Source organism: Pseudomonas sp. AF03-9, from assembly GCF_020515815.1.
Taxonomy (GTDB): domain Bacteria; phylum Pseudomonadota; class Gammaproteobacteria; order Pseudomonadales; family Pseudomonadaceae; genus Aquipseudomonas.
Genome location: NZ_JAHPJF010000034.1, coordinates 1 through 43,519, shown reverse-complemented (window position 1 = coordinate 43,519; position 43,519 = coordinate 1). Strand labels below are relative to the sequence as shown.

Annotated in this window: 36 protein-coding genes; 17 read left to right on the top strand and 19 right to left on the bottom strand. The window is 62.5% G+C overall.

Features of this window, described 5'->3' with window-relative positions:
• Nucleotides 1-22 precede the first annotated feature (22 nt).
• On the bottom strand, nucleotides 23-1,306 hold the full coding sequence (locus LIY36_RS26895) for a Zn-dependent hydrolase (protein WP_192296660.1): 1,284 nt from the start codon (nucleotides 1,304-1,306) through the stop codon (nucleotides 23-25).
• A 60-nt stretch (nucleotides 1,307-1,366) separates the two neighbouring features.
• Nucleotides 1,367-2,848 carry an NCS1 family nucleobase:cation symporter-1 gene (locus LIY36_RS26890; protein WP_192296661.1) on the bottom strand — a complete coding sequence of 494 codons (1,482 nt, stop codon included), beginning with the start codon at nucleotides 2,846-2,848 and terminating at the stop codon, nucleotides 1,367-1,369.
• 590 nt (nucleotides 2,849-3,438) lie between these two features.
• On the opposite strand from LIY36_RS26890, the gene hydA reads away from it, so the two are divergent.
• From hydA to preA, 3 genes are all read left to right on the top strand, one after another.
• The gene (hydA, locus tag LIY36_RS26885) at nucleotides 3,439-4,878 is read left to right on the top strand and encodes a dihydropyrimidinase (protein WP_226457768.1); all 1,440 of its coding nucleotides are present in this window, start codon (nucleotides 3,439-3,441) and stop codon (nucleotides 4,876-4,878) included.
• Nucleotides 4,879-5,046: 168 nt separating this feature from the next.
• Nucleotides 5,047-6,414 (top strand): NAD(P)-dependent oxidoreductase, encoded by a 1,368-nt coding sequence (locus LIY36_RS26880; protein WP_226457767.1) that lies wholly within the window; start codon nucleotides 5,047-5,049, stop codon nucleotides 6,412-6,414.
• Entirely contained in the window at nucleotides 6,414-7,688 is a 1,275-nt protein-coding gene (preA, locus tag LIY36_RS26875) for an NAD-dependent dihydropyrimidine dehydrogenase subunit PreA (RefSeq protein WP_192296663.1), read from the top strand. The genes LIY36_RS26880 and preA overlap by 1 nt, the downstream gene beginning before the upstream one ends.
• 122 nt (nucleotides 7,689-7,810) lie before the next feature.
• Here preA and LIY36_RS26870 read toward each other — a convergent pair whose 3' ends face one another.
• Nucleotides 7,811-8,431 carry a TetR/AcrR family transcriptional regulator gene (locus tag LIY36_RS26870; protein WP_226457766.1) on the bottom strand — a complete coding sequence of 207 codons (621 nt, stop codon included), beginning with the start codon at nucleotides 8,429-8,431 and terminating at the stop codon, nucleotides 7,811-7,813.
• 116 nt (nucleotides 8,432-8,547) lie between these two features.
• Here LIY36_RS26870 and copC point away from each other — a divergent pair, with 116 nt between their 5' ends.
• The 6 genes from copC to LIY36_RS26840 all read left to right on the top strand — a co-directional run bounded on the left by copC (nucleotide 8,548) and on the right by LIY36_RS26840 (nucleotide 14,189).
• Nucleotides 8,548-8,913 carry a copper homeostasis periplasmic binding protein CopC gene (gene copC / locus LIY36_RS26865; protein WP_192296665.1) on the top strand — a complete coding sequence of 122 codons (366 nt, stop codon included), beginning with the start codon at nucleotides 8,548-8,550 and terminating at the stop codon, nucleotides 8,911-8,913.
• Nucleotides 8,914-8,916: 3 nt separating this feature from the next.
• On the top strand, nucleotides 8,917-9,774 hold the full coding sequence (gene copD, locus LIY36_RS26860; RefSeq protein WP_226457765.1) for a copper homeostasis membrane protein CopD: 858 nt from the start codon (nucleotides 8,917-8,919) through the stop codon (nucleotides 9,772-9,774).
• A 299-nt stretch (nucleotides 9,775-10,073) separates the two neighbouring features.
• Nucleotides 10,074-11,336, top strand: coding sequence for an OprD family porin (locus LIY36_RS26855; protein WP_226457764.1), 1,263 nt, complete (start codon nucleotides 10,074-10,076; stop codon nucleotides 11,334-11,336).
• Between the two features lie 248 nt (nucleotides 11,337-11,584).
• Nucleotides 11,585-12,403, top strand: a complete 819-nt coding sequence (locus tag LIY36_RS26850) for an NAD-dependent epimerase/dehydratase family protein (protein ID WP_226457763.1) — start codon at nucleotides 11,585-11,587, stop codon at nucleotides 12,401-12,403.
• Nucleotides 12,404-12,406: 3 nt separating this feature from the next.
• Entirely contained in the window at nucleotides 12,407-13,282 is an 876-nt protein-coding gene (locus tag LIY36_RS26845) for an SMP-30/gluconolactonase/LRE family protein (RefSeq protein ID WP_226457762.1), read from the top strand.
• Between the two features lie 13 nt (nucleotides 13,283-13,295).
• Nucleotides 13,296-14,189 (top strand): aldose 1-epimerase, encoded by an 894-nt coding sequence (locus LIY36_RS26840; protein ID WP_226457761.1) that lies wholly within the window; start codon nucleotides 13,296-13,298, stop codon nucleotides 14,187-14,189.
• Nucleotides 14,190-14,262: 73 nt separating this feature from the next.
• Here LIY36_RS26840 and LIY36_RS26835 read toward each other — a convergent pair whose 3' ends face one another.
• From LIY36_RS26835 to pedF, 14 genes are all read right to left on the bottom strand, one after another.
• Nucleotides 14,263-15,408, bottom strand: a complete 1,146-nt coding sequence (locus LIY36_RS26835) for an HlyD family secretion protein (RefSeq protein ID WP_192296671.1) — start codon at nucleotides 15,406-15,408, stop codon at nucleotides 14,263-14,265.
• Entirely contained in the window at nucleotides 15,405-17,048 is a 1,644-nt protein-coding gene (locus LIY36_RS26830) for an MFS transporter (RefSeq protein WP_192296672.1), read from the bottom strand. Before LIY36_RS26830 ends, LIY36_RS26835 begins: the two co-directional genes overlap by 4 nt.
• Nucleotides 17,049-17,281: 233 nt before the next feature.
• A complete protein-coding gene (locus LIY36_RS26825; protein WP_226457760.1) occupies nucleotides 17,282-18,760 on the bottom strand; it encodes a DASS family sodium-coupled anion symporter in 1,479 nt (492 codons plus the stop codon).
• Between the two features lie 104 nt (nucleotides 18,761-18,864).
• Nucleotides 18,865-20,235, bottom strand: coding sequence for an ATP-binding response regulator (locus tag LIY36_RS26820; protein WP_226457759.1), 1,371 nt, complete (start codon nucleotides 20,233-20,235; stop codon nucleotides 18,865-18,867).
• Nucleotides 20,219-21,382, bottom strand: coding sequence for an alcohol dehydrogenase-like regulatory protein ErcA (gene ercA, locus LIY36_RS26815; protein ID WP_124528356.1), 1,164 nt, complete (start codon nucleotides 21,380-21,382; stop codon nucleotides 20,219-20,221). The genes LIY36_RS26820 and ercA overlap by 17 nt, the downstream gene beginning before the upstream one ends.
• Nucleotides 21,383-21,499: 117 nt before the next feature.
• Nucleotides 21,500-21,940 (bottom strand): hypothetical protein, encoded by a 441-nt coding sequence (locus LIY36_RS26810; protein WP_226457758.1) that lies wholly within the window; start codon nucleotides 21,938-21,940, stop codon nucleotides 21,500-21,502.
• Between the two features lie 11 nt (nucleotides 21,941-21,951).
• On the bottom strand, nucleotides 21,952-26,274 hold the full coding sequence (locus tag LIY36_RS26805) for an RHS repeat-associated core domain-containing protein (RefSeq protein ID WP_226457757.1): 4,323 nt from the start codon (nucleotides 26,272-26,274) through the stop codon (nucleotides 21,952-21,954).
• 140 nt (nucleotides 26,275-26,414) lie between these two features.
• Complete coding sequence (gene pqqA / locus LIY36_RS26800; RefSeq protein ID WP_020289857.1) at nucleotides 26,415-26,486, bottom strand: pyrroloquinoline quinone precursor peptide PqqA; 72 nt, start codon at nucleotides 26,484-26,486, stop codon at nucleotides 26,415-26,417.
• A 181-nt stretch (nucleotides 26,487-26,667) separates the two neighbouring features.
• Complete coding sequence (gene exaC / locus LIY36_RS26795; protein WP_226457756.1) at nucleotides 26,668-28,188, bottom strand: acetaldehyde dehydrogenase ExaC; 1,521 nt, start codon at nucleotides 28,186-28,188, stop codon at nucleotides 26,668-26,670.
• 121 nt (nucleotides 28,189-28,309) lie between these two features.
• Complete coding sequence (locus LIY36_RS26790; protein ID WP_192296681.1) at nucleotides 28,310-30,085, bottom strand: PQQ-dependent methanol/ethanol family dehydrogenase; 1,776 nt, start codon at nucleotides 30,083-30,085, stop codon at nucleotides 28,310-28,312.
• Nucleotides 30,086-30,192: 107 nt separating this feature from the next.
• Nucleotides 30,193-31,122 carry a quinoprotein relay system zinc metallohydrolase 1 gene (locus LIY36_RS26785; protein ID WP_226457755.1) on the bottom strand — a complete coding sequence of 310 codons (930 nt, stop codon included), beginning with the start codon at nucleotides 31,120-31,122 and terminating at the stop codon, nucleotides 30,193-30,195.
• A gap of 16 nt (nucleotides 31,123-31,138) precedes the next feature.
• Nucleotides 31,139-31,888 (bottom strand): quinoprotein dehydrogenase-associated SoxYZ-like carrier, encoded by a 750-nt coding sequence (locus LIY36_RS26780; protein ID WP_226457754.1) that lies wholly within the window; start codon nucleotides 31,886-31,888, stop codon nucleotides 31,139-31,141.
• Nucleotides 31,885-32,760, bottom strand: coding sequence for a substrate-binding periplasmic protein (locus LIY36_RS26775; RefSeq protein ID WP_226457753.1), 876 nt, complete (start codon nucleotides 32,758-32,760; stop codon nucleotides 31,885-31,887). The genes LIY36_RS26780 and LIY36_RS26775 overlap by 4 nt, the downstream gene beginning before the upstream one ends.
• Nucleotides 32,761-32,763: 3 nt before the next feature.
• The gene (gene pedF, locus LIY36_RS26770; RefSeq protein ID WP_226457752.1) at nucleotides 32,764-33,225 is read right to left on the bottom strand and encodes a cytochrome c-550 PedF; all 462 of its coding nucleotides are present in this window, start codon (nucleotides 33,223-33,225) and stop codon (nucleotides 32,764-32,766) included.
• A gap of 255 nt (nucleotides 33,226-33,480) precedes the next feature.
• Between pedF and exaA the strand changes: the two genes are divergently transcribed.
• Together exaA and LIY36_RS26760 are read left to right on the top strand one after the other, a co-directional pair.
• A complete protein-coding gene (exaA, locus tag LIY36_RS26765; protein WP_192296686.1) occupies nucleotides 33,481-35,376 on the top strand; it encodes a quinoprotein ethanol dehydrogenase in 1,896 nt (631 codons plus the stop codon).
• A gap of 160 nt (nucleotides 35,377-35,536) precedes the next feature.
• Nucleotides 35,537-36,178 carry a pentapeptide repeat-containing protein gene (locus tag LIY36_RS26760; RefSeq protein WP_226457751.1) on the top strand — a complete coding sequence of 214 codons (642 nt, stop codon included), beginning with the start codon at nucleotides 35,537-35,539 and terminating at the stop codon, nucleotides 36,176-36,178.
• A gap of 149 nt (nucleotides 36,179-36,327) precedes the next feature.
• Here LIY36_RS26760 and LIY36_RS26755 read toward each other — a convergent pair whose 3' ends face one another.
• Both LIY36_RS26755 and LIY36_RS26750 read right to left on the bottom strand, forming a co-directional pair.
• Complete coding sequence (locus LIY36_RS26755) at nucleotides 36,328-36,954, bottom strand: response regulator (RefSeq protein ID WP_192296688.1); 627 nt, start codon at nucleotides 36,952-36,954, stop codon at nucleotides 36,328-36,330.
• Nucleotides 36,951-38,213: a HAMP domain-containing sensor histidine kinase gene (locus LIY36_RS26750; protein WP_226457750.1), complete on the bottom strand. Its 1,263-nt coding sequence runs from the start codon at nucleotides 38,211-38,213 to the stop codon at nucleotides 36,951-36,953. The genes LIY36_RS26755 and LIY36_RS26750 overlap by 4 nt, the downstream gene beginning before the upstream one ends.
• Before the next feature lie 275 nt (nucleotides 38,214-38,488).
• On the opposite strand from LIY36_RS26750, the gene LIY36_RS26745 reads away from it, so the two are divergent.
• The 6 genes from LIY36_RS26745 (at nucleotide 38,489) to LIY36_RS26720 (ending at nucleotide 43,494) form a co-directional block, all read left to right on the top strand.
• Entirely contained in the window at nucleotides 38,489-39,661 is a 1,173-nt protein-coding gene (locus LIY36_RS26745; RefSeq protein WP_226457749.1) for an ABC transporter substrate-binding protein, read from the top strand.
• Nucleotides 39,662-39,688: 27 nt separating this feature from the next.
• Nucleotides 39,689-40,648, top strand: coding sequence for a YVTN family beta-propeller repeat protein (locus tag LIY36_RS26740; protein WP_192296691.1), 960 nt, complete (start codon nucleotides 39,689-39,691; stop codon nucleotides 40,646-40,648).
• Entirely contained in the window at nucleotides 40,645-41,376 is a 732-nt protein-coding gene (locus LIY36_RS26735) for an ABC transporter ATP-binding protein (RefSeq protein ID WP_226457748.1), read from the top strand. Before LIY36_RS26740 ends, LIY36_RS26735 begins: the two co-directional genes overlap by 4 nt.
• A complete protein-coding gene (locus tag LIY36_RS26730) occupies nucleotides 41,373-42,164 on the top strand; it encodes an ABC transporter permease (RefSeq protein ID WP_192296693.1) in 792 nt (263 codons plus the stop codon). The genes LIY36_RS26735 and LIY36_RS26730 overlap by 4 nt, the downstream gene beginning before the upstream one ends.
• A gap of 97 nt (nucleotides 42,165-42,261) precedes the next feature.
• The gene (locus tag LIY36_RS26725) at nucleotides 42,262-42,801 is read left to right on the top strand and encodes a PQQ-dependent catabolism-associated CXXCW motif protein (RefSeq protein WP_226457747.1); all 540 of its coding nucleotides are present in this window, start codon (nucleotides 42,262-42,264) and stop codon (nucleotides 42,799-42,801) included.
• A gap of 27 nt (nucleotides 42,802-42,828) precedes the next feature.
• Nucleotides 42,829-43,494: a response regulator transcription factor gene (locus LIY36_RS26720; protein ID WP_192296695.1), complete on the top strand. Its 666-nt coding sequence runs from the start codon at nucleotides 42,829-42,831 to the stop codon at nucleotides 43,492-43,494.
• Nucleotides 43,495-43,519: the final 25 nt, after the last annotated feature.

The window sequence follows — 43,519 nt, the reverse complement described above, 5'->3', positions numbered from 1 at the left end:
GGGGCTTGCCCGCTCACTACAATCAGGCGGCGAGTTTGCCGTTGGCGATAGCAGCAGAAGCGGCAACCATTGCGCGCAGCAACACCGCACAGCCCGCCGCCAGATCATCCGGGGCAGCATTCTCGATTTCGTTATGGCTGATACCCCCTTCACACGGCACAAAAATCATCCCTGCCGGGCCCAGCTCGGCGACGAAGATCGCGTCGTGCCCTGCCCCGCTGACAATATCCATGTTCGACAGGCCCAACCCGTTCGCCGCATCCCGCACCGCGTCCACGCAGCCCTTATCGAAATACAGCGGCGGGAAGTCCGCCGTCGGCACCATCTCGAACGTCAGGCCATGCTTGGCACAGGTGTCGTCGATCACCTGGCGTACCTGGGCGATCATCGAATCCAACCGCGCCGGTTCCAGATGACGGAAGTCCAGGGTCATGCGTACTTCGCCAGGAATCACGTTGCGTGAACCGGGGTAAGCCTGCAGGCAACCCACTGTCCCACACGCATGAGGCTGATGCCCCAACGCCGCGGCATTCACCGCGGCCACCACGGCCGCCGCACCGACCAGGGCATCCTTGCGCAGGTGCATCGGCGTCGGCCCTGCATGGGCTTCAACGCCGCGCAACTTCAGGTCGAACCACTTCTGCCCCAACGCGCCGAGCACCACGCCGATGGTCTTTTTCTCGTCCTCAAGAATCGGCCCCTGCTCGATATGTGCCTCGAAATAGGCGCCAACCTTGTGCCCGCTCTCCGGTCGTGTACCCGCGTAACCAATGGCATTCAACGCATCGCCGACCGAGACGCCATCGGCATCCTGCTTGGCCAGGGTATCGGCCAAGGTAAACTTCTGCGCAAACACTCCCGAGCCCATCATGCACGGAGGAAAGCGCGAGCCTTCTTCATTGGTCCAGACCACCACTTCCAACGGCGCTTCGGTTTCCACCTTGAGGTCATTGAGGGTGCGCAGGACTTCCACACCGGCGAGCACGCCGAAGCATCCGTCGAACTTGCCACCCGTGGGCTGGGTATCGATGTGGCTGCCGGTCATCACCGGGGGCAGGTTGGGGTTGCGACCAGGACGACGGGCGAAGATGTTGCCGATGCCGTCGACCGTCACCGTGCAACCGGCGTCTTCGCACCATTGCACGAACAGGTCGCGGGCCTGGCGGTCGAGGTCGGTAAGGGCCAGGCGACACACGCCGCCCTTGGGCGTGGCGCCGAGCCTGGCCAGGTCCATCAGCGACTGCCACAGGCGGTCACGGTTGATGTGCTGATGGGGCGATTGCAGAACGTCGAGGGCAGCGTTCATTGGGGGTCTCCTCAGGCTACATTTCTTATGGTTTGAACCCTTTGCAACAGTGAAAAGAGGTCAAGTCTTGACGGCAACCGGACTGGCCCCGCGCTTGGCATTCAAGCCGTAATACAACAACCCACCCAACGCCGAGCCGGTAAACCAGCCGTAGCTGTAGAACCAGCTGAACGCATCGCTGCCCAACGACAGCAACGTCAGCACCACAGGCACGCCAAACGCGATAAACCCGCTCCAGTTCCACGCCGGGTACACGTCATCGCGGTACAAACCGGCAAGGTCGAGTTGTTGTTTGCGGGTGATGAAGTAGTCCACCACCATGATCCCGGCGATCGGTCCCAGCAGGCTCGAATAGCCGAGCAACCAGTTGGAGTAGACGGTCTCCAGGCTCACATCGGAAACGATCAGCCCGAGCTTTTTCAGCAGTTCATGCCCCATCAACACCAGCCCCACCAACCCGGTGAGAATCACCGCCGTGGTGCGGTTGATCAGCTTGGGCGCGATGTTCTGGAAGTCATTGGTCGGCGAGACAATGTTCGCCGCCGTATTGGTGGACAGGGTCGCGATGATGATCAGCAACATTGCAATCGCCACCCACACCGGGCTCTGGATATGCCCGATCAACGTCACCGGGTCGGACACACTCACGCCGACCAGTTTCACCGACGCCGCGGTCATGATCACGCCGAGGGCGGCGAACAGGAACATGGTCAGCGGCAGGCCGAAGATTTGCCCGAGGATCTGGTCTTTCTGGCTTTTCGCGTAGCGGCTGAAGTCGGGAATATTCAGCGACAAGGTGGCCCAGAAGCCCACCATTGCGGTCAGGCCGGCCATGAAGTAACCGGTGAGGCTCGCGCCTTCCGGGCGTTTCGGCGGGATCGCCATCAACTCGCTGATGGACACATTGGGCATCGCCCACACCAGCAAACCAATCCCGACCGCCACCAACAGCGGTGCCGAGAGGGTCTCCAGGCGCTTGATCGACTCGGCGCCGCGCAGCACCACCCAGAGGTTCAACGTCCAGAAAATCATGAAGCCGATCACTTCGCCGGTACCCCCGAGGGACTTCCAGCCCTCGAAAACCGAGCCCAGGAACAGGTGGATCGCGAGCCCGCCAAACATCGTCTGGATACCAAACCAGCCGCACGCCACCAGCGCGCGGATCAGGCACGGCACGTTGGAGCCAAGAATGCCGAACGACGAACGCAGCAACACCGGGAATGGAATCCCGTACTTGGTGCCAGGAAAGGCATTGAGGGTCAGCGGGATCAGCACCACGATGTTGGCCAGCAAAATCGCCATCAGCGCCTCGCCCACCGACAAGCCGAAATACGCCGTCAGCACGCCACCCAGCGTATAGGTGGGCACGCAGATCGACATGCCGACCCACAGCGCGGTGATGTGCCATTTGTTCCAGGTTCGTTCATGCACCTTGGTCGGTGCCATGTCGTGGTTATAGCGCGGGCTGTCGAGGACGTCGGGGCCGGCGTCGAGTTCGTACAGGCCGTTGCGTTCAATGACTTGCGATCTGTTCTGTTGCATGGCCGCTCCACGGTTTTTTCGAATTATTGTTGCTCACCCAGCGTGTTGCGCCGGATGGCCGGAGTACCTCGTAAACAACATGACATCACGGGCCCGGCCAGCCGCCACTGCACTCAATAACCGTGCCGACCACTGCCCCGCTACCCGCACCGCTTATATAACCAACTGATGTTTATCAGCTTTCCGATTGAACCCAGGGTACTTGCCAGGTTACTCAGGCTAAATAATCTGGAAGTTGCCCGAACTGTCAGGACTCAATCTGGTGCAACACAATTATTTTTATTTCCTAGCGCCGTCAAGCGGCATATCTCAAGCGCCTGATTTGCAATAAGAAATGTTGCTCAATTTATGAACCTGTCAAGTGCGTCAAAACGGTGAACACACGCCTCATTTTGGTGATTATTGTTTTTATCTTTAAAAATCATGCACTTAAACACGATATAAGCTTATGTAAATTCTGCTTGCTCAATCGAAAAACTCGGGCTAGTTTCTATTCCTGTCACCGATGACAGGAATAAACCACTCATCGGCCAGCAGCATTACAACACTTAGAACTGGCACAAGCCGGTCAAGCCTGTGAGGAACTCGACATGTCGCTGTTGATCCGTGGCGCCACCGTTATTACCCATGATGAAAGTTACCGCGCCGATGTTTTATGCGCAGGCGGTCTAATCCGGGCTATTGGTACAAACCTGGATATACCCGCCGGCACTGAAATACTCGACGGCAGCGGCCAATACCTGATGCCCGGCGGCATCGACCCCCACACCCATATGCAACTGCCCTTCATGGGCACCGTGGCCAGCGAAGATTTTTTCAGTGGCACGGCGGCAGGCCTGGCGGGGGGCACCACCTCGATCATCGACTTTGTAATTCCCAACCCGCAGCAGTCCTTGCTCGAAGCCTTTCACCAATGGCGCGGCTGGGCGGAAAAATCCGCCGCCGACTACGGCTTCCATGTGGCGATCACCTGGTGGAGCGAGCAGGTCCGCGAAGAGATGGCCGAACTGGTCAACCACCACGGCATCAACAGCTTCAAGCACTTCATGGCCTACAAGAACGCGATCATGGCGGCGGACGATACCCTGGTAGCCAGCTTCGAGCGCTGCCTGGAACTGGGCGCGGTGCCCACCGTGCACGCCGAAAACGGCGAGCTGGTGTATCACCTGCAACGCAAGCTGATGGCCCAGGGCATTACCGGGCCGGAAGCGCATCCACTGTCACGCCCCTCCCAGGTCGAAGGCGAAGCGGCCAGCCGCGCGATCCGCATCGCCGAAACCATCGGCACACCGCTGTATCTGGTGCATGTCTCCACCAAAGAAGCGCTGGATGAAATCACCTACGCCCGTGGCAAAGGCCAGCCGGTGTATGGCGAAGTCCTCGCCGGCCACCTGCTGCTGGACGACAGCGTCTACCGCCACCCCGACTGGCAAACCGCCGCGGGCTACGTAATGAGCCCGCCGTTTCGCCCACACGGGCATCAGGAGGCACTCTGGCAGGGGCTGCAATCGGGCAACCTGCACACCACCGCCACCGACCACTGCTGCTTCTGCGCCGAGCAAAAAGCCGCCGGGCGTGACGACTTCAGCAAGATCCCCAACGGCACTGCCGGTATCGAAGACCGCATGGCGGTGCTGTGGGACGAAGGCGTCAACAGTGGGCGCCTGTCGATGCAGGACTTCGTTGCGCTGACCTCCACCAACACCGCGAAGATCTTCAACCTCTACCCGCGCAAAGGCGCGATCCGGGTGGGCGCGGATGCCGACCTGGTGCTGTGGGACCCCGAGGGTACGCGGACGATTTCCGCCAAGACCCACCATCAACAAGTCGACTTCAACATCTTCGAAGGCAAGACCGTGCGCGGCGTGCCGAGCCATACCATCAGCCAGGGCAAGCTGGTCTGGGCCGATGGCGACCTGCGCGCCGAGCGCGGTGCCGGGCGGTATGTGGAGCGGCCGGCGTATCCGGCGGTGTTTGAGCAGTTGAGCAAGCGGGCTGCGCATTCCAGGCCCATGGCTGTGAAACGCTGACACCGCCTTCGCGAGCAAGCCCGCTCCCACACTGACTGTATTCACAAATAAAAATATGTGAACCCAATCCAATGTGGGAGCGGGCTTGCTCGCGAAGAGGCCAGCACAAGCAACACAAAAACCAATGCCCATCAGAGGCAGTACCTCAATAACCGTGAGGCCAAACCCGTGATCCAGACCCTGACCCACCTCCCCCATTCCACCGAGGATGGACCCACCCTCGCCGGCCACTTCACCGACCTGGCACCGCCCCTCAACGCCCGCCAGGCCCAACTGGAAGCCTCGCGCTGCCTGTACTGCTACGACGCGCCGTGCGTGAACGCATGCCCCAGTGAGATCGACATCCCGTCGTTCATCCGCAACATCCACACCGACAACGTGCAAGGCGCCGCGCAGAAAATCCTCTCGGCCAACATCCTCGGCGGCAGCTGCGCGCGGGTCTGCCCCACCGAAATCCTGTGCCAGCAAGCCTGCGTGCGCAACAACGCCGAGGAATGCGCCCCCGTGCTGATCGGCCTGCTGCAACGCTACGCCGTGGACAACGCGCACTTCAGCGAACACCCGTTCCACCGCGCGGCGTCCACCGGCAAGCGCATCGCCGTGGTCGGCGCCGGGCCCGCCGGTCTGGCCTGTGCCCATCGCAGCGCCCTGCATGGCCATGACGTGGTGATCTTCGAAGCCCGGGAAAAAGCCGGCGGCCTGAATGAATACGGGATCGCCAAGTACAAACTGGTGGATGACTTCGCCCAGAAGGAACTGGATTTCCTCCTGCAGATCGGCGGCATCGAGATCCGCCACGGCCAGCGCCTGGGCGACAACCTCACGCTGAGCGACCTGCACCAGCAGTTCGACGCAGTGTTCCTCGGCCTCGGCCTGGCTGCCAGCAAACAACTGGGCCTGCCCCATGAAGATGCCCCCGGGCTGCTCGCCGCCACCGACTACATCCGCGAACTGCGCCAGGCCGATGACCTCACCCAACTGCCCCTGGCCGACCGTTGCATCGTGCTCGGCGCCGGCAACACCGCCATCGACATGGCCGTGCAGATGGCCCGCCTCGGCGCCCGCGATGTAAACCTGGTGTACCGCCGTGGCCTGGCGGACATGGGCGCAACCCACCATGAGCAGGACATCGCCAAAGCCAACCAGGTGCGCCTGCTGACCTGGGCCCAACCCGAAGAAGTCCTGCTGGATGACCAAGGCCACGTACGCGGCATGCGTTTCCTGCGCACACGCCTGGAAAACGGCCGCCTGCACCCCACCGGCGAAACCTTCGAACTGGCCGCCGATGCGATCTTCAAAGCCATCGGCCAAGGCTTCGACAACGCGGCGCTGCACGATCCACTGGCCCAGCAACTGCAACGCGTCGGCGAGCGGATCTTTGTCGACGAGCAGCTGCGCACCAGCATTCCCGGGGTGTATGCCGGCGGCGATTGCGTCAGCCTCGGCCAGGACCTCACCGTGCAGGCGGTGCAACACGGCAAGCTGGCAGCCATTGCCATGCACGCCCAACTTATGCTGAATATGGAGGCTGCGTAATGGCCGATCTCTCGATTGTGTTCGCCGGTATCAAAGCCCCCAATCCATTCTGGCTGGCCTCTGCGCCACCCACCGACAAGGCCTACAACGTAGTCCGCGCCTTCGAAGCCGGCTGGGGCGGCGTGGTCTGGAAAACCCTGGGTGAAGACCCGGCGGCGGTCAACGTGTCGTCACGTTACTCGGCGCACTACGGCGCCAACCGCGAAGTGCTGGGCATCAACAATATCGAGCTGATCACCGACCGCTCCCTGGAGATCAACCTGCGGGAAATCACCCAGGTGAAAAAAGACTGGCCCGACCGCGCGCTGATCGTCTCGCTGATGGTGCCGTGTGTGGAGCAATCCTGGAAAAACATCCTGCCCCTGGTGGAAGCCACCGGCTGCGACGGTATCGAGCTGAACTTCGGCTGCCCCCACGGCATGCCCGAGCGCGGCATGGGCGCAGCGGTCGGCCAAGTGCCGGAGTACGTCGAGCAGGTGACGCGCTGGTGCAAGACCTATTGCTCGCTGCCGGTGATCGTCAAGCTCACACCGAACATCACCGACATCCGCGTGGCGGCGCGGGCGGCCTATCGCGGCGGCGCGGATGCGGTGTCGCTGATCAACACCATCAACTCCATCACCAGCGTGGACCTGGAGCGCATGGTCGCCCTGCCCGTGGTCGGCAGCCAAAGCACCCACGGCGGTTATTGCGGCTCGGCGGTCAAGCCGATCGCGCTGAACATGGTCGCCGAAATTGCCCGCGACCCGCAGACCCAGGGCCTGCCGATCTGCGGCATTGGCGGCATCGGCAACTGGCGCGATGCGGCGGAGTTCGTGGCCCTTGGCTGCGGCGCGGTGCAGGTGTGCACGGCGGCGATGCTGCATGGGTTCCGGATTGTGGAAGAGATGAAGGACGGGCTGTCGCGGTGGATGGACAGCCAGGGCTACAAGAGCTTGCAGGAATTCTCCGGGCGGGCGGTGGGCAACACCACGGATTGGAAGTACCTCGACATCAACTACCAGGTCATCGCCAAGATCGATCAGGCGGCATGCATAGGTTGCGGACGTTGCCATATTGCCTGCGAGGACACCTCGCACCAGGCGATTGCGAGTTTGAAACAGGCGGATGGCACGCACCTATACGAGGTCATCGATGACGAGTGCGTGGGCTGCAACCTGTGCCAGATCACCTGCCCGGTAGCGGACTGCATCGAGATGGTGGCGATAGACACTGGCAAGCCGTATTTGAATTGGACGCAGGACCCGCGTAATCCATATCGGGAGGCTGTGTAGTCCTTTAAGCCGCCTTCGCGAGCAAGCCCGCTCCCACATTCAACCGCATTCCTCCAGATAAAATGCGGTCCACTGTGGGAGCGGGCTTGCTCGCGAAGAGGCCCTCAGCCCCACCACAAAAATCAGGGCTCCAACCCAATCCCGCGCAAAATCACCCCGGTCACCGTCTGGATCGCCCGCTCGAACTGCATATCCGACAACGGCTGGTGATCATTCAGAATCTTCACCTGGTGATCAAAGTCCGCGTAGTGCTGGGTCGACGCCCAGATCATGTACAGCAGGCTCGACGGTTCCACCGGCAGGATGCGCTTGTCCTCCACCCACTGGCGAATCTTCGCCTCTTTCATCTTGGCCCAGTCGTACAGGCTGGCATCCAACGCCTCACCCAGTGTGGGCGCACCGTGGATGATTTCGTTGGCCCAGACTTTCGAGCCATACGGCCGCGTGCGCGAGCGTTGCATCTTGGCGCGGATGTAGCTGCTGAGCACCACGCGCGGGTCATCGAAGGTCTCGAAGCTCAGGGCGTCCTGCTTCCACACTTCCAGCAGGTCGAACAGCACCGCGCTGTACAGCTCGCTCTTGGTGGTGAAGTAGTAGTGCAGGTTGGAACGCGGCAGTTGCACTTCTTCAGCGATGTCGGCCATGGCGGTGCTGCCATAGCCCTTTTCGGCGAAGATCTTCTCTGCCGCCAGCAGGATTTTCTCGACGTTGACCCGACGAATGCCAATCTTGTGATTGCCCATGAGGGCTCCCCGACAACAACATGGGTTAGAGACTACCACCGGCTCTAGATCGCGGCGACAGGCCATACCGAAACTTCGTACACTGCCCGCTTCTCCCCATTGATTGGTATTGAACAATGTTGATCAAAAAGACCCTGACCACCCTTACCCTGCTCGCTTCCCTGCTGGGCGCTTCGGCGGCCTTTGCCCACGCCCACCTGAAAAGCGCCACGCCCGCCGCCGACAGCACCGTCGCCGCGCCCGCCGACCTGCGCCTGACCTTCAGCGAAGGCGTCGAAGCCACCTTCACCAAGGTCTCCCTGAGCAAAGACGGCACCGAAGTCGCCATCAAGGGCCTGGCAACCCCGGACAAGGACAAGAAAACCCTGGTGGTCACCCCTGCCGCGCCGCTGGCTGCCGGCAACTACAAGGTGGTGTGGAACGCGGTATCGGTCGACACCCACAAGAGCAACGGTGAATACAGCTTCAAGGTCGGCCAATAAGCCATGGCGACGCTGTTGGTGCTGTGCCGTTTCGTGCATTTCATTGCGGTGCTGTTGATGTTCGGGGCCTGCGTGCTCAAGCCCTGGCTGCTCGGCAACGAAGTGCAACCGGCGCTGGACCGGCAACTGCTGCGCGGCACCCGGGCACTGGCCTGGGTCGCGCTGTTGTCTGGGATCACCTGGCTGCTGCTGATCACCGCCAGCATGGCTGGCAGTTGGGACGCCGCATGGCAACCGACCACCGTCGAGTTGGTGCTGGGCAAGACGTTTTTTGGCCAGGTGTGGGTGTGGCATCTGCTGCTCAACCTGTTGCTGTTGACCGCATTGATCAAACCCTGGCCGACGCTGCGCCTGCCGCTGATCGCGTTGCTGCTGGCCACCCTCGCCCCCGTGGGCCATGGCGCGATGCTCGATGGGCTCAGCGGGCGCCTGCTGATCCTCAATCAGGTGGTGCACCTGGCCTGCGTCAGCGCCTGGCTCGGCGGTTTGTGGGTGCTGGTGTTGATCCTGCGCCAAACCCAGGGCTATGCGCTGGAGCCGATCTTGCGGCGGTTCAGCGGCGTGGGCTATGGCTTGGTCGCGGGATTGTTGGTGACCGGGTTGATCAACGTACGCGTGCTGACTGGTCAGCTATGGCCAACGCCGCTGTTCAGCGGTTTCGCGTTGATTCTGCTGATCAAGGTGATGCTGGTGCTGGGCATGCTCGCCCTGGCGCTGTTGAATCGATTACGAATCGAACGCTGTGACGAACGCCAAGGCAGCCTGAAGGCCAGTGTGCTGCTGGAGTGGCTGCTGGGCATTTCAGCGGTCGCCGCCGTTTCCCTCCTCGGCACCCTGCCGCCGATGGTCATGACCCAATAGCCCCCTCAAGTCGAACATCAATCCAAATGTGGAAGCGGACTTGTGTGGGAGCGGGCTTGCTCGCGAAAGCGGTGTGTCAGTTACAGGCGTGTTGGCTGATCCACCGTATTCGCGAGCAAGCCCGCTCCCACACAAACCCGCTCCCACACTTGAACCGTGCCCATTCTATAAACGGTGGCGAGTCAGGTCATCGTATAACTTCTGATTGACAACCCCCACAAACCACGCAAATACTCAGCTCAATGTTGTACGACGACGTACGACAAATAATAAAAACAACAAAGCAAGGGAGCTCCACTGTGAGTCAATTCGCCCGCAATTCCTGCGTACGCCTGGGCCTTGTCAGCCTCGGCAGCCTGATCGTCACCCTGCCCCTCGGCGCCCACGCCGACGGCTTTCTCGACGACGCCAAGGCCACGCTCAACCTGCGCAACGCCTACTTCAACCGCAACTTCACCAACCCGAGCAACCCCCAGGCCAAGGCGCAAGAGTGGACGCAGAACTTCATTCTCGACGCCAAGTCCGGCTTCACCCAAGGCACCGTGGGCTTTGGCATTGACGTGCTGGGCCTGTACTCGCAGAAGCTCGACGGCGGCAAAGGCACGGGTGGCACCCAATTGTTGCCGATCCACAGCGACGGCCGCCCGGCAGACAACTTCGGACGCCTGGGCGTGGCGCTGAAAACCCGCTTGTCGAAGACCGAACTGAAGGTCGGCGAATGGATGCCGGTGCTGCCGATCCTGCGCTCCGACGACGGCCGCTCCCTGCCCCAGACCTTTCGTGGCGGCCAGCTCACCTCCAATGAAATCGCCGGCCTGACCCTCTACGGCGGCCAGTTCCGTGGCAACAGCCCACGCAACGACGCGAGCATGGAAGACATGTTCATGAACGGCAAAGCCGCGTTCACCTCCGATCGTTTCAACTTCGGCGGCGCCGAATACAGCTTCAACGAAAAGCGCACCCAGGTCGGCCTGTGGTACGCCGAACTCAGCGACATCTACCAGCAACAGTACCTCAACCTCACGCACAGCCAGCCCGTAGGCGACTGGACCTTGGGCGCCAACCTCGGTTTCTTCACCGGCAAGGAAGACGGCAGCGCCCTGGCTGGCGACCTCGACAACAAGACCGCTTTCGCCCTGCTCTCGGCACGCTACGGCGGCAACACCTTCTATGTGGGCCTGCAAAAACTCACCGGCGACAGCGCCTGGATGAAGATCAACGGCACCAGCGGCGGCACCCTGGCCAACGACAGCTACAACGCCAGCTACGACAACGCCAAGGAAAAGTCCTGGCAGGTGCGGCACGACTTCAACTTCGTGGTGCTTGGCGTGCCGGGGCTGACGCTGATGAATCGCTACATCAGTGGCAGTAACGTGCACACCGGAACGATCACCGACGGCAAGGAATGGGGCCGCGAGTCGGAACTGGCCTACACCGTGCAAAGTGGCGCGCTGAAGAACCTGAACGTGAAATGGCGAAACTCGACCATGCGTCGCGACTTCAGCAACAATGAGTTCGACGAGAACCGACTCTTCATCAGCTACCCGATTTCACTGCTGTAAACATTCACGTCGAACCCGCCTGTGCAGCCAACGCAAATCCCCCTGTGGGAGCGGGCTTGCTCGCGAAAGCGGTGGATCAGTCAGCACACCTGTAACTGACACACCGCTTTCGCGAGCAAGCCCGCTCCCACACAAGCCCGCTCCCACACTTGAATTGCATTCGCCGCAAGGAGCGTTGACAAGCCGGGGAATCTGTAACGATACTTTGGCCTAGTCATACGACAACCTACAACAACAATGGAACGCCCATGACCACGACCACTCCCGCTCCCTTCAACCGCCTGCTGCTCACTGGTGCCGCCGGTGGCCTGGGCAAAGTCCTGCGTGAACGCCTGCGCCCTTATGCCCGCGTACTGCGCCTGTCGGACATCGCCGAGATGGCCCCGGCCGCTGACGACGCCGAAGAAGTCCAACCCTGCGACCTCGCCGACAAACAAGCCGTGCACCAGTTGGTGGAAGGCGTCGACGCCATCCTGCACTTTGGCGGTGTATCGGTGGAGCGCTCCTTTGAAGAGGTCCTCGGCGCCAACATCAGCGGGATTTTCCATATCTACGAAGCTGCACGTCGGCATGGGGTCAAACGTGTGATCTTCGCCAGTTCCAACCACGTGATCGGCTTTCACAAACAAGGTGAAATCCTCGACGCCCATTCGCCCCGTCGCCCGGACAGCTACTACGGCCTGTCCAAGTCCTACGGCGAGGACATGGCCAGTTTCTACTTCGATCGCTACGGCATCCAGACCGTGAGCATCCGCATCGGCTCGTCGTTCCCGCAACCGCAGAACCGCCGCATGATGCACACCTGGCTAAGCTTCGATGACCTGACCCAACTGCTCGAACGCGCGCTGTACACGCCAGACGTCGGCCACACCGTGGTCTACGGCATGTCGGATAACCTCGACACCTGGTGGGACAACCGCTACGCCGCACACCTGGGCTACGCGCCCAAGGATAACTCCGAAGTGTTCCGCGCCCAGGTCGAAGCCCTGCCACCAGTGGCCGCCGATGATCCGGCCAAGGTCTACCAGGGCGGCGCCTTCTGCGCGGCCGGGCCGTTCGGGGACTGACCCATGAGTGCAGAACTGATTGTCGACGCCCGCAACGTCGTAGGCGAATGCCCGGTGTGGGTGCCCGCAGAAAACGCACTGTACTGGGTGGACATCCCCCACGGCGGCCTGCAACGCTGGAGCGCCGCCAGCGGCCACATCGCCGCCTGGAAAGCCCCGCAGATGCTCGCCTGCATTGCCCGCACGACGGCGGGCAACTGGGTCGCCGGCATGGAAAGCGGCTTTTTCCAGCTCACCGCGCACAACGACGGCAGCCTCGACAGCACGCCCTTGGCCCGCGTCGAACACCCCCGCGCGGACATGCGCCTGAACGATGGCCGCTGTGATCGCCAGGGCCGCTTCTGGGCCGGCAGCATGGTGCTGGACATGGGCTTGAATGCGGCCGCAGGCATTCTGTATCGGTACACCGCTGGCCAGGCGCCCCATGCCGAACTGGACGGTTTCATCACCCTCAACGGCCTGGCCTTCAGCCCCGATGGGCGCACGATGTACGCCTCGGACTCTCACCCGTTGGTGCAACAGATCTGGGCATTCGACTACGACATCGACAGCGGCACGCCATCCAACCGCCGCCTATTCGTGGACATGCACCAGCACCCCGGCCGCCCCGACGGCGCCGCAGTGGACGCCGACGGTTGCTACTGGATCTGCGCCAACGACGCCGGGCTGATCCACCGTTTCACCCCCGACGGACGCCTCGACCGCTCCCTCAGCGTCCCGGTGAAAAAGCCCACCATGTGCGCCTTTGGCGGCAGCCGGTTGGACACACTGTTCGTCACCTCGATCCGCGATGATCCGAGCGAACAGTCGCTGTCGGGTGGCGTGTTTGCCCTCAATCCTGGCGTGCAGGGTTTGCCCGAGCCGACTTTCACCCTCTGACGGGACAGCCCTGATGATCGAACTCAAAGACGCCCTCACCCACCTCACCCTGGCCCCCGCCATCGGCGGCAGCATCGTCAACTGGCAGGTCATCGCCACCGGCCAGCCATTGTTGCGCCACAGCGATGAGCACGCCGTGAACAGCGGCCTGCCGGGCAAACTGGGCTGCTACCCACTCGCGCCCTGGTCCAACCGCATCGCGGCAGGCGGCTTCAACAACCCCGACGGCTGGCTGCCCCTGCAACCCAACAGCCGCACCGACCCGTTGCCGATCCACGGTTCGGCGTGGCAGCAGGCGTGGCAGGTGGTCAGCCAGTCGGCGGATGAAGTGGTGATGCAGGTGTTGTGCGACACACCGTTCGCCTATCGCGCCGAGCAACGCTTTGGCTTGCGGGACGGTGAGTTGAACATCGCGTTAACGGTCACGCACCTGGCCGAGAAAGCCGCGTGGCATGGGTTGGGACTGCATCCGTATTTGCCCCGCACACCCGGCACGCGGTTGCAGGCCAAGGCTTCGCAGGTGTGGCTCAGTGATGCGGCGAAACTGCCCACGGGCCTGGCGCCGGTGCCAGTGGATTGGGATTTCCAGCAGTTGAAAGGCCTGCCCGACGGCCTGGTCGACAACGGCTTCTGTCACTGGGATGGGCAGTGCCGCATCGAGCAACCGGACCTGGGTTACGCCCTGGAATGCCAGGCCAGCGGCGCCGATTACTTCCTGCTCTACTGCCCGCCGGGGTTGGAGTTCTTTTGCATCGAGCCGGTAAGCCACCCGGTGAATGCCCATCATCTGCCCGGCAAGCCGGGGTTGAAGTTGCTGGAACAAAACCAGTCGGCACATCTGTCATTCAAGCTGAAATACCTTCCAACTGTGGGAGCGGGCTTGCTCGCGAATACGGTGGCGCAGTAACTCATTCAGCGCCTGGCACACCGCTTTCGCGAGCAAGCCCGCTTCCACAGTTTTGATCGCTGTTGTGTCAGTGTCAGGGTGGGCTGTTTTTGAGGCGCCCTGCGGTGTCGATACTGACCACCACGGACAACCCCGGCCTCAGCCGTTCGCTCTCGGCCTGATCCGCATCCACCGTAATCCGCACCGGCACCCGCTGGGCAATTTTCACGAAGTTGCCGGTGGCATTGTCTGCCTGCAACAGGCTGAACTCCGACCCGGTGGCCGGTGAAATATGCTGCACCGTGCCATGAAACTTGCGGTGGTTCAGTGCATCCACGGTGAACGTCACAGGTTGCCCCACCTGCACGTTGTCCATCTGGGTTTCCTTCATGTTTGCGATCACCCACAACTGCGGCGGTACCAGTGCCATCAGTTGCGCGCCGGAGTTGACGTAGGCCCCCAGGCGCACGCCAATCTGCCCCAGCTGGCCGTCACGTGGTGCGGTGATGCGCGTGTTCGACAGGTCGATCCGCGCCAGTTCCACCGCCGCATCCGCACTCGCCACCGCCGCTTCCAGGGAACCGCGATTGACGATCACCGTCTGTAAATCCTGCCGCGCGATTTCCAGGCTCGCCTGGGCCTGGGCCACCGCCGCGAGGGTCTGCGCGTTCGCGGCACGGGTCACGTCCAGCTCGCGCCGGGACACCGAACCATCGCTGATCAGCTCTTCATTGCGGCGCAAATCCGCGGTGCTCTTGCGCGCCTGCGCCTCACTGTCCGCCAACGCCGCCTGGCGCAGCTTGATGGTGGCTTCGGCGCTATTGCGCTGCTGCACCACGTTGGCCAGCGACGCCTTCTGCACCGCCAACTGTGCCAGCGCCTGGTCGAGGCGCTGTTTGTAGATGCGATCATCCAGGCGCACCAGCAGGTCGCCGGTCTTTACGTATTGGAAGTCCTGCACCGGGACTTCAAACACGTAGCCGCTGAGCTGCGGCCCGATGATCGTGACCTGCCCGCGCACCAGGGCGTTTTCGGTGGTTTCCACTGCACTGCTGAACGGCGGCAGTTGCCAGGCGTAAAGCACGATCAGCACGCCGACAATGGCAATCGCGGCAAAGCCCAGGGACGAGATGATCCGCACCCGCAGCGGGCGCAGTTCGGTGGGCACCGCGCCCGGCGGCGTGCTGCCTTCGGGGGTGGCGGCGATGGCGGTGGTGGTCGTGGTTGAAGGTTCGGTCATGTAGGTGCGCCGCTGGGTTGAACGGGAGTGGCTGCTCGAGTGGTACTCATCAGCCACAGACTGCGGATAAAGATCCAGATCATGGTCAGCATCGCGATGATCGCGATCAGCATGAACACATCGTTGTAAGCCATCACATTCGCCTCACGGGTGGCCGCCGTCGCGAGACTGCGGATACCCATGAGGTTGCGCAACTCGGGGTCGGCGATCACACCACCGTAGGCCGAGCCACCGCTCGCCACCCGCGCGGCCACACGCGGGTCCAGCAGGGTCAGGTGTTCGACGATCATGCTCGAATGAAACTTCTCGCGCACGATCTGGAACGTACCCAGCAGCGCCGCGCCGATAAGGCCGCCGAGGTTCTGGCAAATGCCGAACATCACTGAAAAACTCACCAGATTGCGCGGGTTGGCCAGCACGTTCTTGGTGCCCAGCACCATGGTCGGCCCAAGGAAGAACGTGCCGCCGAAGCCTAGCAGGAACTGGCTGATGTACAGGTTCTGCGGGCGGGTCAGGTTGCTGGAGAAACTGTCCATCACCGAACCTGTGGCCATCAACGCCAGGGAAATCACCAGAGGCATCAGCAGATGCGCCGGGTTGATCGTCAACGCGCTGACCGCAAGCCCGGCAATCGCCCCGGCCAGCATCACCAGGTACAACGTGTGCATTTGCTGGTAGCTCATGTTCAGCACCTGCATGAACCCCACGGCGCCGGTGGACTGCTCGGACAGCACCATACGGATCAGGATCACCGCCAACGCCAGCCGGATCATCACCCCGCTGCCCAGCCAACGGGTCATCAGCATCGGGTTGGCGCGGTTATGCTCGATGGCCAGGCCAGCCATGATCAATACCAGGGAACACGCCGAGGCGACGCCGATCCACGGCGCTTCCAGCCACCAGTCGATCCGGCCCAGGGACAGCACCGCACACAGTAGGGCCACGCCGCTGGCCAAGAGGGCGAAGGTCAGGAAGTCGAGTTTTTCGAAGGTCTTGAAACGATCACCAGGCGGCAACTTGAGCAGGAACACACAGCCCAGGCAGATCAGCGCCAGGCCCAGTTCGAACAGGTACAAGCCGCGCCATTCGGCAATTTGCAGCAAGTCCTCGGAGAACAACCGCGCCAGCGGCAACGCCAGTTGTGCCGTGCCCAGGCCCAGCACCAGGGATTTCAAACGCCATTTGGCCGGGAAGGCCTGGATCATGTAATACAAGCCCAACGAACTCAGTGCCGCGCCGACCATGCCGTGGGCCGCCCGCACCGCAATCGCCGAACTGAGGTCGTTGACGAACAAGTGCCCGAAGGTCACCAGCGCGTACAGCACCAGGAACACCTCGGTAAACGCACGCAGGCCGAACTGCTGGCGGAACTTCACCAGCAACAGGTTCATGCACACGTTGGTCATCACATAGGCGGCGGGCAGCCAGGCCATTTCCGCAGTGGTCGCACCCAGGGCGCCTTGCAGGTATTGCAGGTTGGCGATGACCAGCGCGTTGCCCAAGCCGCCGGTGATTGCCACCAGCACGCCGACCAGTGCGAACAGCCAGCGCTTGGGCGTCGGGTGCAACGGGGTGGACGGCGAACCGGGCAGGCTCGGCCGCTCGTGGGGCTGCCAGGTGCGGGGGGTGTATTTGTCCATTCGACGACTCAGGTAAACCGGTACTCAGAGACAGTAAACCTGAGCGAAGTTCATCTTGCCATCGAGAAGGTACAAATGATGACTGAAGTGTGCGCCGGAAAAAATGTGGGAGCAGGCTTGTGTGGGAGCGGGCTTGCTCGCGAATGCGGTGGATCAGTCACTACATTTGCTGACTGACACTGCGCATTCGCGAGCAAGCCCGCTCCCACATTGGATCTGCGGCGTGTTCTGAGTCAGATCCAGCCCAGCCAGCTCCAGTAAGTGGCAGCGAACACCAGCATCAAGCCATAGCCGATCAGCGTCACCAGAATCCCCACCTTGGCAAACTGCCGCGCCGTAAACGTTCCGGTGCCCAAACACACCATATTCTGCGGCGCATTGATCGGCAGGATAAACCCGTAGCTCATTACAAACCCCAGCAACATGGTCATGCCCAACCGACTGAATTCGCCAGGCAAGGTCTGCAACACCGCAATCAAAATCGGCAGCAACGCCGAGGTCAGCGCCGTGGCGCTGGCGAAGCCCAAATGAATCAGGATCAAAAACGCGCCCAGGATCGCAAACACCCCCAGCGGCCCGACTTGATCCAGGCCGGTATGCGCCACCACCTGGGAGCCCAGCCATTGCCCGGCCTGGGTGGTCAGCAGCGCGGTGCCCAGGCTGATGCCCACACCAAACACAATCACCGTGCCCCACGGAATGCGCGACTGCACATCCTTCCAGGTCATCACCCCAAGCCCCGGCAGCAGCAGGAACACCAGCCCGGCGTAAGTGGTCGAGGTGGTGTCGAAGTTGTGCAGGCGCCCTTCGGTGGCCCAGGCCAGCAGCAACAATACCGACACGCTCAGCAGGCGTTTCTGCGGCCCGGTCATCGGGCCGATGTCCACCAGTGACTGGGCCACCGCCTCCTTGCCACCGGGAATGCTATCGGTCTCCGGCGGCAGCAGCTTGAGCACCAGGAACAACAGCACCGCCGACATGATCAACGCCCACGGCGCCCCGGCGATCAGCCAGTCGATCCACGACACGCGCTGGCCAAGCATCTTGTCCATGAAACCGACGGTGAGCAGGTTCTGCGCCGCAGCAGTCTGGATGCCGACGTTCCAGATACTGGTGCCCTGGGCCACCACGATCATGATCGCGGCGGCGATGTTCGAGCGCTTGTCCACGCCGAATGCAGCGATCACGCCCATCATGATCGGCACCACACAGGCACTGCGCGCCGTGGCGCTGGGCACCACCAGGCTGAGCAGGATGGTCACGGCAATCGCCCCCAGCAGGATGCGCCGGGTGCTGGTGCCGACCCGGCTCAGCGTCACCAACGCAATGCGCCGGTCCAGGCCGGTGTGGGTCATGGCCGCCGCGATAAACAGCGCGCCCGCCACCAGCGCCAGCGCCGGGTTGGAGAACCCGGTCAACGCCATGCTGATGGCCGGGCTGGTGCCGATCAGATGCGCAGGGTCTTGCAGCGACGGCGCAGTGCCCAACAGGAACGCCATCAGCGACGTGATCATGATCGCGCTGGCCTCGTAGGACACCGCCTCGGTGATCCACACCACCACGGCAAACGCGAGGATCGCCAGCATGCGATGCCCGGCCACCGGCAAGTCCGCCGGCAGCGGCAACAGCAGCACCCCGGCCATCACCAGTACGGCGATGACCAGGCCCAAGGGCAATTTGAAGGGTGCAGCGATTGTCGCGGGGGCGTTCATGGCGGGCTCCGTCAGCCTTTAAATCAGGCCGCAAGCATGGCCCAAATTGCCGCACCCGGTGTTGACGGGTATCAATCGCTCCCACAAGGGCTTGGGTTTACGCTTCAACTGAGCAGTTGGCTCAACACCGCCCGCAACTTGCCGGGCTTGACCGGTTTGTTCAGCAACGGCGCATCCAGCCGACGCAAGGCGCGACGGCATTGGTCGGTGCGGTCGGCGGTGATGATCACCGCGGGGATCTTGCAGGCGAAATGCTCGCGCAACTGCTTGACCACCTCGCAGCCGACCACGCCGTGGTCGAGGTGATAGTCGGCGAGGATCAACTCCGGCGCCCTGCCCTGCAACACCGCCATCGCACCGGCCTGGTCGGTGGCGGTGAGCACTTCGCAGCCCCACTGTTCGAGCAGCGCGCTCATGCTTTCGAGGATGCTGGTTTCGTTGTCGATCACCAGCAAGCGCCGCCCCGGCAGCGGATTGCCGGTGGTCGGTTGTACCGGCAGTTGGCTGATCGCCAGGGGCATCTCGGCACTCAGCGGCACTTCGATGCTGAACATCGAGCCGCGCCCCGGCCAGGAGCGCACGGCAATCGGGTAGCCAAGGATCTCGGCGATCCGCTCGACAATCGCCAAGCCCAACCCCACCCCCTTGCGATCCGCTGCACGGCCGACATCCAGCTGGTTGAACTCAAGGAAAATCGCCTCCAGCCGATCCGCCGCAATCCCGCGCCCGGTGTCCCACACCTCCAGGCGCAGGCAATCGCCCCGGAGTCGTGCGCCGAGGAGGATGCAGCCGTCGTCGGTGTAGCGGCAAGCGTTGCTGAGAAAGTTACGCAGAATCCGCGTCAACAAGCGCAGGTCGGTGCGCACCGCGTAATGCCCGGTGTGCACGCGCAAATTCAGCCCGGCCGCCTGGGCCACCGACTGGAATTCCGAGACCAGCGGCGCGAACACTTCATCCAGGCGATACAGGGCCACATCCGGCTTGACCGCCGCCTGGTCGAGTCGCGAGATGTCGAGCAGGTCGGTGAGCAGATCCTCGGCGCCTTCCAGCGCCTGGTGCGTGCGTTCCACCAGTACCCGCTCGACATCGGGCAACTGGCGCTCACGCAAGGTGGCGATCAAAAGCCGTGCGGCGTTCAGTGGTTGCAGCAGGTCATGGCTGGCGGCGGCGAGGTACTTGTCCTTGCTGCGGTTGGCGGCCTGGGCGGCGTCGCGGGCGTCGCGCAGATCCTGTTCGATCTGTTCGCGCTGGGCGATCTGCTGCTGCAGATTGTGGTTGGCTTCCAGCAATTCATCGGTGCGTGCGGCGACGCGCTGCTCCAACTCGTCGTTGAGGCGGATATAGCGCTTGCGCTCGGCCTCCAACTCATCCAGGCGTGCGGTCAGCTCCGGGTAGTGACTCTTGCGCGCCGACTGGTCGCCCAGCCCCAGCAGCGCAGACAGCGCGCGTTGCGGGTCGTCAGAGTGCTTCGCCATAAACGACCTCAACATCACGCTGGCTCGACGCGCGCGGGTTGGTGAGGATGCACGGGTCATCCATTGCATGCTCGGACAAAAACGGAATATCCGCCACACGCACCCCGTGCAGGCCGAGGGTTTCGTGGAAACCGATCGCGTGCTTCAACGCGATCAGATGCTCCACCAACCGCCCGCAGATCTGCCGGTGGTTGAGGCCCCGGCAGTCGATGCCGAACGTCTCGGCAATCACCTGGAAACGCTCCGGCGCCGAGCTGTAGTTGAACGCCACCACATGCTCCACCAACACCGCGTTGCACAGCCCGTGGGGCAGGTCGAGGAACCCGCCAAGACTATGGGACATGGCGTGCACCGCGCCAAGGATCGCATTGGAGAACGCCAGTCCGGCCTGCATGCTGCCGAGCATGATCTTCTCGCGCAGGGCAATGTCGGTGGGGTTGGCGATCATCTGCACCAGGTTGCCGTTGATCAGGCGCATGGCTTCCAGGGCATGGGGATCGGTCAGCGGGCCATGGCCGGTGGAGACGAACGCCTCGATGGCATGCACCAGCGCGTCGATGCCAGTGCAGGCGGACAGGAACGGGTCCATGCTCGCCGTGGTTTCCGGGTCGATCAGCGACACATCCGGCACCACCGCCTTGCTGACGATGGAGAACTTCATGCGTTCCTGCTGGTTGGAAATGATCACGAACTGCGAGACATCCGCCGAGGTGCCGGCGGTGGTGGGGATCAGGATCAGCGGCGGGCTGGGCACGCGGATGGTGTCCACGCCTTCGAACTCGAGAATGCTGCGCCCGTGGGCGACCACGATACCGATGGCCTTGCCGCAGTCCATCGGGCTGCCGCCGCCAATGGCGACGATCACGTCACAGTGGTTTTCACGGTAGACCTCGGCGCCGGTCATCACTTCTTCAACGCGGGGGTTGGGGGACACGGCGGAGTACAGGCAGTAATCGATACCGATGGCTTGCAGGCTGGCTTCGACGTCGGCGACCCAACCGGCGGCGATCACCCCGGGGTCGCTGACCACCAGCACCTTGCGCGCGCCGAAGGTCTTCGCGTAATTGCCGACGTTGTGCCGGCAGCCGGCGCCAAAAATGATTTCAGGCGAGACGAATTTACGCAGGAGGCTGAGGTTTGGGCTCATTGGAAAGCCTGTTTTTATTATTTTGGAAGGATGGGCTCCACACTAACCGATCCGGGGGGGAATGCAATCAGACCAAAGGGGCATCTCCAATTGCCCCGATGCGATTACGTGAGTTCGTCATCTCTTCCTCTTCTTACTCAAATAAAAACTCAAATATTTTTTTGGCCTTTCTTGGAAAGCTCTCTCTTTACCGGCGGCGTAGGCATCGTCGAAATGTTGAAATGCCTCGTCTTCCTCAAAAAGCTCGAGGCAGGCCATGCCCAGATCTATCAATGGGCCGGTATTGCGCTCGGAACTTCTGCCGCCGAGCGCTGCTTGAGCCCAATATTTGGCCTTTTTAAAATCACCGTTTCCAAAGTAAACGTTATAAAGCGAACCTGCGATCCACCCGGTCAATAGCTTCCAGCTGACTTTGGGCTCTGGAAGTAGCTCCCAGGCTTGCACATATGCAGCAAGCGCCTGAGTTGTTTTGCCCTTTTCGTCTAGCTCGTTTCCCGCCTCCATAATCGACGAAATTTTCGCTTCCAGATCTGGGCTTTCTTCAGACAGGTCTTTCATAGACAACCTTCTCAGTATCTATAATCAGGTTTCTCGGCCGGCCCCATGAAAAGACCTGGGTCCCTGTATCGCTCTTTCAGGCTTGCACCTCGGGATCGATTGTAGCTGTAGTGCTCCAATTCATAGTTGTTCGGATCGCGCATCCAGCCCCGTACTTCTTTAGCCTTGGCACCGTGATAGCCACCTCTCTGATTCCAGTATCTGACGGCGTCGGTCCGGTGAGCCATATCAGCATCCTTTAGCGGGTACCACTCATTGTCTAGCCGACTCTTGAACTGCATATTCTTGCCTTCACCTTTGATGCGACTCTCAGCGCGCATTCGAGCGATGACCGCTTTCCCTGTTTTGCTTTTTTTACCTGGCGTTCTACCGACCGCGTTTACACGGCATGACAGCCCCAGCGGATCAACCCAATCAAACGGATTGATTGTGTATGCATATAAATTTAGCCCTCCCTTCAGACTTATTGGATCTGGCGTCGTGTAGCGCCCCACATCCGGATCATAAAACCTGAATGTATTGAAGTGCAGCCCCGTTTCCCGGTCCAGGTACTGCCCCTGAAACCGCAGGTTCTGCCCTTCAATAAATCCCGCCTCACATACCTCTTCTAGCGTGCTACCCCACACCCGATACCGTGCCTGCCACACGGTTTTTCCATCAGCGTCGGTCAGTTGTTCCGGCAATCCATTCAGATCGTTGTGGTAGTAGCGCACGCGCTGGTGTTCGCCCGTTCCGTCGATGCGGGCCAGTGGTGCGTAGCTGTCTTCTTCGTAGAGATAGAGGCTAGTCTGGCTGTGTCGATGCTCTTGCAATAGCCGCAAACCGTCCCAGTCGAATCGCGTTTCGCCCAGTAGACGGCCCTGGCGATCGTGTTCGGTTTTGGCGACACGGCGCCCCAACGGGTCGTAGGTCATGCGCACCACGTTGCCGTTGGGGTTGTGCACTTCGATCAGGCGGTGTTCGGCGTCGTAGGTGAAGCGTTGCACGCCACGCAGGGTGCTGCGTTTTTCGCTCATTCGACCAAAGCCGTCGTAGCGGTAGCGCTTGTCCTGGTAGGTCAGCAGTTTGTTGTGCCGTACCCAACCGCTCTGCCCGTGTGGGCCATCCAGCAAGTTGGCGGCGGCGTCGTAGGCGAAGGTTTCTTGCTGGCCTTGAGTGTTGTCTTGAGTAGCAATGATTCGAGCGGTGGCGTCGTAGTGCAGCAGTTGGCGCTGGTTTGCTTGCACGCGGGCGATCAGGTTGTCAGCAGGGTCGTATTCGAACTGGCGCTGGGCGCCTGGCAGTTGCGGGGGTTGGCCTGTGGGGCGGCGTGTACGCGAGCGCAATCGGCCGCAGCGGTCGTAGTCGCTGCGGGTGGTGAGTTGGCCTTGGGTGCTCAGGACTTCGCGGTGCAGGCGGTCGCGTTCGAAGTCGCTGATGACGTGGCCGTCGAGGTTGATTTGGTGCAGGTGGGCGCTGGCGTAGTACAGGCGATTGAGCCAGCGGCCGTCGGGCAGTTGGGTTTGGATCAGGTTGCCGAGCTCGTCATAGTGATGTTTCAGCGTGCCCGCCGCACTCTGTTCACTCAGCAGTTGCCCAAGCGGGTCGTAAGCGAAACCCAAGGTCTGGCTGGACCCGTCAATACCTGTGAAGTTGATAGCGGTTAGTTGGTCGACTGAATCGTAGGTGTATTCGGTTCGACCGTCAGCGGTCACTTTCACCAACAAGCGGCCAGCAGTGTCGCGCTCCAGGCGGTGCACGATTGAGGGTGCATCATCCAACGGCACGTACTCGACCGAGATCACGTTACCCAGCGCGTCATAGGCATAACGCCGCGCACTGCCATCGAGGTCTTGCTGTTGCGTGAGTCGATCGCCCTGGTCCCAGGCGAAGCGATAGTGCCCGCCGTTTTCGTTGGTCAGGGTTTGCAATCGACCGTAGGCATCGTGCCGATATTCGATCTGGCGGCCATGGGCATCAATGCGCCGCACCAGCTGCCCGCGCCGGTCATATTGGTAGCGGGTAGTGTGGCCCGCCGCATCGGTGTAGGCGCTCAACTGACCACTGGTGTTGCGCAGGTAGTGTTCGATGTAACCGTAGGGCCGTTCGATTTGCAGCAATCGGCCGTGGCTGTCGTGTTGATAACGCTGGCGTTCACCGACTGCATCGATAAGGGTTTGTAAATGACCTCGACGGTCGTACTCGAACCTTGTGGCATAGCCCGAACAATCGACCTGCTCGATCAACTGCCCGGTTTCATTCCAGCGCTGGATTTTGCGCTTGCCCGTGGCGTCGGTGATTTCGATGACCTGCCCAACTCCATCATGGCGATAGCGCACAACGTGCCCCAGCGGGTCGGTTTCACTGACGCAATTGCCGCGTTGATCGTATCGATACCGCCAGCTGTGGCCGGCTGCATCGGTTTCAACCAATGGCAGCGACCAGTGTTCCAGCCACACCGTCGATTCAATACGGCCCAGCGGATCTTGTGTGTTGCACAGGTTGCCGGATTCGTCGTAGCCGAATCGCCACTGGCCACCCAGAGGATCGGTAGCCCCCAACAACTGGCGCTCGTCATTCCAATCGAACTGCCAGGTGTGCACCAGGTTGTCGGTGTATTCGGTGATCTGGTACTGCGGGTTCCACTTGCGGGTGCTGACCCGTTGCAAGCCATCGGTAATCCGCGTAAGCCCGACTAGCAGGTCGTAGTCAAACTGATAATCGTCGCCCTCATCGGTCCAGTGCCGTACCACTCGCCATTCACGGTCGTCCACGCAGGCCCATTGGTAAAAGCAGCGCAGGCCGGTGGGCAGTTGGTGTTCGACCATGCGCTGGCCGCTGTCATAGGCGAAGCGGCGCTGAACATGCCCATCGGCATCGCGCACGGCTGCAAGATCGCCGTGCGTATCGTAGGTATAGCTGGAGAGCGTTTCACGACGGTGATCGGGGTACAGGCGCTCGATCTGTTCGACACGGCGGGGCCATTGCTGGCTGTAGCTCAGCTCGATTCGCACAACGCCAAAGGTATCGCGCAACTGGCTCAGGCGGCCCTGATCGTCATAGTCGAGGAAAACGCGGTTGTCATTGCGATCTCCCCACTGGCCCAAGCGCAAATGCGTAGGGTTGTCCGGTGTGGGTTCGAACAGCCGATACAGCCCGTCGACACGCTCAATCAGCAGGTGGCCGCTGGCATGGCGGCGTACGCTCAAGCCTTCGCCGGCGCTGAACACCGCAGCACCTAGCGGGATCACGCCCATGTCGATCTGCCGAGCCTGCTCGTCGGTGTAGATCAGCCGTTCGCCCCCCTCGGGATGTAGGCCTATCTCGACGAACACCTCATAGGCCACACTCCAACCGGCGCCGAATATCCCGTTACGGCGTTCATCCCGGCTGCTGTAGTACCGCTGCCACACGATCGGCAACAGGCCAGGCAATGCAAAATCCAGGTCGTCGTCACCGTCGAGCATCTTCGCCCCCGTGGCGCAGTGCACCGGGTTGGGCGAGCCGCGCACTGCTGACGCAAGCGCGTTGCTCACCTGCCCTGTGCCCCACGACACCAACCCACCTACCGTCATGCAAGGCAATGTGCTGAAGAACTTCGCCCCACCACCGCGCGATGCCAACAACGCCGTTACCGCCAGCCCTACACCCGGCGCCTTGCCGCTGCGAATCTCACGCACCACCACCGGCGCGCCGCCGATGACCACGTTGGACGAAATCTGCACCTTGCCCACCGTGGCTTCGCAGGTGCTTCTGTCCCCACTGCGCACGGCGGGCTGGCCGTTGATGAATACCTTGCTGGAACCTTCGGCGAGGTACTGCTCCGGCATGGGCGGGTGTTTAGTGCAGTCGACGGTATCGGCAGGACAAGGCACAGCGCCCGCCACCGGCGCAGCGACCGTAGGGCGCCAGAGCTGAGAGAAAAAACCTTCGGCGATATCCAGATAAGTCGGTTCACTGCCCGCTTCTGCCACGGCGGCGGCGACTTTCCCGGCCGCCCGCGCTGCCGGTTTGCCGTTGATAAACACATCCGGCGAACCGCTGCTGATGAATGCATCGATGACGGGTGGGAAGAGTGCGTTGGCGAAAGACTCACATAATCGCGAAAGGCCTTTATCGGCGCCGCTTGCACCCATGCCGAGCCCGACCACCACACCGACCACGGCCCCCAGCACAACGCAGCCCAGGCCACCTGTCGCCACGCTGATGCCGGTTGCAGCCACAACGGCCGCCGTGGCCAGTGCCGTCACGGCCACCGTCGCCGCAACTTCCAGCACGCCGCCCAACACGTCCGCCAACATCGAGCTGTGCAACAGCGCGTCGCCTTCGCGGGCAGCCCACAGCGTATCCGTCATGCGCAACAGTCCCTGTCCGAAAAGGCAGGATCAAATCACGCAGTGCCGTTATTTCTCAGGTGAGACTTTCCGAGGGGGTCGTAGGACGGGTCCCAAAGACCGCTTGAGCACCGGCCAGCACGAGACTGGCCGGCGGTAGATCAACGGCTGGCGAAGTACATGGTCACTTCAAAGCCGATACGCAGGTCGGTAAACGCGGGTTTTTTCCACATGGGACGTTCCTCTTGTTGTGCCGGAAGATTCCGGTCGGGTCATTAATGCATGGGGGGTATGGGAGGCGAATGCTACTTTCGAAGGAGTTCGCGCACTGCAATAGTCTCAGGCATACAGGGAACCAAATGTGGGAGCTGGCTTGCCTGCTCCCACAGGGGACTGCATTTCAAGCCTGGAGGGTTAGAAGAACCCCAACGGATTGATGTCGTAGCTCACCAGCAGGTTCTTGGTCTGCTGGTAGTGATCCAGCATCATCTTGTGGTTCTCACGCCCCACACCCGACTTCTTGTACCCGCCAAACGCCGCATGCGCCGGGTACAGGTGGTAGCAGTTGGTCCACACGCGGCCGGCCTTGATCGCGCGGCCCATGCGGTAGGCACGGTTGATGTCGCGGGTCCACAGGCCGGCACCGAGGCCGAATTCGCTGTCGTTGGCGATCGCCAGGGCTTCGGCTTCGTCCTTGAAGGTGGTGATGCCCACCACCGGGCCGAAGATTTCTTCCTGGAACACGCGCATCTTGTTGTGGCCCTTGAGCAGGGTCGGCTGGATGTAATAGCCGCTGGACAGGTCGCCCTCCAGACGCTCGGCCGCGCCGCCGGTGAGCAGCACCGCGCCTTCTTCCTGGGCGATTTTCAGGTACGAGAGGATCTTGTCGTATTGCTGCTCGGACGCCTGGGCGCCGACCATGGTCTCGGTGTCCAGGGGGTTGCCGCGCTTGATCTTGACGATCTTTTTCATCACCTCGGCCATGAACGCGTCGTAGATCGACTCCTGCACCAGCGCCCGCGACGGGCAGGTGCACACTTCGCCCTGGTTGAAGAACGCCAGCACCAGGCCTTCGGCGGCCTTTTCGATGAACTGTGGCTCGGCGTTCATGATGTCTTCGAAGAAGATGTTCGGCGACTTGCCGCCCAGTTCCACGGTCGACGGGATGATGTTCTCGGCGGCCGCATGCATGATGTGCGCGCCGATGGGCGTCGAGCCGGTAAAGGCGATCTTGGCGATGCGCTTGCTGGTGGCCAGCGCTTCGCCGGCTTCGCGGCCAAAGCCCTGGACGATATTCAGCACGCCCGGTGGCAGCAGGTCATTGATCAACTCGGCAAACACCATGATCGACAGCGGCGTCTGCTCGGCCGGCTTGAGCACGATGCAGTTACCAGCGGCCAGGGCCGGGGCGAGTTTCCAGGCCGCCATCAGCAGCGGGAAGTTCCACGGAATGATCTGCCCGACCACGCCCAATGGCTCGTGGAAGTGATAGGCCGCGGTGTGTTCGTTGATCTCGGCGGCGCCGCCTTCCTGGGCGCGGATGCAGCCGGCGAAGTAACGGAAGTGGTCGGCAGCCAGGGGCACGTCGGCGTTGAGGGTTTCGCGCACGGCCTTGCCGTTGTCCCAGGTCTCGGCCACGGCCAGTACTTCAAGGTGCTGCTCGATACGGTCGGCGATTTTCAGCAACACCAGCGCGCGGTCCTGGGCCGAGGTCTTGCCCCAGGCGTCGGCGGCGGCGTGGGCGGCGTCGAGGGCCTTGTCGATGTCGGCGGCGCTGGAGCGTGGGAATTCGGCGATGACTTCGCCGGTCACCGGCGACGTATTGGTGAAGTAGTTGCCATCGATCGGCGCGACAAATTCGCCGCCGATGTAGTTGCCGTAGCGCGCCTTGAAGCTGACGATAGCGCCTGGGGTGCCGGGTTGTGCGTAGATCATGATGAGGCCTCTGTCGGGGTCCGGGCCTGTTGGTCAACAGGCGATGAGCCGATAGTAAAGAGCCCCCGCTACCGGGCGAATGCGCCGTTGGCAGGGGGGCTATGGTCATTTGGTCGTAGAACTAGTGCTTGGCCACCAGTTCCTTGGGCAACTTGAAGGTCCAGAGCATGCCGCCCTGGTTGAAGTCCTTCACGCGCTTGGCCACTTCACCGCCCCACAACGGCACCGCGCCACCCCAGCCGGAGACCACCGAGACGTACTGTTCGCCGTCCATGTCCCAGGTCACCGGCGAGCCGAGCACGCCGGAGCCGGTCTGGAACTCCCAGACTTTCTCGCCGGTCTTGGCGTTGAACGCTTGCAGGAAACCTTCCGGCGTGCCGGTGAACACCAGGTTGCCCTTGGTGGTCAGCACCCCGCCCCACAGCGGCGCGAAGTTCTTGTGGCGCCACACTTCCTTGCCGGTTTTCGGGTCGATGGCGCGCAGCACGCCGATGTAGTCCTCGTTCAACGGCTTGATGGTGAAGCCCGCGCCGAGGAATGCCGCGCCTTTCTTGTAGGCGATGCCTTCGTTCCAGATGTCCATGCCCCACTCGTTGGACGGCACGTAGAACAGCCCGGTGTCGCGGTTGTAGGCCATCGGCATCCAGTTCTTGGCACCGAGGAACGCCGGCGCTACGAACACCGAAGTGCCCTTGGTTTCACTGCCCGGCGCGCCGGGGCGGCTGGCTTCGTTGTAGATCGGCCGACCGTTCTTATCCAGGCCGGTGGCCCAGGTGATCTTGTCCACGAACGGGAAGCCACGGATGAATTTGCCGTTGGTGCGGTCCAGCACGTAGAAGAAGCCGTTGCGGTCGGCGGTAGCCGCCGCTTTGATTTCCTTGCCGCCTTCGGTGTAGTTGAACGAGATCAGCTCGTTCACGCCGTCAAAGTCCCAACCGTCGTGAGGGGTGCTCTGGAAGTGCCATTTGATGGTGCCGTCGTCCGGGTTCAGCGCCAGGCGCGAAGACGAATAGAGGTTGTCGCCCGGGCGTAGATGGGAGTTCCACGGCGCCGGGTTGCCGGTGCCGAACAGCAGCAGGTTGGTTTCCGGATCGTAGTAGCCGCCCAGCCACGGCGCCGCACCGCCGGTCTTCCACAGGTCGCCGGGCCAGGTCTTGCCCGCCTCGCCGCCGGAAATACCGTTCTCCACCGCCTTGCCGTCCTTGTACACGTAGCCCATATGGCCTTCGACAGTCGGACGGGTCCACAGCAGGTCGCCGTTTTTCGGGTCATAGGCTTCGATCTTGCCGACCACGCCGAACTCGCCACCGGCCACGCCGGTGATCAGCTTGCCGTTGATCACCAGGGGCGCGGCGCTGATGGAGTAGCCTTCCTTGTGGTCGGCCACCTTCTTGCTCCACACCACCTTGCCGGTGTCCTTGTTCAACGCCACCAGCTTGGCGTCAAGGGTGCCGAAGAACACCAGGTCGCCATACAACGCCACGCCACGGTTGATCACGTCGCAGCACGGACGGATGTCATCGGGCAGGCGCGCGTCGTATTGCCAGAGTTTCTTGCCGGTGCGCGCATCCACCGCGAACACCCGCGAATAGGAACCGGTGAGGTACATCACCCCGTCCTTGACCATCGGTTGCGCCTGCTGGCCGCGCTGTTTTTCGCCGCCAAACGAAAACGCCCAGACCGGGCGCAGGTCCTTGACGTTGTCCACGTTCAGCGTGTCCAGCGGGCTGTAGCGCTGGCCCTGCACACCGAGGCCGTTGGTGACGATCTGCTCGGGGTTTTTCGGGTCCTGGAGAATGTCCTGGTCGGTCACGGCGGCCAGGGCCTGGCCGGATAACAGGATGGCACCGAGCAACACACTCAAGGCGAAGGGTTGGCGGCGTGCGGGTTGGGTCATGACGGCTACCTCTGCGGTTTTTTGTTATACCCGGGAAATTTTCCCGGTCTGGTGCAGATTCTTGGGCGCAGGGGCCGCCGTCACAATTGACCGCAGTATCGAGTTTGCTAGTTCCTTAGTAGCGGGTGCATCTGCTCGCGCTCGTAGCGCGGGTACAGGTGGCTGACGCTGCGGATCAATTCGTAGCGGGCAAGGCTGATCGCGGCGAAGCGCTCGGGGATCGGGCTGCGGATCATCTCGCTCATGTCATTGCCGTTGGCGGCGCCGTCGCGCAGCAGTTGATCGAGCCAGCTCAGGTAGTCGCGCATCTGTTCGAAGGGCTGCGCATCCGTGGCGATCGGGCCGTGACCGGGCACCACCAGGGTCCAGGGCAAACCTTGCAGGGTGGTGATGTCGGCCAGCCAGGCGGCGAGTCCGGGGCTGTTGGGGGTGGTCAGGGCGCGTTGGTAGAAGACCAGGTCGCCGGTAAACAATACGCCGGTGCTCTGGTCCAGAATCGCCAGGTCGGCGCCGGTATGCCCGGTCAGCGCCAGCAGGCGCAGATCATGATTACCGAAGCTGCGCACACCGGGCTCCAGCACTTGGCCCGGCAACACCACTTCAGTGCCGCGCATCCAGTCGCCGACCATGCGATAGAGGTTTTCCGCCATGCTGTCGCCTTGCTCGTGCAACAGCTTTGTGGTGTCGGCCAGGGCGCCAATGGGCACGTCCTTGAATGCCTGATTGCCCAAGGCGTGGTCGGGGTGATGATGGGTCAGCAACACCTGGATCACCGGTTTGGACGTGACACTGGCGATGGCCTGGCGCAAGGCTTCGCCGTAGCGTCTGGACGGCCCGGTATCGATCACCACCACGCCCGCCTCGGTGACGATAAACGCCACATTGACGATATTGCCGCCATTGGCCTTGGCGAAATTCTCGGTGCTGCCTTCCAGCAGCCAGGTGCCTTCGGCGATCTGCCGGGGTTTGAGGGCATAGTCCATGTCGGCCACGGCGGGCAGGCTCAGGGCCAGGCATAACAACAGTATCCAGCGCATGCCGCGCTCCTTCTGGTCAGGGGATGGCCGCGTCGAACTGGTTGCCACTGTTGTCGCGCAGCACCAGGCGCGTCTGCCCGGCGCCCTCGAGGTCGAACGCCAGGTTAGGGTTCTCGCTGACCGCCGGGAACAGCTCCAGCTCGGCCATGACCTGGCCGTTGTCCCCAAGCAGTTGGGCGTGGTTGAGGTAAAACTCGGGGATGCCGCTGACCATGCCGTTGTCCATCGGATGCGCAACCTGCACGCGCACGCGGCTGTACTCGCCACGGGGATAACGCCCGCCGAGTACCTCGCCGATATGCTCTTCCCACCCCGGCTGGGTGCGCACCACGCTCGGCGCGGTGCAGCCGCCGCCTGCCGCGTCGATCAGGGTCGAGCCGACGTGCCACACGCCGTCATCGGTCAGCACCGCGGCGCGCAGCGGCGTGGCCTGTTCGATGCGGATGCGCAGCGACAGCCAGGGCAACACCCCGGCCTTGGGTTGGAAGTCGACGATTTTTGGCAGCGGGTTCAGCTCGGCCCAGGCGAAGATGCGCACCACCCGGCCCTTGAAGGCCCGCGCATCGATTTCCAACGGTACCTGCCGCGCGTCTTCGGCGAACGGCGGCGCCAACAGCTTGACCCGCTCGTCGAACACGAACGGCGCGTCGTTCAGGAACTGCTTGTGATAGAACGCCCACATCACCGATGGCACCGGATCGACCTCACTGGCGGGCGCGGCCAACGGCAACAGGCAGGCCAGTAACACCGTCAGGCGCCAGTTCATTGGTACATCTCGGGCACTTCGTAACGCAGGCCGTATCGGCTGTAGATCGCTTGCAGGCTGCCATCGCGGATCAGGCCTTCCAGCGCTTCCTCCACGGCATAGGCCAGTTGCCGATTGCTTTCATGCACCGCCATGCCGATCTCCCAACGTTGCCGCCCCATGTTCGGGTAAGCGTTTTGCGCCAGGGCCAGTTGCGGGTCGTTGGCCTGATGCACCTGCCAGTCAATCTCGCCACGCATCGCCATCACCGCGTCGACCTCCCCGGCCTTCATCGCCGCAAAAGCCTGGGGCACGTTGGGATAGTGACGGGTCTTGCGCGCCAGCATGCCGTTGAACACCGAGGTCAGGTAAAACGACGGCACGCTGTCGACTTCGACACCAATGGGGTGTTCCTCGAACACCGCCACGCTGGCGACCTTGTCCAGGCGGCGGCGGTCGTACGCCACCTGCCATTGTTCGTTCTGGTACGGCCCGAACATCACCACATGGCCGTTTTCCAATTCACCCTGGTCGTTGCGCCGCTGCGCGTATTCGTGGTCGTAAGGCGCGCGCAGCATCAGGTCGGCCAGTTGCTGGTTGTGCAACGGGCTGCCGCGCCAGATGTAGTCGCGCAGGTCGTCGTCGAGCTTCTCGCCGGCCGGCGCCCAGATCAGCTTCAGTTGCACGCCCAGGGCCTTGGCCAGCGCCTGGGCCAACTCCACGTCCACCCCGCGCGGGGTGCCGCCGTCGTCGAAACTGTAGGGGGCAAAATCCTTGTACACCGCCACCTTCAACTCGCCGGCGGCGATCATCTGGTCATAGCTGCGCACCTGGGCCTGTGCCGCCTGGCAGCACAGCAAGGCCAGGCCGAACACGACGCTGAGCAGGCGCATGGCTTACTCCTCGACGCGCACGGAATCCAGGTAGGTACGCACCGCCCACAAGGCTTCCTGGCTCAGGTAGTCGGCCATTTTCGGCATGTATACACGGCCATCCCGCACGGCACCGTGGCGCACGCGCTCGACAAACCACTCATCCCCGGCGTCGCCTTCGTCGAGCATGCGCAGGTCGGGGGCGATGCCGCCGGACTTGGCTTCCAGACCGTGGCACGCGGCGCAGTTCTGGTTGTAAGCGGAGGAGCCGATTTCGACGGCCCTGTCGTGCTCAGGGGACTTGCGATACGGGTTGTTGGCGGCCCAGCCATCGGCGTCGAGCGGTACGCCCGCATCCTTGATCGGCGTCAGTCCTTTGGTCTCCACAGCCTGGGGCACCACGTTGCCATGGGCCCAGACGTTACCCACACCGATCACACCCACCAACAGGCCGGCCACGAGCAAGGCATTGCGTTTTGTTGTCATTATTTTTGTCCTCAGGATTGCACGCAAACCTCATTGCAGAGGCTATGGCAACCATCTTAGGAACCCGCAGTCCAGCACCGTATGCTGCTTTGGTGGTCGCGTCCTACTCCCTTGGTAGTAGGGCTTGTGGGGCACGTCCAAATCAGCGGCGGTTCGGGAAGTCTTCCCGGCAACAGCGGGAAATTTTCCGTATCCAGCCAGCGCCTCGGCGCACCACCCTGTGCAGGCCAAAACCTCAACTGGGAACTGCAAACCATGACAATAAGATCGCTCCCCTCCCGCTCCCCCGTAAGCCTTGCCGTGCAAGCCTTTTTGCTGGTGGGCAGCCTGTCCTTCAGTGCGGCAGGTTTTGCCGCCGCCGAACCTGCCGCCAAGCAAACGCGCAACGTCACCTGGGAAGACATCGCCAACGACCACCTGACCACCAAGGACGTGCTGCAGTACGGCATGGGCACCAACGCCCAGCGCTGGAGCCCGCTGGCCCAGGTCAACGACAAGAACGTATTCAAGCTCACGCCGGCCTGGTCTTACTCGTTCGGCGATGAAAAACAACGCGGCCAGGAATCCCAGGCCATCGTCAGCGACGGCGTGGTCTACGTCACCGGCTCGTACTCCCGCGTATTCGCCCTCGACGCGAAGACCGGCAAACGCCTGTGGACCTACAACCACCGCCTGCCAGACAACATTCGCCCGTGCTGTGACGTGGTCAACCGCGGCGCAGCGATTTTCGGCGACAAAATCTACTTCGGCACCCTTGATGCGCGCCTGATCGCCCTCGACAAAAACACCGGCAAAGTGGTGTGGAACAAGAAGTTCGGCGACCACGCCGCCGGCTACACCATGACCGGCGCCCCCGTGCTGATCAAGGACAAGGTCAGCGGCAAGGTGCTGCTGATCCACGGCAGCTCCGGCGATGAATTCGGCGTGGTCGGCCAGCTGTATGCGCGCGACCCGGACACCGGCGAAGAAGTGTGGATGCGTCCGTTCGTGGAGGGCCACATGGGCCGCCTGAACGGCAAGGACAGCACCCCGACCGGCGACGTCAAGGCGCCTTCGTGGCCGGATGACCCGACCACCGAAACCGGCAAGGTCGAGGCCTGGAGCCACGGCGGCGGTGCACCTTGGCAGAGCGCGAGCTTCGATGCCGAGACCAACACCATCATCGTCGGCGCCGGCAACCCCGGCCCGTGGAACACCTGGGCGCGCACGTCCAAGGACGGCAACCCCCACGACTTCGACAGCCTCTACACCTCCGGCCAGGTCGGCGTCGACCCAAGCACCGGGGAAGTGAAGTGGTTCTACCAGCACACACCAAACGATGCCTGGGACTTCTCCGGCAACAACGAACTGGTGTTGTTCGACTACAAGGGCAAAGACGGCAAAGTGGTCAAGGCCACCGGCCACGCCGACCGCAATGGTTTCTTCTATGTGGTGGACCGCAACAACGGCAAGCTGCAAAACGCCTTCCCGTTCGTGGACAACATCACCTGGGCCAGCCACATCGACCTCAAGACTGGCCGCCCCGTCGAGAACGAAGGCCAACGCCCAGCCAAACCGTTGCCGGGTGAAACCAAGGGCAAGCCGGTGGAAGTCTCGCCGCCGTTCCTCGGCGGCAAGAACTGGAACCCCATGGCCTACAGCCAGGACACCGGCCTGTTCTACATCCCGGGCAACCAGTGGAAAGAGGAATATTGGACCGAAGAGGTCAACTACAAGAAGGGCTCGGCGTACCTGGGCATGGGTTTCCGCATCAAGCGCATGTATGACGACCACGTCGGCACCCTGCGGGCGATGAACCCCACCACCGGCAAGGTGGTGTGGGAGCACAAGGAACACCTGCCGCTGTGGGCCGGCGTGCTGGCGACCAAGGGCAACCTGGTGTTCACCGGCACCGGCGACGGATTCTTCAAAGCCTTCGACGCGAAAACCGGCAAGGAGCTGTGGAAGTTCCAGACCGGCAGCGGCATCGTCTCCCCGCCGATCACCTGGGAACAGGATGGCGAGCAGTACATCGGCGTGACCGTTGGCTACGGCGGCGCGGTGCCGTTGTGGGGCGGCGACATGGCCGAGCTGACCAAGCCGGTGGCACAGGGCGGGTCGTTCTGGGTATTCAAGATTCCGAGTTGGGATCTGAAAACCGCCCAACAATAACCCTTACAAGGTGGCTGTAGTGAGCGGGCTTGCCCCGCGCTGGGCGGCGAAGCCGCCCTAAGACCAGACACCTCGGTCCCTCTGAAACACCGCGGCGGACCGTTTGGGGCGGCTTCGCCGCCCAGCGCGGGGCAAGCCCGCTCACTACAAAGGTATCGTGATGAACTATTTGCCCGTATTGCTCCTGATCGCTGTCTGCGTGGCCCACGCCGATGACGACACCCCGCTGATCATCAACGGCTGCACCCTTGCCGAACACAGCCAATGCCCCGGCGCCAACCTCAAGGGCGCCAACCTGCGCAACCAGAACCTCAGCGGCATGAACCTGGCCGGCGCCGACCTGCGCGATGCCGACCTGCGCCACGTCAACCTCGACCTGGCCAACCTGGAAAAAGCCCAACTGCAAGGCGCCAACCTCACCCGTGCCAGCCTGCAACAGGCCAACCTGCGCCTCGCCGACTTCAGCGGCGCCACCTTGATGGCCGTACAAGGCTGGGGCCTGTTTGCCCAGGGCGCGCAATTTGAAAACGCCAACCTCAGCGCGGCCTATCTGCAATTCGCACGTCTGTCGGGGGCGAAGATGCACAAGGCCAACCTGCGTGCGGCAGACCTGGAAATGACCTGGCTGAGCAAGGCAGATCTGCAAGGGGCGGATTTGAGCGATGCCAATTTGCAGGAGGCCAAATTCGGGGAAAGCAATCTGGAGAAGGCCACCCTTACGGGTAGCCGCCAGCACTATGCGAACTTCCAGGATGCGAATATGGAGGGCTGCAAGGATTGCCCCACCACCTGGGATCGTTAGCGCACCGCAGATCTATAGGTGTGTGAGCTTGTGTGGGAGCGGGCTTGCTCGCGAATGCGGTGTGTCAGTATCAGATGGGCTAGCTGACCCACCGCTTTCGCGAGCAAGCCCACTCCCACATGAGGCCGGTGTGCATCAGAGAGAACTCGTCACCCCGCCACCCGCACCACCCCCATATCAATCCCCACATGCACCAACTCCGCATGGGAACTCACCTGCAACTTGCTCTTGAGCAAAGTCAGGTGGTTGGACACCGTCTTGCTGCTGATACTCAGCTGTTCGGCAATCTGCCGCGCCGGGGTGCCTTTGGCGAGCATCAGGAAAATCTCCAACTCCCGTGGCGTCATGCTGTGCAAACGCGGGTCGGTGGGCTGGCAGGCGAGTTGGGTGGCCAGGGGTTGTTCAATGTAGGCGTGGCCATCGAGGATGCGCCGCACCGCTTCGATCAACACCTGGGGCGCCGAGCTTTTGGTCAGGTATCCCGCCGCGCCGGCGTCGAGCGCCTGGCGCACCAATGGCAGTTCATCGTGCATGCTGAAAAACAGCACACGCAGTTGCGGCAAGCGCTGGCGCAGGCGCCGGGTGGTTTCCAGGCCGCTGATGCCGGGCAAACCGAAGTCCATGATCACCAGATTCGGCACCGCCTCGTGTACCCGCGCCAAGGCTTCTTCGCCGCTGGCCGCCTCACGCACTTCAATGGCCGGCAACAATGCGCGCAACAAACTGGCATAACCCTGGCGAACCACGGCGTGGTCATCCACCAACAGAATATTCATGACACCTCCACAGGCATGTCCAACGCCAGCGCCCAACCGGCGCCGGGATGACTGATGATCTTCAATTCGCCGCCCAAACAGCGCGCACGTTCATACATCGAATGCAGGCCCACACCGCGCCGCTGAGGCTGCTGCGCGCCGTGGCCGTTGTCGCGCACCCACAGGCGCAGGCGCGTCCCGCGATGCTGCAAACGCACGCGCACCTGGCTGGCGCCGGCGTGGCGCACGATGTTGGTCAAGGCTTCCTGGAGCAAGCGATACAGGTGGGTCTTGTCGGCCGGGGACAGCGGCGGCAGCGCCTCGCTGACCTGCAACTGGCAGTCGATGCCATGGCTGGCACGCCATTGCGTCACCAACATGCCGAACGCCTCGGCCATCGGCAGGTGTTGCAGGGCCACCGGGTAAAGGTCGTGGACCAGTTCGCGAAAGCCCTGCTGCAAGTGGTCGCAGTGTTCTTCCAGCAGATGCACGGTACGCGTCAGCGTGGCGGGTTGATGGGCGATCAGCGGCAACAGGCACACCTGGGCGCGAATCCCCGCCAGGTACTGGCCGAGGTCATCGTGCAGGGTCTGGGCCAGGCGGGTGCGCTCTTGTTCCTGCACCGCCAGCAGGGTTTGGGTCAGCCGGGTGTTGTCGGTGCGCGCCTGTTCGAGGGCATCGGTCATGCGGTTGAAATGCCGCGCCAGTTGCTGTGCCTCCGGCACCCCGGCGCTGCGCAGGCGCACATTGAGACGGCCGCTGCACACGTGCTGCAGGGCCAACAGCAATTCGTCCAGCACGCCCATGCCACGGCGCACCGCCCAGCGAATGGTCAACAGGCTCAGGGCCAATGCCAGCGCACACAGGCCCAGCAATTGCTGCAAGGAATCCCAGACCTCATCGATCTCGTCACGCGGGTCGACGCCGATGGACACGCGCCGGCCATCGGCCAGGTCGAGCACCTCGGCACTGTGGCGCGCCTGGGCAAACAGCAGGCGCCCGAGCCACGCATCCAGCCCCTCTTGCTCCGGCGCGGGCGGGGTTTCATCGGCGCCCAACCAGTGCACGCGCACATGGCGCAGGCTGGCGGTGAGGCGTGGTTGCAGGCTGGCCGGATCGCGCACGGCAGTTTCACTCAGGTAATGCACCACCGCTTCGGCCGACTGCAACTCGCGCTCCACATCCGCCAGGGCCTGATGCATCAGCAACGCCGTGCAGGCGCAGGTGACCAGCGCGAAGAAACCGCACACCCACAGGTTGATCCGCCACAGCGCCGACATGCCTAGCGCGCCAGCACAGTCGGCACGAGCGCCGCCGAGCGCGGTGCGTGGGGTCGGTCGATGCCGATCAGGCTGACGATCAGCAGGAACGGCAAGAGCAACGCCTTGATAATTCGCATGATCGTGCAACCCCCGCAGCGGATACTGGAGCCCCATGCTAAAACCGCACCGCGTGCGGCGGGCTACTACCTTGGTACTGCCCCAGCGCTACTTTCTGCATATTTGCAGGGGTAACCGGGCTTTATATGCTGGCGCCAACTGTCTTGGAGTGCCTTATGCGCCAGCTCGCCCCTTTCGCCGTGACCTGCCTGCTGGCACTCACCTGGGCCACCGCCGGCCAGGCCGCCGAGGCACCGCTGCAAGTGCAGATCGGCTACCTCGGCTATCGCCCGGACCCGGGGCCGTTGCTGTCCAACGTGATTGCCGAACCCACCGATGCCGGGTTGCGGGGCGCCGAATTGGCGATCATCGACAGCAACAGCACCGGCGCCTTTCTCAACCAGCGCTACAGCCTGATCGACGCGACAGTCGATAACCCCGAAGACCTGCTTGCCGCCGCGCAGAAGCAACACGACCAAGGCCTGCGCCTGTTTGTCGTCAACGCCCCCGCCGCCAGCCTGCGCCAACTCAGCGCCGCACTGCCCGACAGCCTGCTGTTCAACGCCGGCAGCCCCGATGACAGCCTGCGCAGCACCGACTGCCTGGGCAACGTGCTGCACAGCCTGCCCAGCCGGGCCATGCTCGCCGATGCGCTGGCGCAATTTCTGGTGACGCGCAAATGGCAGAAGGCGCTGCTGATCGTCGGCCCCACTCCGGACGATCAAGCCTACGCCGCCGCCCTGCGCCGCGCAGCCAAGCGTTTTGGCCTGCAACTGGTGGCCGAGAAAGCCTGGCGTTTCGACAACGACCAGCGCCGCAGCGCCCAGGCCGACATGCCGTTGTTCACCCAGACCGCCGAATACGACGTGGTGCTGGTCGCCGACGAGCGCGGCGACTTCGGCGAATACGTGCCCTACCAGACCTGGTACCCGCGCCCGGTCGCCGGCACCCAGGGTCTGACGCCCACCGGCTGGCACAAGAGCGTCGAAACCTACGGCGCCGCCCAACTGCAAAAACGCTTCGAAGCCCTCGCCGGACGCTGGATGAACGACCGCGACTTCGCCGCCTGGATGGCCGTGCGCAGCGTCGCCAGTGCAGTGAGCAAGCTGCGCGAGGTCAACCCGATGAACATCCGCCAGCTGGAGATCAGCGAGCAGTTGCCGCTGGACGGTTTCAAGGGCCGCAAGCTCAGCTATCGCCCGTGGAATGGCCAACTGCGCCAGCCGATCCCCATCGTGCAACCCCGTGCACTGGTGAGCACCTCGCCCCAGGACGGTTTCCTGCACCCTTTCAACGAAATGGACAGCCTGGGCTACGACAAACCCGAGGTGACCTGCCGCTTTCCCTGAACACACAACAACAATAAGGAATACGCCATGCGCCGCACCCTGCTCTCCTGCGCCCTGCTGCTTGCCGCCGGACACGCCGTGGCCGCCACGGCCTGGGTCTCCAACGAGAAAGACAACAGCCTGAGCCTGATCGACATGCAGACCCTGCAAGTCACCGACACCCTCAAGGTCGGCCAGCGCCCACGCGGCCTGCTGCTGTCCCATGACAACAAGCTGCTGTACATCTGCGCCAGCGACTCGGACCGCGTGCAGGTGATGGACGTGGCCACGCGCAAGATCGTCAAGGAGCTGCCCTCCGGCAAAGACCCCGAGCAATTCGCGTTGCACCCCAACAACCGCTGGCTGTACGTCTCCAACGAAGACGACGCGCTGGTCACCGTGATCGACACCGAGACCGCCAAGGTGCTCGGCCAGATCAACGTCGGCGTCGAGCCCGAAGGCATGGCCGTGAGCCCCGACGGCAAGTGGGCGGTGAACACCAGCGAAACCACGAACATGCTGCACTGGATCGACACCAGCACCCAGACCCTGGCCGACAGCACCCTGGTGGACCAACGCCCGCGCTTCGTCGAATTCAACCACGACGGCACGCAACTGTGGGCCTCGGCGGAAATCGGCGGCACCGTGACCATTCTGGATGTGGCCAGCCGCGCAATCCTCAAGACCCTGACCTTCAAGATCAAAGGCGTGCACCCGGACAAGGTGCAGCCGGTGGGCATCAAGCTGAGTGCCGACGGCAAATACGCCTTTGTCGCCCTCGGCCCGGCCAACCATGTGGCGGTGATCGACGCCAAGACCTACGAGATCCTCGACTACCTGCTGGTGGGCCGTCGTGTGTGGCAGCTGGCATTCACCCCGGATGAGAAACAGTTGCTGGCCACCAACGGCGTGAGCGGCGACGTGTCGGTGATCGACGTGGACAGCCTCAAGGTGCTCAAGTCGGTCAAGGTTGGGCGTTATCCGTGGGGCGTGGTGGTCACGCCATGAACGCGCTGGACGCCAGCGCCATCAGCTTCTCCTACGGCGCGCGCCAGGCGTTGCGCGAGGTGAGTTTCAGCCTGGCGCCCGGGCGTTTTGCGGCGTTGCTAGGGCCCAATGGCGCGGGCAAATCGACCTTGATTGCGCTGCTCACGCGTTTATATGACTTGCAGGGCGGCGACATCCGCGTGGGCGGGCATTCATTGCGCGAGGCGCCGCGTGAGGCATTGCGCCAACTCGGCGTGGTATTCCAGCAAAGCACCCTGGACCTGGATTTGAGCGTCGAACAGAACCTGCGCTACCACGCCGCGCTGCACGGCCTGTCGCGGCGTCAGACCGGGTTGCGGGTGGAGGCCGAACTGGCGCGCCAGGCCCTCGGCGAGCGGCGTCGGGAAAAGGTCCGCGAACTCAATGGCGGCCACCGCCGCCGCGTGGAAATCGCCCGCGCCCTGCTGCACGAGCCGCGCCTGCTGTTGCTCGACGAAGCCAGCGTCGGCCTCGACCCGGCCAGCCGCCTGGCGCTGAACCAACATGTGCGCACGCTGTGCCTGGAACAAGGCATCAGCGTGCTGTGGACCACCCATTTGCTCGATGAAGTGCAGGCTGACGACGCCTTGATGATTTTGCATCGGGGTCGCCTGGTAGCCAGCGGGCAACTTGACCGCCTGCTGCTGGAGCAAGGCGACGACCTGAGCGGTTTGTTCGCACGCCTGACCCGCGCAGAGGTGGCGGCATGAACGCCTACTGGCAGTGTTTCAGCGGCATCGTCCTGCGCGAATGGCTGCGTTTTGTCTTGCAGCGCACACGGTTCCTCAGCGCCCTGGTGCGGCCATTGCTGTGGCTGCTGGTATTCGCCGCAGGCTTTCGGGCAGCGTTGGGCATCTCGGTGATCGAACCCTACGACACCTACATCCCCTACGAGGTGTACATCATCCCGGGGCTGGCCTGCATGATCCTGCTGTTCAACGGCATGCAGGGCTCGCTGTCGATGGTCTACGACCGTGAGATGGGCAGCATGCGCGTACTGCTGACCAGTCCGCTGCCACGCACGTTTTTGCTGTGCAGCAAGCTGCTGGCGACCTCGTTGATTTCGCTGTTGCAGGTCTACGGGTTCCTGGCGATTGCCTGGGTGTATGGCGTGCAACCGCCGGCCCTGGGCTTGCTGATCGCCTTGCCGGCGCTGTTGCTGGTGGCGTTGATGCTCAGCGCGCTGGGCTTGCTGCTGTCCAATGGGATACGCCAATTGGAGAACTTTGCCGGGGTGATGAATTTCGTGATCTTCCCGCTGTTCTTCCTGTCGTCGGCGCTCTACCCACTGTGGAAGATGCGCGATTCCAGCGAGTGGCTGTACTGGCTGTGCGCGGTCAACCCGTTCACCCACGCGGTGGAACTGGTGCGCTTTGCCCTCTACCAACGCTTCGCCGGCCTGGCCCTGCTGGTGTGCCTGGGGCTGACCGTGGTGTTCACGGTGCTGGCGGTGCTGACCTTCAATCCGCAGCATGCCGCCCTGCGCAAAAACGGCTGATCTACTCCTTTAGTACTGGTTTTCGTGTCTATCGTCGCATTCCCAAGGCAGCGGGACTGACGTGTAATGGCCGCATAACGATAAGGATTGACCTGCCATGCTGCCCGCCCGACTGCCCCTGCTGGTCTTGCTGTGCCTGCTCTGCGCCAACGCCCAGGCTGAGGCGCCGTTGTTTTCCACCGACGGCTACCGCATCAGCCTGTACCGCAGCCCCACGCCGGCACAGGCGCCCGGTGCGACCATCGTCGACACCCCTGCCCTGCAAGCCCTGCTCACCCAGAACCCGGCGCCGGTGTTGATCGATGTGTACCGGCGCCAATACCTGCAAGGCCGCTTCATCGAAGACCAGCCCCACGCCAACCTGCCCGGCAGCCACTGGCTGGCCAATACCGGCGACGGCGACCTCACGCCCGAGTGGCAAAGCTACTTCGCACGCCACCTGTACACATTCACCGGCGGTCAGTTGACCCGGCCGTTGGTCTTCTACTGTCGCTCCGATTGCTGGTTGAGTTGGAACGCGGTAAAACGAGCCGCCAATCTGGGCTATACCTCGGTGTATTGGTATCGCGATGGCCTGGATGCGTGGGAAGCGGCAAAACTGCCAGTGATGGCTGCGACACCCGAGCCCTTTCAATAAAAAACCACAACAAGAAGGTGAACGGCCATGTACAAAATCCTGATTGCCGACGATCACCCGCTGTTTCGCGAGGCGATCCACAACGTCATCAGCGACGGCTTTCCCGGCAGCGAAGTGATGGAAACCGCCGACCTCGACAGCGCCCTCGCGCTGACCCAGGACCACGACGACCTTGACCTGATCCTGCTGGATTTGAACATGCCCGGCATGCACGGCCTCAATGGCCTGATCAACCTGCGCAACGAATCGCCGACCATCCCGGTGGTGATTGTCTCGGCCGAGCAGGACAAGCAGATCGTGCTGCAAGCCATCACCTACGGCGCCGTGGGGTTCATCACTAAGTCGTCGCCGCGCCAACAAATGACCGAAGCGATCCAGCAGATCCTCAACGGCAACGTATACCTGCCGCCCGACATCATCCGCACCCAGAAAAACCCCAGCCAACGCCGCATGAACGACACCCCGGGCTTTGCCCCGGAGCTGCTGCAGGCGCTGACCCGCAAGCAATTGCTGGTGCTGGAGCGGATGACCAAGGGCGAATCGAACAAGCAGATCGCCTACACGCTGGAGATTGCCGAAACCACGGTGAAGGCCCATGTGTCGGCAATATTGCGCAAGTTGAATGTGCATAACCGGGTGCAGGCGATCCTGAGTGCCGGGGACATTGACTTCGGCTCCTACCTGCGCCGCTGATCCCCCTGCCCTATGGAGATCCACT

What these genes read in the sequence shown, in the direction of transcription:
- LIY36_RS26830 (WP_192296672.1), bottom strand. Translation starts at nt 17,048, where the DNA reads ATGGACAAATACACCCCCCGCACCTGGCAGCCCCACGAGCGGCCGAGC.
- LIY36_RS26835 (WP_192296671.1), bottom strand. Translation starts at nt 15,408, where the DNA reads ATGACCGAACCTTCAACCACGACCACCACCGCCATCGCCGCCACCCCC.
- LIY36_RS26810 (WP_226457758.1), bottom strand. Translation starts at nt 21,940, where the DNA reads ATGAAAGACCTGTCTGAAGAAAGCCCAGATCTGGAAGCGAAAATTTCG.
- LIY36_RS26745 (WP_226457749.1), top strand. Translation starts at nt 38,489, where the DNA reads ATGCGCCAGCTCGCCCCTTTCGCCGTGACCTGCCTGCTGGCACTCACC.
- LIY36_RS26725 (WP_226457747.1), top strand. Translation starts at nt 42,262, where the DNA reads ATGCTGCCCGCCCGACTGCCCCTGCTGGTCTTGCTGTGCCTGCTCTGC.
- LIY36_RS26755 (WP_192296688.1), bottom strand. Translation starts at nt 36,954, where the DNA reads ATGAATATTCTGTTGGTGGATGACCACGCCGTGGTTCGCCAGGGTTAT.
- LIY36_RS26775 (WP_226457753.1), bottom strand. Translation starts at nt 32,760, where the DNA reads ATGCGCCTGCTCAGCGTCGTGTTCGGCCTGGCCTTGCTGTGCTGCCAG.
- ercA (WP_124528356.1), bottom strand. Translation starts at nt 21,382, where the DNA reads ATGAGCCCAAACCTCAGCCTCCTGCGTAAATTCGTCTCGCCTGAAATC.
- preA (WP_192296663.1), top strand. Translation starts at nt 6,414, where the DNA reads ATGGCCGATCTCTCGATTGTGTTCGCCGGTATCAAAGCCCCCAATCCA.
- exaA (WP_192296686.1), top strand. Translation starts at nt 33,481, where the DNA reads ATGACAATAAGATCGCTCCCCTCCCGCTCCCCCGTAAGCCTTGCCGTG.
- LIY36_RS26720 (WP_192296695.1), top strand. Translation starts at nt 42,829, where the DNA reads ATGTACAAAATCCTGATTGCCGACGATCACCCGCTGTTTCGCGAGGCG.
- LIY36_RS26890 (WP_192296661.1), bottom strand. Translation starts at nt 2,848, where the DNA reads ATGCAACAGAACAGATCGCAAGTCATTGAACGCAACGGCCTGTACGAA.
- hydA (WP_226457768.1), top strand. Translation starts at nt 3,439, where the DNA reads ATGTCGCTGTTGATCCGTGGCGCCACCGTTATTACCCATGATGAAAGT.
- LIY36_RS26780 (WP_226457754.1), bottom strand. Translation starts at nt 31,888, where the DNA reads ATGAACTGGCGCCTGACGGTGTTACTGGCCTGCCTGTTGCCGTTGGCC.
- LIY36_RS26805 (WP_226457757.1), bottom strand. Translation starts at nt 26,274, where the DNA reads ATGACGGATACGCTGTGGGCTGCCCGCGAAGGCGACGCGCTGTTGCAC.
- LIY36_RS26845 (WP_226457762.1), top strand. Translation starts at nt 12,407, where the DNA reads ATGAGTGCAGAACTGATTGTCGACGCCCGCAACGTCGTAGGCGAATGC.
- LIY36_RS26740 (WP_192296691.1), top strand. Translation starts at nt 39,689, where the DNA reads ATGCGCCGCACCCTGCTCTCCTGCGCCCTGCTGCTTGCCGCCGGACAC.
- exaC (WP_226457756.1), bottom strand. Translation starts at nt 28,188, where the DNA reads ATGATCTACGCACAACCCGGCACCCCAGGCGCTATCGTCAGCTTCAAG.
- LIY36_RS26850 (WP_226457763.1), top strand. Translation starts at nt 11,585, where the DNA reads ATGACCACGACCACTCCCGCTCCCTTCAACCGCCTGCTGCTCACTGGT.
- copD (WP_226457765.1), top strand. Translation starts at nt 8,917, where the DNA reads ATGGCGACGCTGTTGGTGCTGTGCCGTTTCGTGCATTTCATTGCGGTG.
- pedF (WP_226457752.1), bottom strand. Translation starts at nt 33,225, where the DNA reads ATGACAACAAAACGCAATGCCTTGCTCGTGGCCGGCCTGTTGGTGGGT.
- copC (WP_192296665.1), top strand. Translation starts at nt 8,548, where the DNA reads ATGTTGATCAAAAAGACCCTGACCACCCTTACCCTGCTCGCTTCCCTG.
- LIY36_RS26750 (WP_226457750.1), bottom strand. Translation starts at nt 38,213, where the DNA reads ATGTCGGCGCTGTGGCGGATCAACCTGTGGGTGTGCGGTTTCTTCGCG.
- LIY36_RS26790 (WP_192296681.1), bottom strand. Translation starts at nt 30,085, where the DNA reads ATGACCCAACCCGCACGCCGCCAACCCTTCGCCTTGAGTGTGTTGCTC.
- LIY36_RS26895 (WP_192296660.1), bottom strand. Translation starts at nt 1,306, where the DNA reads ATGAACGCTGCCCTCGACGTTCTGCAATCGCCCCATCAGCACATCAAC.
- LIY36_RS26735 (WP_226457748.1), top strand. Translation starts at nt 40,645, where the DNA reads ATGAACGCGCTGGACGCCAGCGCCATCAGCTTCTCCTACGGCGCGCGC.
- LIY36_RS26820 (WP_226457759.1), bottom strand. Translation starts at nt 20,235, where the DNA reads ATGGCGAAGCACTCTGACGACCCGCAACGCGCGCTGTCTGCGCTGCTG.
- LIY36_RS26870 (WP_226457766.1), bottom strand. Translation starts at nt 8,431, where the DNA reads ATGGGCAATCACAAGATTGGCATTCGTCGGGTCAACGTCGAGAAAATC.
- LIY36_RS26730 (WP_192296693.1), top strand. Translation starts at nt 41,373, where the DNA reads ATGAACGCCTACTGGCAGTGTTTCAGCGGCATCGTCCTGCGCGAATGG.
- LIY36_RS26840 (WP_226457761.1), top strand. Translation starts at nt 13,296, where the DNA reads ATGATCGAACTCAAAGACGCCCTCACCCACCTCACCCTGGCCCCCGCC.
- LIY36_RS26825 (WP_226457760.1), bottom strand. Translation starts at nt 18,760, where the DNA reads ATGAACGCCCCCGCGACAATCGCTGCACCCTTCAAATTGCCCTTGGGC.
- LIY36_RS26785 (WP_226457755.1), bottom strand. Translation starts at nt 31,122, where the DNA reads ATGCGCTGGATACTGTTGTTATGCCTGGCCCTGAGCCTGCCCGCCGTG.
- LIY36_RS26760 (WP_226457751.1), top strand. Translation starts at nt 35,537, where the DNA reads ATGAACTATTTGCCCGTATTGCTCCTGATCGCTGTCTGCGTGGCCCAC.